Below are 57,671 nucleotides of genomic sequence, written 5' to 3'. Positions count from 1 at the left end.
CGTACCGCGGCCGTTCGCGCCGCGGGCACCTGGTGTCGGCCTGGGGGCGCCGGGCTCACGCGCCTGGCCGGCCTGCCGGTCCTCCCGCGCGGCGTCGGAACCGCCCGCGCGCCTGGGGTCGTCGGGACGGCGTACCCGGGCACGGTCGTCGCGCCCATCCGGACGGCCCTCGCGACCGCCGGCCCGCCGGTCGTCCGGCAGGCGCGGACGGCCCGGCGATGCCCCACGCGGCTCGCGCTCCCCCGCGTCACGTCGGCTCTCGCGTCGCTCGGCGCCCTCACCGCGACCGCTCGTGCTCCCGCCGCGCTCCCCGTCACGGGGACGCGGTCGCCTGACGCGGCGATCCCCGTCCCGGCGTGGGTCCCCGTCCCGGCGTGGGTCGCCGCCGCGGTCCGTCGGGAGATCCGATGGGCGGTCCGTCGAAGTGCCGGGCCGGTCACGGTCGTCGGCGGCTCCCGCGTCGCGGGACGCGCCGTCGCGCGGAAGCGGTCGCCCGCCGCGCACGCGCCTCTCGGCACCGCGATCCGTTCCGTCGGTGCCGCCGAGGAGGCGGCGCGCCCACGCCCCCGCGCCGGAGGCCGCCGGGCGGCCGCCTGCGGGGCGGGCGGGACGCCGCGGCGTGCCGTCCGGCCGGCGCTCCGCGTCCCGCGCGTCACCGCGCGGCTCGTCGTCCCCGTCGCGCCCACGCCCGTCTTGCATCTCGCCTCTCCCGACCTCACCGGCAGTCCGCCACGCACCAACCAACGCCCCCGAGCCCGGCGTCCGCCACCCGACGCGCCGTCCCGCGCGCACATCTCACGCACGCCGCACGTGCGACGACGCGCGGTTGCCGCGGCGTGCCGAGCCGTCGAGGACCGTCACGCCCCGCGGCCGGACGCCGGTTCCGGGCGGGCCGCAACGTACTCCGATCGGAGCCGTACCGGCCCCGCCCCGAGCACGGGGCCGGTGGGCTCCTTCACCGCCGTGGCCCTGGACCACGGCGCGCATTGGGGTGGCCGCGGGTTCGTCCCGGAGCACGGTCCGAGCGCGGCGGTCTGCTGCTCTAACGATGCGGTTGGGCCTGACCGGTGGCCCCGGCCTGCGGACCGGCGGCGGGCGCCTGGCCGGTGGCCTGCGGAGTCGTCTGCGGTGTCGCCTGCGGAGTCGCCTGCGGGACGGCGGGCGGCGCGGTCCCGGTGGCCGGCACGGCGCCCGGCGTCGTGGCCGCGGGTGCCGGGCTCACGCCCGGCAGCACGGCGGGCGGCGGCACCAGGGTCGGGGTCGGCCGCGGCGACGCGGGCTTGGGCGAGCCGAGCACCTGTCCGGTCACCGGGTCGATGAAGACCGGGGTGGTACCGGGCACCATGCCCAGTTCCTCCGCCTTGCGGGCCAACTCGCCGGGGGCGGACACCGCCTCCAGTTCGCGGCGCAGCGCCTGCTCCTCGTCGCTGAGGCGGGCGTTCTGCTTCTTGAGCCGGGACTGCTCGAACGAGCCCTGGTTGAGCGCGGTGTTGAGCAGCAGCAGGCCGAGCAGGCCGCCGCCGAGCAGCAGCACCATGAGCAGCACGAAGGGCGTGCGCGATGTGGGCGCGCGCGAGGAGTCCCGTACGGCGGCGCTGTCCGACCGGTCGCTCGTCAAGAATCCTCCCGTACGCGCTCGGCGGCCCGCAGCCGCGCCGACGCCGCACGCGGGTTCTGCCGGACCTCCTCCTCGGTCGCACCTTCGGAAGCGCGGGTGAGGAGCTTCAGGGTGGGCTTCAGTTCGTCGGGCACGACCGGCAGGTCCGGCGGCGCCTTGCTGGTCGCGCCCACGGCCAGGGCCCGCTTGGTCATGCGGTCCTCGAGCGAGTGGTACGACAGCACGACGATCCGGCCGCCGACGGCCAGCGCCGCGATCGCGGCGGGCAGCGCGCGCTCCAGGACCGGGAGTTCCTCGTTGACCTCGATGCGCAGTGCCTGGAAGGTGCGCTTGGCCGGGTTGCCGCCGGTGCGCCGGGTGGCCGCCGGGATGGCGTTGCGTACCAGGTCGACCAGGCGGGCGCTGTCGGTGAACGGCTCCCGCTCGCGCTCGCGCACGACGGTGTCGGCGATCCTGCGGGCGAACCGCTCCTCGCCGTAGACCTTGAGGATCCGGGCGAGGTCCGCCGCCGGGTAGGTGTTGAGCACCTCGGCCGCGGTGATGCCCCGGGTGGGGTCCATGCGCATGTCGAGCGGGGCGTCCTGGGCGTAGGCGAACCCCCGCTCCGCCTCGTCCAGTTGCAGCGACGAGACGCCGAGGTCGAACAGGATGCCGTGGATGCGCGGCACGCCGAGCCGGGTCAGCACCGCCGGGAGCTCGTCGTACACCGCGTGCACGGGGGTGAAGCGCTCGCCGAACGGGGCGAGGCGGCGGCCCGCCCGGGCCAGGGCCTCGGGGTCGCGGTCGAGACCGATCAGCCGCGCCTCGGGGAACCGGGTGAGCAGGGCCTCGCTGTGGCCGCCCATGCCGAGCGTGGCGTCGACGACGACCGCGCCGGGCCGGTCGGCCAGCGCCGGGGCGAGCAGGTTGACGCAGCGGTCGAGGAGGACGGGGACGTGCGCGTGGCCGCCCTGGTCGGGTGCTCCCGCCGCCGTGGAGGCTCCCGCGGCTCCCGAAGAGGACGAGGTACCGCCGGGCGCTGCGGGAGGCTTGGCGGTCGCGTTCATCTCGACCCTTTCGGTGGTGCTGCCGCCGTCGGGGCGGCGGGCTCGGGTGCCGCCGGGCCCGGCGGCGCGCGGTCGGAGTGCCGCGGGGCAAGACTGCCACGGATGGCGCGCGGCGCCGGGGAGGTCCGGACCGTACGTACCGTCAGGTCCCCGCCCGCTCGTCTGGGGAAGTGACGTTCTGGCACCGGGGAAGGAGTGCCAGAAAGCTCGGAGCGGGTGGAGACCTCACGGCACGTCCGTCAGGACAGCACCTCCTCGGAGAGCTCGGCGAACGAGTCCTCCTGCTCTTCCAGGTAGACGCGCCACGCCTCGGCGTCCCAGATCTCCACCCGGGCGCCCGCTCCGATCACGACGCACTCGCGTCCCAGGCCCGCGTATGCACGAAGCGCCGGGGGGACCAGGACGCGGCCCTGCTTGTCCGGGACCTCATCGGAGGCGCCCGCGAAGAACACCCGCATGTAGTCCCGGTGGGCTTTGGAGGCCAGCGGGGCTTCGCGCAGTTGCTCGGTGATGCGCTCGAACTCGGGGAGGGGCCACACATAGAGGCAGCGCTCCTGCCCCTTGGTGATCACTAGGCCCTCCGCCAATTCGTCACGGAACTTCGCCGGAAGGATCAGCCGACCCTTCTCGTCCAACCGGGGCTCGTAGGTGCCCAAGAACACAGGGCACCTCCGCACCGTTCGAGTTCTTGCTTTCTCACGGCCCCATTTCCCGCCACTCTACTCCACCAAACCCCACGGTCAACCCTCAGCGGACCCGCCACACGCCCCCCAGTGGCCACAAAAGCGCAGGTCGGAGGGGGTGGGGCAAAGTGGAGGGCGCGTACGACCGACTCGCACGCGCCCCCTGCGTCCGAGTGGTGCCGGCCGCCCGCCCCTCGCCCACCCCCGCCGGTCCGGAGCGCGCGCGGTTCACCGCGCGGATCGGGATCGCGCTCTTCTCGTGAGGTACCGGTAACACGGCGTCGCTAGCTTGTTGACCATGACCGACACAGACACCCCGCCGATGAACGCCGACAGCAAGCGGCGATTCAACGAAGTCGTCGACGGCCTGGTGGCCAAGAACGCCCGTTATGCCGCTGATTACACCGATCCCGGAATGTCCGCCCGGCCCGTGCAGCGGGTGGCCGTCGTCACCTGCATGGACGCCCGCCTGGACATCCACGAGCTGCTCGGCCTCGAACTCGGCGACATCCACATCATCCGCAACGCGGGCGGTGTGGTCACCGACGATGTGATCCGCTCCCTCACCATCAGCCAACGGCACCTCGGCACCCAGGCCGTCGTGCTCATCCACCACACCGGTTGCGGCATGCTCACGGTCACCGAGGATTTCCGGGTGGAGCTGGAGGTCGACACCGGCATACGTCCCTCGTGGGCGGTCGAGGCCTTCGCGGACCTCGACGGCGACGTTCGTCAGTCCATGAACCGGGTACGTACTTCACCGTTCCTTCTGTGCGCCGACAACGTGCGCGGCTTCGTGTACGACGTGCACACCGGTCTGCTGCGTGAGGTCCCCGCCGTCGCGGAAGCTCCCGACCCCGCCGCGGCGACGCCGATCGTGGCCGGGAATCCCCCCGACCTCATGTCCGGTGCCCCGAAGGTGCAACCGAACCGACCGGGATCCGACTCCTAAGCCCCGAGGCTGATTGGGTGCATTGGCCGGCCGTCCGGAAACGATCACTCGACCGAGTGACACGAACGGCCGTTCACCTGTGACAATCGGCCTGTGGTCCCGTCTCGACGGCGGGGCGTCATGGGGCAGGGAGGGCACGGGTGTCGACGTTCAACGATCAGGCCGGTCTCAAGGAGCTGGCGGCTACCGCCGCGCGCATCCGAGGGGCCATGGAGAGCGTGATCGAAGGCAAGCCCGAGGTGGTGAGGCTGGCACTGACCGTGCTGCTCGCCGAGGGCCACCTGCTGGTCGAGGACGTACCGGGTGTCGGGAAGACGATGCTCGCGAAATCCCTGGCCCGCTCGGTCGACTGTACGGTCCGGCGCGTGCAGTTCACGCCGGACCTGCTGCCTTCGGACATCACGGGCGTCAGCGTCTACGACCAGGAGCGGCGCGAGTTCGAGTTCAAGCCGGGCGCGATCTTCGCGAACATCGTGATCGGCGACGAGATCAACCGGGCCTCGCCGAAGACCCAGTCGGCGCTGCTGGAGTCGATGGCCGAACACCAGGTGACCGTCGACGGCACGACATACGAGCTGCAGGCCCCCTTCATGGTCATCGCCACCCAGAACCCGGTGGAGATGGAGGGGACGTACCCGCTGCCCGAGGCGCAGCGGGACCGTTTCATGGCCCGCGTGTCGATGGGTTACCCGTCGCCCGAGGCCGAGCTCGAGATGCTCGGCGTGCACGGGGCCGGCTCGCCGCTCGGCGCGCTCGACCCGGTCGCCGACGCACGGGACATCGTGAAGCTGATCGAGGCCGTGCGCGAGGTGCACGTCTCCCCCGGCGTCGCGCGCTACTCGGTGGACCTGGTCAACGCCACCCGCAACTCCCCCGAACTTCGCCTGGGTGCGTCGCCGCGTGCGACCCTGCACCTGGTGCGGGCCGCCAAGGCCGCCGCGGCCCTGGACAACCGCGGGTACGTGCTGCCGGACGACCTGCAGGCGCTCGCGGTGCCGGTGCTGGCACACCGCCTCCTGCCCACCGCCGAGGCCCAGATGTCGCGGCGCTCGGCCGAGCAGGTCGTACGCGACATCGTGCGCTCGGTCCCGGTGCCCGGGGCGCCCGGCCAGTCGGCGCCCGCCGCCTCGCCCGCACCGCAGCAGCACAACCAGTACCAGCCGCAGGCGCAGTCCCAGCCGCATGGACAGCCGCAGCACGCCCAGCAGCCCTACGGTCCCCCGCCGAGCGCGTACGCGACCCGGCAGCAGCAGTCCTACCCGGGGTCGACCCCGCAGGGCGGCCCGTACGGCGCGCCCGGCGGCCCGTTCTACGGCAACGGCCACGGCCCGGCGCGCTGACATGCGTACCGCCCTGTCCGGGCTGACCACCCGGGGACGCTCCTTCCTCGCGGCGGGCATCGCCGCGGCGGTCTGCGCGGTGGTCCTCGGCCAGCGCGACCTGCTCCGCGTGGGCTTCCTGCTGGCCGCGCTGCCGCTGGTCGCCGTCCTGGTGGTGGCGCGCACGCGGCACCTGGTCACCAGCACGCGCGGCCTCGAGCCCGCACGCGTCGCGGCGGGCCACGAGTCCCAGGTGCGGCTTCGCGTCGACAACGTGTCGCGCATCCCGACCGGGCTGCTGATGCTCGAGGACCACGTGCCCTACGTGCTGGGCTCGCGCCCCCGGTTCGTGCTCGACCGCATCGAGCCGCACGGCTACCGGCAGGTCGCCTACCGCGTCCGGTCCGATCTGCGCGGCAAGTTCACGGTCGGCCCGCTGCGGCTGCGGCTGGCCGACCCGTTCGGCATGTGCGAGCTGACGCGCTCGTTCGCGGCCCGGGACACCCTCGTGGTGACGCCGGTCGTGCAGCAGCTTCCGGCCGTCGACCTGGGCGGCGAGTGGACCGGGTACGGTGACGGCAACTCCCGCAGCCTGGCCTCGGCCGGCGAGGAGGACGTCGTCCCGCGCGAGTACCGGCACGGCGACGACGTGCGCCGCGTGCACTGGCGCTCGACCGCGCGCCGCGGCGAGCTGATGGTCCGCCGCGAGGAGCAGTCGTGGCAGAACCAGGCGACGCTGCTGCTCGACACCAGGCTGTCGGTACACCGGGGTGAGGGCCCCTCGTCGTCGTTCGAGTGGGCGGTCTCCACCGCCGCGTCGATCGGCGTGCACCTGTGCCGGCGCGGCTACACGACCCACCTGATCGCCGCCGACGGTCGCCGGCTCGCCGGGCCGCCCGAGGGACTGCGCACCGCCCCCGCCGAAACCGAGAGCTTCCTGCTGGACGCGCTCGCCGTGGTCGACGCCAAGCACACCGAATCGCTGGACGGCGCCGAGATGACGCTGCGTCAGCCCGGCGGCGAGGGCATGGCGGTCGCCGTTCTTGCCAATCTGACCGAGGACGACACCCGCCGCCTCGCGCGGGCCCGCAGCACCGCCGGGCGCGGCCTGGCCATCGTCCTGGACACCGCCGCGTGGGAGTCCGTCCCGATGCCGGGCGCGCTGCCGCACGAGGTGGCGGTGGGCATGCTGCGCCAGGCCGGATGGCGCGTCCTGCCCGCCTCGGCGGCGACGCGCCTGCCGGACCTGTGGCGCGGCGCGGGCCGCTCGTCCGAATCGCCCGTACGCGGCGCCTCCTTCGGCACCTACGGTACGTCCCTGTCCGGATCGGAGTACCGCGCATGACCGGCCGCCTGCGGATGGCCGTCGCCGCCGCACTCGCCACCGCCCTCACCGCGTCGTCGCTGCTGCCCCTGGTCAACAAGGGCGAGTGGATCGGCCAGTCGATCGGCGCGATCGTCATGGTCGCGGTGACCGGGGAAGTGGTCCGGCGCCTGTCGGTGCCGCGCCCGTTCATCGGCGTGATCCAACTGGTCATGCTGATCCCGTACCTGCTGGTGGTGCTGGTCCCCGACGTCGCGGGGCCGCTGCCGACGCCCGACGCGTTGCGTGCGTACGGCGAGCTGCTCGGGACCGGCGGCGACGACATACAGAGCTTCGCGCCGCCGGTGCCCGCCACCGACGGCATCGGCGCGATCCTGGTGACGGTGGTCGCGGGCGTCGCCGTCATGGTCGACACGATCGCGGTGACGTACGCCCAGGCCGCGCCCGCCGGGCTCCCGCTGCTCGCGCTCTACAGCGTGCCCGCCGCACTCGCCGAATCCGGCCTCGGCTGGACGGTGTTCCTGCTGTCCGGCCTCGCGTACATCATCCTGCTGCTCGCCGAGGGCCGCGAACGCCTGCTGCGCTGGGGGCGGCCCCTGGTGCCGCCGGGCATGCGCGGTCCCGAGTCCGGGTCGCCGCGGCCCTGGGCGCGCGGCGGCGGACGCATCGGCCTGGCGACCCTGGCCGTCGCCGTCGCGGTGCCCGCGATCGTGCCGATGACCGCGAACCGCCTCGCGGACCGCGACTCGGGCGGCGGCAAGGACCGGCTCACGACGATCAATCCGATCGTGGACCTGCAGGACGAACTCAACCGGCCGGAGAACGTCGACGTCCTCAGCTACACGACGAACTCGCCCAACCCCAGGGGCTTCTACCTGCGGCTGGCGGCCCTGGACATGTTCGACGGGAACGCCTGGAAACCGACCGGGCAGACGCTCACCGAAGTGCCGCGCGGGCCGTTCCCCACCCCGCAGGGGCTGAACGCAGCGATCAAGGCCGACACGGTCACCACGACCGTGAAGGTCGAGAAGAACTTCCGCCAGACCTCGCTGCCGATGCCGTACGCCGCCTCCGCGGTCGACGTCAAGGGCAAGTGGCGCTACGAGCACGAGGGCCGGCTGCTCTACGGCGATGACGGCCAGACGGTGTCGAACCTGAAGTACCAGGTCACCAGCCTGGACATCAAGCCGACCGAGGAGCAGCTGCGCAACGCGGGCGGGGCGCCTCCCTCGATGAACCGCTACCGCGACGTGCCCTCCGAGGTGGAGAACGTGCTCGGTCCGATCGCGCAGCGGGTCGCAGGGCGCGGGCAGACCGCGTTCGACAAGGCCGTGCTGCTGGAGAAGTGGTTCACGGAGTCCGGCGAGTTCACCTACGACACGAAGGTCCCGCCTGGGACCGGTGCGTTCGCCCTCGAGAACTTCATGAAGAACAAGGTCGGCTACTGCGAGCAGTTCGCGTCGGCGATGGCGGTCATGGCCCGCATCCTCGGCATCCCGGCGCGCGTCGCGGTGGGCTTCGTCCCGGGCAACTTCGTCGGCGACAACACGTACCGGGTCGGCAGCCACGACGCACACGCCTGGCCCGAGCTGTACTTCCAGGGCGCGGGCTGGGTGCGGTTCGAGCCGACGCCGGCGCGCGGCACCACGCCCGACTACTCGCGCGTGCAGCCGGCGCCGAGCGCGAGCACACAGGCCCCCACGACCGCGCCGACCGAGAGCAGTTCCGCCCCCGCACCCGAGCAGTCGGAGCGGTGCCGCATGGACGACTGCCCGTCCGAGTCGTCGAGTGCGGCGCCGGTGGCGGCGAAGGACGACGACAACACGTGGCTGTCCGGGCTGCTGATCGGCACCGGCATCGCCGTCGTCGTGCTGCTGGTGCTCGCCGCCCCCATGCTGCTGCGGCAACGCGTGCGCAGACGAAGGCTCACCGCGCTGAGCCGGGACGCGGCCGCCGACGGGGTGGCCCGAGAACCCGGGGACGCGGTGCTCGGGGCCTGGTACGAAGTCCTGGACACCGCACGGGACCTGGGCATCCGTACCGAGGACCACGAGACGCCGCGCCAGTTGACGGTGCGGCTGCTGGAGGCGATCCCCGAGGACGCCACGCAGGCCTGGGAGGCGCTGCCGCGCATCGCGCTCGCCGCCGAGCAGATCATGTACGCCCCGGAGGCGCCGCAGCGGACCGTCGGCCTCGCCGAGGACGTACGCGTGGTGCGGGCGACGCTGCTCGCGTCCACGACCCGGGGCACCCGGTTCCGCGCGGCGGTTCTCCCGGCCTCGGCGTTCCGCCGCCCGGAGTCCGGCCCGCTGGACCGGTTGCGCAACGGGCGGGACGCGGAGCCGGAGCCGGGCGCGGCCCCGGGGTGACGCGGTCGGCTGACGGCTGAGGGTGTGTCGGAGGCGGTGTGCCGGGACCGGTATTCGGTCCCGGCACACCGCCTCTTCGCACCGGTCGGGCAGGTGCGTGCCTGGTGAGTGCCCGGTCAACGCCCTTTCCGTGCCTGGTCCGTGTCTCGCAGGTGCCTTCCAGGTGTCTCCGACATGGCCGCGTCGGCGCCTTTTCGCCGCCGCAGCCGCGCGCCATACACCTGCATTGTGGGGCATCCAGGGGTGAATTTCGGCGCCAAGCCGGGCTCTTCGCGCACCCAGCGCATGTTTCGCGTTTGGGGGAAGTCACTCACTGCTTGAGCAGTATCCCCGTACGGTGACCATGAAGGCGTAACGCAGGCGGAATCACCAGCCTCACACCGGGGGGATGCCTCGTGGCCCGCGTCTACCAGGCCGTACTCCACGGATCCGGCGAGCACTTGGGCCGGGCACTGCGCCGCAGCTTCGCGGCGGCATCCGGCGTGCCGGACGACGGCTCCACCGCGCTGCGGCACTTCGCCGACGGCGAGTCCGTCACGCTGGACGAAGGACCCACCTGCGGCCGCTACACGGTCGGCGGGCTGTCGGCGTTATGGGGCCCGTCGTCGCCCACCCCGCCCGCGGCGTCGACGCCGTCCCCGCCGACGGCTTGGGCCGTCGTCGCCGTGGACGCGGCGGCCGTCGAGGCCGCGGACCTGTCCCGGGCCGTGGCCACTGTGTCCGGACTCCTCGACGCGGAACGGGCGTTCGACGGCGCCATCCCGTTGGAGACGTCGCCGCTGGACGTGGACACCGACCACGTCGCCGAACTGCTCGGCCGACTGCTAGACCCCCGGCGCCGCGTGCCGATCGTGGTGCTGAGCACGGACGAGCACCAGGCTTCGCTGCCCGCGAGCCACGCCGCCTACCTCGCCCGCCGCCTGGCGGGAACCGCAGTGGTGGCCCGGCTCTGCGACAAGGTGGCGCAGGACCGCCTGAACGCCGCGCTGGGGCCCGGCTTCGGTGTCTACGGGGGTGCGCTGCGCACGTACCTCGCCGAGTTCGACCCCACCACGGAGGACTATCCGCAACGGCATCCGGTCCGCAGCGGATCCGCACTCCGGGACCTCGGCAGGCGCGCGCTCGACGTCGTGGTCACCGGCGTCACGGGTGACGGCGTACGCAGGCCGCTGCCACCGGACGCGCGCCGGGGCATGCGCCTGGTCCCGCAGATCCTCGACCGCGGGCTCGACTGGCCCGATGTGGTCGTCCATCCCGGAACACCGCCGGGGCGCACGACCAGCGCACCGACCCGCTCGGCAGCGCCGACCCCACCGCCACCCCCTGCCCTGGTGCGGCGGCACCTCGAACCGGTTGCGGATGCGGATGCGGGTGCAGGTGGGGACAAGGCGGGAGGTCCGGGTACGGGGGCGGGGTCGGGCCCGGGTGCCGCCTCCGCCGCCGCCGGGACCTGCGTACCGCTCCGCCCCGGCGACCTGGCAGCCTTGGCCGCCCGGAACACCACAGCCCGCCCCACCGGCGCGGCACGAGCGGCACCGGAGGCCCCGCACTCCCCGCAGGCCGGGCACGGGCATCCGGGACGCCCCACGCTCCCCTCCCAAGCGGCCAAGGTGAACGGCAGTTCAGCCGCGCACACGCCCCCCGGCCCCGACCCCGCCCGCGCCGACGACCCACGCCCGGTTCCCGGCGAACCCGCCTCGGGGTCCGGGACGGCGGCGGTGCCCGGCCCTTCGCGGACTCCCGGGTCTCCCGTACCCGCACCGCCCGCCGCCTGGGTCGCCGAGGTGGCACGGCAGGTGGTCGGCGAACTGGCCCAGGCCACCGAGGCCAGGAAGGCCCTCGCAGAACTCGCCGAACTCGTCCGCGACCTGCGCGGAGTCGCCGACTCGCTGGGCGTGCCCCGGCGCGACGCGGCCGAGTCCGAGGCACTGGCCGCCGAGTTGGCGCGACTGCGGTACGACTACGACCTCCTCGTCCTGCAGTACGAGGAACTGGCCGAGGAGTCGCGGCGCTCCGACGACCGCATCCGCCGTCTCGACGGCCTGCTCGCGGAACGCCCCCTCGACGCGGCGCCCGTCAACGACATGTGGATACCGGAGTGCCTAGCAGACGTGCTGCTCCGCGCCCGGGCCGAACTCCCGCACGTGAGCCTCCCCCACGCGCTCGACGCGGGCGCCTCCGCCCTCGACAAGGGAGAGCCGGGGCACACCCGGGTGTGGGCGGGCGCGGCGTGGGACGCCCTGCGCGCGCTCAACGCGTACGCCGCCGCCCGGTCGGCCAACACCTTCCGCGGAGGTTTCCGCGACTGGTGCCGCAATCCACCGCACGGCGCCTACGCGCTCTCCCCCAAGAAGTTCGCGATGAAGGAGTCCGACGCCGTGGCGGGCCGCGCCAAGTTCCGCCGCGCCCGGACCTTCCCGGTGCCTCCCGAAGTCGCCCCTGAGCAGGTGGTCTTCATGGAGGCGCACGTCAAGCTCCGGGGCATCGGCAACCCGGCCCCCCGCATGCACTTCCACGACGACGCGGCGGGTGTCACCGGCCGAATCCACATCGGCTACCTCGGCCATCACCTGGACAACACCCGGACGAACTGACCGTACGGTCGGCGGCCGTACGGTCAGCGGCACTGCGGGCGGCGGCACTGCGGGCGGCGGCCGAGGCCCCGGGACCACGTCGACCGCCGCCCGGACACACCCCGCTCAGCCCACGCGGCTACCGGCGCCGGCACCGCCGGTGCCGGTACAGGCGCCGGTGCCCGCGTAGTGCTCGGCGATGTCGTCGCTTGTCGTCAGCCACACACCTTCGTGGTTCGCCACGTACTCCAGCGCTTCGTCCAGGTACTTGTGCCGGAAGGCCTGGCCGATGACGAACGGGTGCAGCGCCAGGGCCATCACGCGTCCGCTGTCGGCCGAGTCCTCGTACAGTTGGTCCAGTTGGTCCTTGACGATCCGGACGAACTCCGGTCCGCTCGTGCTCTTTCCGACGAAGAGGCTGATGTCGTTGAGCTCCACGGAGTACGGCACGCTCAGCATCCCGGGCACGTTCAGCCGGTAGGGCTGGTCGTCGTTCGTCCAGTCCAGGACGTAGTCCAGCCCCAGTTCGGCGAGCAGTTCCGGGGTGTTGAACGTCTCGGTCAGCGCCGGTCCCATCCAACCGCGCGGCCGCCTCCCGGTGGCCCGCTCGATGGTGCCGACCACGTCGGCGAGGTAGGCGCGTTCCTCGTCCCGGGTCATGTCCGCCTGGAAGACCGAGTTGTTCTTGCCGTGCGCGAGCCACACCCAGTCCCGTTCGCGCCCGGCCTCGATGATGCGCGGATAGCGCTCCGCGACATCGGAGTTCAGCAGCACGCTCGCGCGGATCCCGTGCCGGTCGAGGCTCTGGGCCACCCGCCAGATGCCCACCCGGGGCCCGTAGTCCCGCCAGCCGTAGTTCAGCGGGTCCGGGGTCAGCCCCGCGGTCCCGGCGAACGTGCTGGTCGAAGGGCGGTCGATCCGGTAGTGCTCGACGTTGAGTCCGACATAGAAGGCGACGCGGGCACCGCCCGGCCACCGGACCGCCGCACGGTCGACGATCGCGCTGTAGTCGTAGAGCCGGTTGTCCATCGGGGCGCTCCTCACGTAGGCGACGCACCTGCCGCACGGCTGTCCGCCGGGGCCTGTGGTGCTGTTCCCTGTACGCTCGAACCATCACATCTATGTGAGGGTCAAAGCGGGACGGGCGTGAGGTGGGTCACATGCGGATCGGCGAGCTGTCGGAGCGTACCGGCACGTCGCGCCGCCTGCTGCGGTACTACGAGGAGCAGGGGCTGATCGTGGCCGACCGCACCCCCAACGGCTACCGCGACTACGACGACCGCTACGTCGACCGGGTCGTCCAGATCAGGGGCCTGCTCGACGCCGGGCTGCCGACCCGGATCATCAAGCAGATCCTGCCCTGTCTCGACAAGCCGCGGGCCATCTACTTCCCGGACGCGACCCCGGAGATGCTGGCCACCCTGGAACACGAACTCGACCGCATGACCGAGCGGATCCGCTGCCTGTCCCGCAACCGGGACGCGGTGGCCGAGTACCTGGACGCGGTCCGCGCCTACGATCCCGCGGAAGCGGAAGCGGCACCCGACCCGGCGGGAGCGACACCGGCACCGGACCGGGCAACGGCAGTGGCCGACGGATGAGTTGACCACCTCGGGCAGCACCAAGCCGGGCCTCCGTCCAGCGGAGAACCCGGCTTCGTGGCAGTACGTATGAGCCTGTCAGGACGGCACGTCGGACGTGCGCCCGAGCGTGTCAGGCTTGTTCGTCGCGGCGGCGCTTCCAGCGCTCCTCGATGCGGTTCATCATCTTGGCGCGGCGCGGGCGCGGTGCCCGTCCCGTGCTCCCCGAGCCGCCTTCCGCCTGCGCCTGCCCCGGCGAACGGCGCCAGCCGGTGACGGCGAGCACGGCACCCGTGAGCATCAGCAGGAAGCCGACGACACTGATCCAGATTGCCGGCAGCATGACGCCGGTCATGAGCAGAACGAGGCCGACGACGAAACCGGCGATCGCCCAGCCCGTCCGACGCCGGGTATGCGTGCGCATGCCGGCACCCTCGAGCGCTGTCGCGAACTTGGGGTCTTCGGCGTACAGCGCTCGCTCCATCTGCTCGAGCAAGCGCTGCTCGTGCTCTGAGAGCGGCACGGCGTCCTCCTTCGTCGGCCGCGAGGCGACCGGTGCGGCCCTTTCAGGATAGGCAGGTAACCGCCATCGTGAAAGCCACCCGCGAAAGACGACTCGGCCACATCTGCCGCCATGTCGACTTGCGTACGCGGGTGACGTCTCCGTCGACGACGGGTTCCCCACCTTCCCCATGCATTCCCTGTCCGGTGCGCGGTCATGTCAGATCGATACGACCGAGCGGCGGGAGCTGAACAGGGGTGCGGCGACCGGCGTACGGACACCGGCCGCTTCCAGGATGATATGCGTCCCCGACCATTCCCACACCGCTGACGAACGTGATCAGCCGCGGGTTCCCGGCGGTCGGCCGGACGATCCGCCGAGCAGGCTCGCGGGCGCCAGCGCCTGGCCGCCGAAACGGTCCCGCACGGCGTCGGCGGCGCGTTCCACCTCCGCCCAGCCCCGGGCCCGTTCGCCGAGCACCATCTGACGGGGGCGGTCGCCGTCGACCAGGTGCTCCATGCGCACCCCGACCAGGCGCAGGCGGGCCCGTTCGAGTCCGAGGCCGGCGTGCAGGGCGCATGCGGTCGTGTAGATCTCGCGGCCCACGTCGGTCGCCTCGCGCAGGGTCTTCGACCTGGTCAACGTGGTGAAGTCGGAGAAGCGCACCTTGATGGAGACGGTACGGCCGGCCAGCCCGGCGGCGCGCAGGCGGGCACCGGTGCGGGTGGCGAGGCGGAGCAGCGCGCGGCGTACGACCTCGGGGTCGTCGACGTCCGCGGGGAAGGTCTCCTCGTGGCCCATGCTGCGCTCGGGTTCGGACGGAACCACCGGGCGCTCGTCGCGTCCCCAGGCCAGCGCGTGCAGAGTGCGGCCCGCGGCTTGGCCCAGGGCCCGGCAGAGCGTCGCACGCGGGGTGTGGGCGATATCACCCACGGTGTGCAGTCCCAGGCGGGTCAGGACGGCTTCGGTGCGTTCTCCCACCCCCCACAGCCGGGAGACCGGGAGGGGGTGCAGGAAGACGACGGCCTCGTGGTCGTGGACCAGGCAGAGACCGTCCGGCTTGACGGTGGCACCGGCCAGCTTGGCGACGAACTTCGTGCCCGCGACACCGACCGAACAGGTGATGCCCTGCTCGTCGGCGATGCGGGCGCGGATCATCTCGCCGACGCGCACCGGGTCGCCGCCGAGGCGGCGCAGCGAGCCGCCGAGGTCGAGGAACGCCTCGTCGAGGGAGAGCGGTTCGACGGTCGGGGTGATCGAGCGCAGCATCGCCATGACGTTGTCGGACACGCGCGCGTACTCGTCGTGGTCGGGCGGGAGGTAGACGGCCTGCGGGCAGAGGCGACGGGCGCGGCCGACCGGCTGGCCCGCGTGCACGCCGTACGCGCGGACGTCGTGCGTCGCGGACAACACGACCCCGCGCGCGCCCAGCGCCCCGACGACGACGGGCCGCCCGGCCAGTTCGGGACGGCGGCGGATCTCGACGGACGCGTAGAAGGCGTCCATGTCGACGTGCATCACGGTGGGCGGGGTGGTGGGGTCGGAGGTCATGGGCTCACCACCCCGGGCCCGCGATGCGCCTGGCGTCCCGCGCGTGCGGGTACCCGGCGTACCCCGGGCGCGCTACTTGTCGGCGAGCAGGTGGATCTGGGTCGCCAACGACCGGTACTCGGGCAGTTCCGCCGCGGCCCGCTCCAGGTCGAGCAGCGCGTCGAACGACGCGGGGTCGTCGACGAGCACACCCGGCACCAGGTCCGCGAAGACCCGGACCGCGTGCACCGGTCCCGGCCGCAGGCCCACCTTGGTGAGCAGCGCGGTGAGTTCGTCGACGGAGAACCTGCGCGGCAGCGCCGCCGGGTCGGCGAGCGCCGCGGCGGCCTGGGCGAAGTGCCCGGCCAGGGCCCGTGCCAGCACGGCCCCGGTGCGGTTCGCGGCGAGCAGGCTGAGCGTGCCGCCGTCGCGCAGCGACGCCGCGACGGTGCCCAGCGCATCGTCGGGCTCGTCGACGACCTCCAGGACGCCGTGGCACAGCACGATGTCCGCGGCCTCGCGCTCGACCACGTCGAACAGGTTCTGGGTGTCGCCCTGGTACGCCTTGACCAGGTCGGTGACGCCGGCCTCGGCCGCCCGCCGCTCCAGCGCGGCCAGCGCGTCGGGGCTGGGGTCGACGACGGTGACCCGGTGCCCGAGCCGGGCCAGCGGCACGGCGAAGTTGCCGGTGCCGCCCCCGGTGTCGAGGACGTCGAGCACATCCCGCCCCGCGGCCCGCGCGCGGCGGTCCAGCGCGTCGCGCAGCACCTGCCACACCACAGCGGTACGCATCGAGCTGCGGCGTCGCATCTGGTCGGACACGGGAGGCCTCCTGTCGTCTGCCGGGAGCTCCACCCTAGTGCCGGATTGACGCGGATTCGCCCGGCCGCGAGCGCCGTGGACAGCGTCTTGGGCGGCGCCTCGGGCGGCGTCATCCCGAACTCCCCGGGCTCGCGTGCCACAGTTTGCGCGGCGCGTCCTTGGTGGGAGTGCCCGGCGGGCGCAGGTCGGCGTACGGCGACACCTTGAACCCGCTCGCATGCACCAGCACGCGGTGCATCACCGGTCGGGTCGAACGGCTCGCCGCGGCGCCCTCGACGGCCTCCTCGGTGCCCCCGGCAGTCGCGCCCGCAGCCCCGGCACCCGCCATGAGTTCGTGGACGGCTTCGGTACCGCCCTCGCACCAGGCCTCGTGCAGCGCGCCCATCTCCCAGCAGCCGGTCGCGCGCAGCGACACCCCGCGCGGGCCGGTACGCCGGAGCACGCCGCGTACGACCAGGAGCCAGGAGTGGAACAGCGTGGCGGCGTACGGGCCCTGGGCGTCCTCGAAGAACGTCGCGTCGACCGGCCCCGTCGCGTCGTCGAGGGTCAGGAACACGACGCGGCGGCCGGACCGCACCGGCGGGGTCTGGGTGGCGACCTTGACGCCCGCGACCAGGATCTCGCTGCGCGACCGCCGGGCGAGCAGGTCGCGCGAGCGCGTCACGCCGATCGCGTCGAGGAAGTCGTCGTAGAAGCCGACCACATGCCGGTCGGCGTCCATGCCCAGGATCTCCAGTTCGGCGCGCACCCGTTCGGCGGGGGTCATCTCCGGCAGGCCGGTCACCGCGGGCGCCTCGTTGTCGGCGAGTCCGAAGGCGAGTTGGGCGGCGGACGCCCCGGAAGGCCACGTCCCGGCTCTGCTTCCGGCTCTGTTCCCGGCTTTGGTTCCGGGCCCGGGCCCGGGCGCGTTGCTGTTGCTGCTGCCGGTTTTGGTTGCGGTTGCGGTTCCGGCCGTGGTCACGGCTCCCGGCCGGCCGCCGGCCCCCGCCGCACGTCGGCCCTTGGCCGGCGCGACCTCGCGGCCGTACCGGTCCAGGTCGGTCAGTTGCAGCAGCAAGTCCCGCCGCGTCGGCCCGCCGCCGCCCGTACCGATGCCGTGCACCGCGTCGAACGCGCCGACCAGGATCAGGCGCTCGGTCACCGGCCGGGACACCCCGGTGCGGTGCCAGAAGTCGGCCAGGGAGGTGAACGGTCGTACCCCGATGATGCGTTCGACCTCGGCCTCGCTGATGCCCTTCACCTCGGCCAGCGCGATGCGGATGCCCTCCTGTCCGCCGGCCTCCTCGACGCGGTAGACGGCGTCCGAGACGTTGACGTCGACCCCCAGCACCGGGACTCCGAACTGCCGTGCGTCGTCCAGGATCAGGCGCTTCGGGTACATCCCCGGGTCGTGGGTCAGGAGACCCGCGACGAAGGCCGCCGTGTGGTGCGCCTTGAGCCACGCGGACTGGTACGTCGGCACCGCGAAGGCCGCCGCGTGCGCCTTGCAGAACCCGAACGACGCGAACGCCTTGAGGACTTCCCACACCCGTTCGACGGTGGCCCGGTCGTACCCGCGCCGGTCCGCCTCGACGCAGAACCAGTCGCGGATCGCGACCTGCCCGTCGACCGTGCCCAGCGCGCGCCGCGCGACGTCAGCCCGGGCGAAGTCGCAGCCCGTCATGGTCGCGACCATGCGGATCACCTGCTCGTGGAACACCACGACGCCCTCGGTCTCGGCGAGCGCGGGCCACAGGTCGCGGTGGATGACGTCGGGTGCGGACCAGCCCTGACGGGCGTTCAGGAACGGGGTGACCATGTCGCTCTTGACCGGCCCCGGCCGGAACAGCGAGATGTCGACGATCAGGTCCTCGAACGTCTCGGGGGCGAACTTGCCCACCAATTCCCGCTGTCCGGGCGACTCGATCTGGAAGCAGCCGAGGGTGCGCGTCGACCGGATCAGCTCGAAGGTGTCCGGGTCGTCGAACGGCACGGCGTCCAGGTCGATCCGCCCGCCGCCGGTGCGCTCGACCTCGTCGAGGGCGTGCGCCATCGCGGACTGCATGCGTACGCCCAGCACGTCCAGCTTGAGCAGCCCCAGGTCCTCGACGTCGTCCTTGCCGAACTGGCTCATCGGGAAGTCCTGCGCGCTGGTCTCCACGGGCGTGCGGTCGAGCAGGCTGACGTCGGACAGCAGCACGCCGCACGGGTGCAGCGCCAGGTGGCGCGGCAGCCGGTCGAGGCGTTCGGCGAGCGTGAGCAGCGTGCCGAAGTTCCCCTCCGTGATGCCGGAGGCGCGCAGTTCGGGCAGGTCGCGCAGCGCGGCCCGGACGTCGCGGGCGCGGATATGCGGGAACGCCTTTGCCACCGCGTCGATTTCGCCGGGCGGCAGGCCGAGGGCGGCACCGACGTCGCGGATCGCGTGGCGTGCCTTGTACGTCTCGGTCATCGACACCATCGCACAGCGCTCGGCGCCGAACTTCTCGAGGATGCGCTCGTACACGTCGGTGCGGCGGGCCGATTCGACGTCGACGTCGATGTCCGGCAGTGCGGAGCGGCGGTCGGAGACGAAGCGCTCCATGATCAGGCCGTACCGCATCGGGTCCACGCCGGAGATGCCGATCAGGTGGTTGACCAGGCTGCCCGCCCCCGAGCCGCGCGCCGCGCAGCGCACGCCCATCTCGCGGATGAGGTCGACGACTCCCGCGACGGTCAGGAAGTACGACGGCAGTCCGAGCCGTCCGATCAGGTCGAGTTCGTCGTCAAGGCGCTTGCGTACCTTCGCGGTCGGTTCCATCCCGCGCAGCCCGAGCCCCGCCTCGCAGCGGTGCCGCAGCTCGGCCGCGGCCTCGTGGGACGCCACTCCGACGACCTCCGGCTCCGGGTAGAACACCTTGCCCATGCCGAGGTCTTCGCGCGGATCGAGCACGAGCGACTCGGCCAGGTCGCGGGTGCGGGCCAGCAGCGCGCCCGCGGTTCCGCGGTCCGCGTGCAGGGCGATCTCGGCGGCCACGCGAACCATGTCGAGGGCCGGCTTCAAGTAGCCCTCGCTGCCCACCCGGTCGAGGTGGCGATGGCCGAGCGGCACCAGGCGGCGGGAGGCGTCGAGGACGTCGGCGACGGGTGCGTCGCCGCGCTCGGCGTACCGGACGGCGTTGGTCAGCACGGCCGGGACGCCGAGCGCGTCGGCCGCGAGCAGCATGCGTGCGGCGAGGGTGGTGGACATCGGACCGCCGGACGGGCCGAGGTGGCTGACCAGTTCGACGTGCAGCGCGCCGGGCGGGAGGGCGTCACGGTACGCGGTGAGCAGGTGCGCGGCGTGGGCGTCGCGCCGGGCCGCCACCGCACGGCCGAACTCGGAGTCGGGTCCGATGAGCACCACCAGATCGCCGCGCGCGGCGTGTTCGGCGAGCGACGCACGGGTGCACGCGGGGACGGGGCGCGCGGCCGCGTCGTGGACCTGCGTCTCGCGGCCCCGGCGGTGGGCGTCGCTGATGAGTCGGCAGAGGGCGGCCCAGCCGGTGCGGCCGCGGGCGAGGACGGTGACGCGGGGGTGCCGGGGGTCGACGTACGCTCCGCCGCGCGCGGGGGTCTTGCGGGTCTTGGCGCTCCCCCGGGCGCCACCGCCGAACCCGACGCCGCCGAACCCGCCGGCGTCGGCGTATTCACCCGGCCTGCCGCCCCTGCTGCCATGGCTGTTGCGACCGCCGCGGGCGTCGGCTCCGCCGCCTTCCGGGAGTACGGCCAGATCCGCCCCGATGATCGGGCGGATCCCCGCCTTGACGCAGGCCTTCACGAACGCGACGGCGCCGTAGACGCCGTCGCGGTCGGTGAGGGCCAGCGCGTCCATGCCCTCGTCGGCGGCGCGCTCGACGAGGGTGTGCGGATGGGACACGCCGTACCGCATCGAATACCCCGAGGCGACGTGCAGGTGGGTGAACGGAGGGGTCATGGGGTGCTCGATGGGGTCGGGGGCGGTACGTGCGGCGGCGGCTGCTCCGTCAGCCGGTCGGAACGGATGGGGCCTTGCTCCCCCGAGCAATCGGATCCCGCGCGAGCGGATCCGCGGCGGACCTGATGCGGTCCTGGGGCGTACCGCCGCGGATCCGCGGTGATCCGCGGTGATCCGGCGGCGGTACGCGGTGGTCAGTCCTCCTGCGGCGGCACCACGGTCAGCGCCGGCAGGCCGAGGAGTCGGACGACGAGGCGGATGAACACCCCCACGTCCCGCACGAGATCGTCGGCCTCGCGCGCGGTGACGGCGTTCGGCAGTCCTGCCTCGGCCGCCGCGCGCTTGCGCGCTCCGCTCGCGAAGTATCCGGCCCACTCGGTCAGTTCAGGGGCCACCTGGGGCAGCAGCTGCCACGCGCTGCGGGGCGCGCGGCGGCGTCCCGGCTTCTCCTCCTCGGGGCGGGCCCGCGCGGCCAATACTGCGGCGGTCGTACGCAGCGCCGCGAGATGCGCGGCGGCGTAGCGCTCGTTGGGCGCGGTTGCCTCGGCTGCCTCCGCGAGTGCGCGGCGGGCGTGGGCGAGGAGATCGAGAGCGCCGGGCGGCGCACTGGTCCAGCGCACGGGTGCGCGGGGTATCGACGGGAGGTGGGGTATGTCCCGGTTGTCGCGGGTACGGTCGCCCGTCTCCCCCGGTCGGCGTCGTGCTGCTGCGGATTCGGTGGCCATGATCACATCGCCGCCTTCAGTCCAGGGTCCGGGCGAGGGTCCAGGAACCTTGCGAGTCGAGCCTCAGGTCGAACACGCCGAGCGGCGCGCTGCGGCCGGCGGCTGCCTCGACGCGCCAGACCTCACGTTCGATGGCCAGGAGGGCCGTCCCCGTGCCGGCCGCCGGGGCGTCCGCGGTCACCACGCCGCTCGTACGGCTCCCCGTGCGGGCACCCGCGCCTGTGTGCGCTCCCGCGCGGTTGGTGTGACCGGCGTGCCACCACTCCTCGTTCTCCACCCAGTGGTCGAGGACGTCCCTCACCACGTACAGCTTGTCGTGCCACAGGAACCGGGCCGGTTCCCCTCCGCTGCGTACTACCTCCACCGGGTCGATGTGACGACGTGCCATGGCCTCTCCTTCACTGCGGTGACCCGGCCGGAGATGCGCTTCCCCTCGCACCCCCGGCCGGGGTCGGTTTCCGCCGGACGAACCCGAGCCCCTGTCGATCCCCGCGAAGCCGGCTCCTTCGGAGCCACCTTCGAAAATCGAACTCAAGTTCGAACCTGTGGCTTCAGTAAACCTCGCGGCTTCCACGACGTCAACGTCATAAGGCGCGAGTCGCCAGCCTTGCCGCGCTCCTGCTGTTTTCGATCTTTGTTCGATTTTTCGGCGCTCGGGAACCACCGTCGCACGAGCCACTGACACCCGGCCGCCGATGCCTATGCTGCGGCCATGGAGATCTGGCACAACCCGCGTTGTTCGAAGAGCCGTGCGGCGACCGCGTTCCTCGACGAGGCCGGCGTCGACTACGGCACCCGCCGCTACCTGGAGGACCCGCCGAGCGCGGACGAGATCCGCGACGTACTGGAGCGCCTGGGCATGGACCCCTGGGACATCACCCGAACCGGCGACCAGGCCGCCAAGGACCTCGGCGTCACGGAATGGCCCAGGACCGCCGAAGAGCGCGAGCGGTGGATCACGGCCCTCGCCGAGCACCCCGTACTGATCCAGCGCCCGATCGTGATCGGCGACGACGGCCGCGCCGTGGTCGTCCGCACCGACCAGGCCCTGCAGTCCCTCCTCTGAACCGCCCCGACCCCGAAGACGGCGCCAAACAGGACAGCGGGCTGTGCCTCCCCCGTGGAGGCACAGCCCGCTTCGTCGTCGGCCACCACCCCCGTGACAGCAGTGACGACGGCACCCGAACCGCCGCCCCGTGTCGGCGGTGCAGATGCGACCCCCGCGTCCCGTACGCATGCACGAACGCGTTTCCCGCAAGGCCCCCCGGGCCGCCGCACCCCCGTGCGCGACAGCCCGGGGAACCCGGTCCCCGTTTCCCCCTCGGGATCCCGCGATCCCCCCGCGAGATCCCCGTTGTCCCCCGTTCCCCCGCTCCGCGGACCGTCCGCCCCCCGACGTCCGGACCGCGGTCCTGCACTTCCCCGTTGGCGACAACTCTGCCGGTGCGAAGGCCCCCGGGTATCCGTACAGGTACTCAGATCGCAACCCGAGTAGAAAGGCCCGAACCGCTGAGCGCGTCTGAGTATGCGGCCTCTCGACCTGCGGGTTAACGTCAAGATCACGACAACTGCCGCAAACCTCACTCAGGGGGCGCGCATGGACATCGCCCCCATGGTCGTCACCAGCGGCTGGGCGAGCGGCACCAACGCGTACGCCACCGTCCTCATCCTCGGGGGCATGGGCCGCCTGGGCATCGACGACAGCACTCCCGCGATGCTCGAACGCACCGACGTCCTCGTCGTCGCCGCGATCCTCTTCGTCATCGAGTTCGTCGCCGACAAAATCCCCTACCTCGACTCCGCCTGGGACGCCGTCCACACCGTCGTACGCCCCCTCGTCGGCGCCTGGATCGGCGCCCTCTACGCAGGCGTAGGCGACGCCGACACCGCCCAACAACTCGCCGCCGCCCTCGGCGGAGGCGGCATGGCCTTCGGCAGCCACAGCGTCAAAGCCGGCTTCCGCATGGCCGTCAACACCTCCCCAGAACCCTTCACCAATTCCGTGACCTCACTCGGCGAAGACGGCGCCGTCCTCGTCGTCTTGGCCCTGACCGTCAACCATCCCTGGCTCGCCGCCGGAATCGCCCTTTTCCTCCTGGTTCTCGGCGCCGCCCTGGTCCTCTTCCTCGCCACCCGCATCCGCCGCTTCCTCCGCCGCCGCAGAAATCCCAGAAAAAATCCCAACCCGCACAACCCTCCCGGGGGTCCGTGAGTCAAACACTGCGACGACCCACTGGGGGGTGGGCCCGTGCAGCCGTGGGGAGCGGGCACGGGAAGGCGGGGCCCGAGACCGGGGGGCGGTCTCGGGCCCCGAGCCTTTTTCTCGAACGGGATTCCGAAAACCACCCTCCCACCTGCGGGTTCGTCACCTCAACCGATCAACGCGCCAGGATCGCCCGCGCGCCCCAGAAACCCGACTTATCTCACTTTGCCCCGCCCTGAACCGCGTCTTGTCCAGTGTTCGTTGGGCATTTGTTGGGCAGCGTTGGGCGGCTCACACCCCCTCCCACCTGCCCAAACCCGCCGCGATGCGCTCGTTGGCCTGCTCCGTACCGCCGTCTAGGCACTTGGCGTAGACCCGAAGCAGCACCGCAACGGTCTGTCCGGCCCGCCGCGCAACCTCGGTCGGATCGACTCCGGAGTTCAGCCAGAACGACACGCACGCGTGCCGCAGGTCGTACGGGCGCTTCCCGAGCGGGGACTCGACCTGCGCCGGCGTCAGCACGGCCTTGCGCGCCGCGCGCCACTCGTCGCCGTACGCGCTGTCCTGCACCGGTCGCCCGATAGCGCTGCGGAAGAGGCGGCCATCGGCGGCGGCGCCGTATCGGTACACGTGCCATCGCAGCATGGCCACCAGCTCGGGCGGGATGGGCACCGGGCGGATCACCCCCTCATCGCGGGCCTTGAGCTGCCGGTCGTCATGCGCCTGCCCGCTGTCCGTCCACGCGCGGCCAGCGCGCGAACCGGACTTCTGGAGGTTGAGGACACCCCATCCGCGCTTCGGAAGCACGCAGTCCACCAGCCGCAGGCGAACGACCTCGCTCGTACGCGCCCCGGCGAAGTACATGCACCCGAAGAACGCCGCCAGGTGCCGTCCACGACGGCTCTGCCCGTAGACCTGCCGGAGCAGCGCGCGGGCCTGCTTGGGGTTCACGACGCACGCGGGCTCGACCTGCCGAGCGTTGCTGGAGTGATCCCACTGCACCCGCTCCAGCGGATTTTCGGTAAGGCGGTTCTTCTCCAGCGCATAGCCCACGGCGTTGCGGAACACGGCGCGCTTGCCCTCGAAGGTGTCCTTCGCGGCCTTCTTCCCGTCGAGCTTCAGGCTGAACGCGGTTAGCAACCCGCGCACGACGCCGGCGTCTTGCAGCGCGCTCATCGGCAACGAGTGCTGCGCGACCCAGTCGAGGCAGCGCGTGACGTCCTCGGGCGGCTCTTGGCCCCAACGGCTCACGTTGAAGCCCCAGACGTACAGGGCACGACTCAGCTCGCGCTTCGAGGGCCCGCCTGTCTGCTTGGCCAGCAATTCGGCGGATGCGCTTGCGAGTCCTTTCGCGAGCTTCGTGCGCGCGGTCGCCGAACTCCTCGGCCACTTCATTGCGGCGAACTCCCGCGCGTGGACGTACCACGAGACGTCAGCCAGCTTGCGGGCCTCGGACATCGGCAGCCCGGAGACCTCGTCGAACGGCTCGCCGCGGTTGACCACGCTCAGCAGGTCGGAACGTCGGCCGTCCGCGAGGGTCTTGTTGGCGTACGTCTCCTGACAGCGGTTCTCCCCCACCTTCCAGAGGACTTCGGCGCTCTTCTGCCCGCGGTCCTTGCGCTGTCGCACAGCCCAAATGCGGACCTTGAACGTCGGCTTGAACAAGGCTCGTCCTTTCATGAGGAAGGCCGGGTGCGGCGAACCGCACCCGGCCTGATGAACTCCGTTGATGTTGTGGGGTGTCAGCCCTCCAAGCCGTCCCACCAGACATCGATGTCGGCCTGGAGGAAGCGGAGCTGACCGTTCGGGAGCTTCTTGTACTTGGGGCCCTTGCCCTTGGCGCACATGCGGTAGAACGCGGCGCGGGAGATGTCCAACTCGGCGAGCACTTCGCGGAGCTTCAATTGCTTGGGGCGGCTCAAGGGTCGCTCCTTCGGAGACGCGATGACGGTGTGGGTGTGTCGTGCTCCGGCTCTTCGCCGGAAAGTGCGCTACAAGCGCGACATCCGCTACATCGCAGGTCAGAGCCCTGATCGGCGTAGCGGAGCGCGTACGTGTAGCGGATACGTTGCCGCTACGTAGCGGGACGGAAAGCACCGTCCCGCTACGTCGTTTGCGCTGGTCAACCCCGGTTTCAGACCGCCTGTAGCGGATGTAGCGCACTATCCAGGGGTGGGGGGCAGTAGCGCGTCCACGCGTCGTACAGATCGGCCGCGTAGTAGCCCTTCACGACCGGTCCGGCGCTGCTGCGGATGTTCCTCGCGCCGATCGGAACGTTCTTGGTCGTGACGTACTCCTTGAGGAGTTTCGCCAGACCTCGGCCGTCCAGCGGGCGCCCGTTCAGGTCGGCCCAAGGCGCTTCGTCCATGGCGTTCAGGTGCTCCAGGATCACCGCGGTCGGCATCCGGTCGGCACCGCGGAACACGCGGTCCCGCAGGTCCGTCAGGAGCCGGATCCCGACCGACGACTTGTCGTCGCCCGCGGCGTCGACGAGTTCGACGCACGCCGCGCGGGCCCGCTCAGGCCAGTCCCCGCCCGCGGCGTCGGCAATCGCAAGCAGCGACTCCCAGACGTCTGCGGGACGGTCCGTGATGCCCTCGGGCATCTCCGGCCATGCGTCGGCGACTTGCTCCCGTACGGTCGTCGCCCACGCCGCCAGGCGGTCCCGGATCTCGTGTCCCTCGTCCGTGTGGATGCGCTGCCGGAATGGCTCCACACGCTCGTTCGGGGCCCGCCGACGCATGCGGATGATGACCGAGCGAGTCAGGATCGTGTCTGGCAGCGACCCGAGCCCGGCCACGGCGACCGCGCAGAACGACGGGAACGCCTGCACGCTCTGGCTCGACCCGTCGCCGACGCACCGGTACGTGACACCCGAGCGTCGGTGGCCGGCGTTGAGCCACCCGCGCAGTTCCTCGTTCTCGCCCGCTTTCGGGCCGAACACGGTGTCGATCTCGTCGAAAAGCACGGTCGGCCGTGCATCCCCGGACACGGATCGGAACAAGGCGGCAGCACTCGCGCTTACGGCCACCATCGGCGCGGGAACGAGCGTTTCGACGATTTCCAGCGCTCGGCTCTTGCCGCTCGCCGGTTCGGGCGAGAGGAACGCGAGTCGGGGTGTGGCGTCGAAACAGTCGACGAGATGCGCGTGCGCGTCCCACAACGTCACCGCCACGTAGGCGGCTTCGAGCGGGAACACGTTAAACCTTCGATGGAATGCCTCGACCTCATCGAGCACGGAGGAGCCGTCGACTCGCGGTCCGGTGGGCTCGGGAGGAAGAGCGCTCTTAAGGCGGGGGGATTCCGGCTCGGTCATGCCGCTCCCTTGCGGTTGTTGCGGATTGACCAGTCGAGAGCGCTTCGGATGGACGGAACGCTCTCGCTGTCCGGGAGCCCGGCAGTCGCCGCTGCCCCCTTAAGAGCGCCTTCCACCACTGCACGCGGAATGTCGCCGGACGCGACGAGCCGACCCAACGCCCGTGCGGCACGTACGAGCGCAGCGTTACGACCGCCTTCGAGTGCAGCCGCCACGTTCGCCGTTTCGTTCCGCAAAGCTGTGGCCGCATACGCGGACGCCACGCGAACCGAACCGAGCGACACCGGTCGCGCGGGCGTCGCCACGGGACGCAGGACGCCCAAGAGCCATGCCGGGAGCGGCGCGACATCGACATCGCGGGCGACCGTGTACGGCTGCCCGTCGACGATGCTGCCGACCGCAATGACGTAGCCGCGGCGGGCCCGGGTGTCGACCTTCCACCCGTACTTCTCGACCGTGCTCGGCAGTGCCGGTCCGGGCGGTGCCGCGAAGTACAGGTGCGTTCCGCCAGATCGGGTGGTGACGGCAAACGTCTGGTCCGGGAAGGGCTGTCCCGCGTTCTTCGCCAACACCGCGAGCACATCCGCGCCGTGGCGTACGTCCATGCCCGACCACGGTTCCTTCGTCGGCTTGTCCCCGGCGTGCTTGGGCATGTCGAGGTCCACCACGACCAGGCGACTGGGCTCGGTGACGATGCCGATGTTGTACGGGCCGCGGTCCCAGAACCGCGCGATCAGCTCGCGGTCGGTGCTCGCCCGGTCCGGCCAGTCACTGACTGCCGGTTCCTTGCCACCCGGAACGAGCGGGATCACATGCCATCCGCGTGCGGCACAGGCGAGTGCTGCGGTCTTGAAGGGATTCAGGTCCGGCAGCGGCGGGGCGCCCCCGCCCGGGGCGTGCGCGGGGCAGAAGTAGCCGTTGGTGTACTGGCGCAGGCCACTGGTCTCCGGGCAGGGGTGGGCTGTCCAACGGCGGCAGATGCGCTTGTTGGGCGGGTTGGTCACGTCAGGTCCCGCGGGCTCGCGTAGGCGACGGAGCCGAGCAGCCGCCACGCGTTTTCAAGGGCCGCTTCGAGGGCCCGCGCGTGCTGCTGCGCGTCGTGGAACGCGGCGCAGACACGGGCGAGGTGCTTGAACGGGTCCGTGCCGTCGTCGACGCGCAGCCCCTCGGGTTCGCACACGACGGATGCCGTCTCGTGGAGCGCCTGCGGCAGTCGACGCGCCGCGGCCGCAAGGGCTCCGGTGATGCGGTACGCGTCGGTCGGCGACATCGGGAAGTCACCGCGCGCCGCCGCGTCCTGCAACGCGTAGTTGAGGCGTCGCACGAACTCAGCGACCTCATCCGCCGCAATGGGCGCGTCGACCGCGCGACGCGCGGCGGTTGTGTCAGTCATGCTTAAGGTCTCCTGTCTGCCCCTTCGGGGCGGTGAGAGACCCGGGGCACCCGCTTCCGCCAAGAAGATTTCGGGTGCCCCGGGGCGTGTTCAGAACGGCGGGTTGTCGTCGGAGGCCGCGGCCTTTGCGGGCGCCCATCCGTCGGCGGGCCCGTTGGCCCACGGGTCTTCGCTGGCGCCGTTGGTGCGCGGCGCGCCGTTGCTGCGGTTGGCCTTGGTGAGAGCCGCGGTGGCCCAGGTCAGAGACGGGCCGATGTCCTCCAGCTCCAGAACGACGCGGGAGCGGACGTCGCCGGACTTCTCGTCCTTCCACCGGTGCGTACGCACGGTGCCAGTTGCGATAACGCGGTCGCCCTTGGTCAGCGACTCGGCCACGTGCTCGCCCAGGGCGCGCCACGCGGTGGTGTCCCAGAACGTCGTCTCGCCGTCGGTCCACTGGTTCGACTGCTGGTCAAACTTGCGCGGCGTAACCGCGATGGAGAACCGGGCGAAGAACGCGCCCGAGGCGGTGTGTCCGACCTCGGGATCGCGCGTCAGGTTCCCGGTGATCGTGATGTGCGTGGTGTTGGTGCCCACGGTGGTGCCTCCTTTGAGCGAGAGCGCCGGTCCTTCCGGCCGTCCCCCGCAGCCTCGGAAGCCAGCAGGCTTCCGAGGCCACGGCGAGCGGCGGGTCAAGCGGCGTCAGCCACCGGGGCCCCGGAGCGGCAGGCCCACGGGGAGCATCCGTCGGGGTCGCCGTCTTCCATGAGCTGGTCGGCGATGGCGTCGAAGATGTCGACCTGCCGGCCTTTCCACTCCCCGCGGGTCACGCGGTCGATCGGCGCCTTGTCCAGCGGCACCATCGACCGGTGCAGGAACGCGGTCCCGCGCAGTTGCTTGCCCTTGGCGTTCGCGCCAGCGCCGCCTTTGCGGATGGCGCGGTCGAACGCAACCGCGTCCGCGAACTCCTCCGGCGTCTCGTCGCGCATCTTCCGCCAGCGGGCATTGCCGCTGAACGGACACCCGATACACGCACTCTTCGGGGTATCGCCGAGCCCGGCGGCGGTGAGGTACCGCGTGCAGTCGTTGCGGCTCATGCCCAGGTCGAGGAGGGGGAAGGTGTTGCGGGCGTACTGCACGTCCGCGTCCTTCGCTCGCTCGAACTCGTCCTTGCTGATCCCGATCGACTGCCGCGCGTGCCGGCCGTGCGGGGTCCGCCCCACCCGACCATCGGCGTCGGTCTTGGCGCCGAGCATGGCTCGGACGGCGGACTTGATGGGCTTGAGCTTGTATTCGTTGGTGCACTGCCGCCGCCCGAGCCCATCGTCTTCGGTCGGGTCGGGGTTCTTGATGAACAGCGGCATTGACGCGAAACGATGCTCCGGGTCCAGCGCGTCGCTGCGGATGTTCCCGTTCGACACGCGCAGGATCGGGATACCGGCAGGCTGCGCGATGTCGCGGTCGATCCGGTCCAAGTGCGCGTATACCGCGGCGGGTTCCCACCCGGTGTCCGCAAAGACCGCAGCGTCGTACTTGGGAATGACGCCTTCGGCGGACATCAGCAGCAGTGCGGTCGACTGGACACCGGCGCCGAGTGACAGCACTCGCGGTGGGGCCTTCACCGGACGCATCCCGACAGGCTGGACACGATGTGGTGGTTCATGGGCATGCTGGGGCTCTCCTGTACTCGCTTGAGGGACAGGGGCCCGGGGCGGCCGGCTCTTCTTGGCGGTTGGGACGGCCGTCCCGGGGTGCGGTCAGACCTTCAGCTCGCCGACCTCGTTCGCCCGGTCGGAGAACAACGTGCGGTGGTAGACGGTCGCCACGACGATCCGCTTGTTGGTGCGGTGCTCGGACGTGAGCAGGCTCTGTCCCTCGGTCAGCGCGTCGCTGTCGGTGGACTTGCTGAAGTACTTGCTGCCGCGGCTGTTGCCCGCGGCGTCCTTGAACTCGATGTAGAACTCGGCCATGGCGGTGCTTCCCTCCTCAGGGCTTTGGTCACGTTGGGTGAGGTGTGCGCGAGCGTGCGCACACAGGTGTGCGCGGGCGCGTGCGGGCCTTTATGCGGGCGCGTACGCGGGGACGGGGTGTGCGCACGCCGTGCGAACATTTGAGAGGTGTGCGCACACCTGGCGCGCACAGCTACGCGGCGTAGCCGTCTGCCGGGACGATGCCGTACCGGCCGGCAGCCTGCGTTTCGCGGAGGCGTCCTTCGTCGGCGAGCCGGTTGAGGGTCCGGGACACCCACGACCGCGAACGGCCCTTCCACTGCTGGGTGATCTCGCGCGGCCCGATCTCGTCATATCCGGCGGCCTCCAGCGCGTCGACGAGCGCGAGAAGTTCGGCGTACGCCTCCTCCTCGGTCAACTCGCGCGCCGGGAACTGCGAAGGCTCCCCGAGCACGACGGAGTCGGCGCCGTCCGGCAGTTCGGGCAGTTCCATGTCGGGGTTCACGACCAGGTCGTCGTCCGTGCCGGACGCCTGCATGGCGGCGGCAAGCTGCGCGTCGTCCATCGCGGCGAGTTCGGCGTCCGAGTAGCCGCGTGGCTCCTCGTCGTCGGTCGCGAAGACGAACGAGGCGTCCACAACCTCCGCCTCGGGCAGACGGTCCGGTGTGCGGTCCCGTCGTGCGAGATCTGCGCGCGGTGCAGGAACGCCCGCGCGGGCTTCGCGCGCCTTCGCGGTCGCGGTGGCGCGGTGGGCCGCGTACGCCGGTCCCGCCGCGCGGGCGGTGACCGGGTCGGCGACCGCGCGGATGCCCTTGTACGCGGCGATGAGTTCGCGGACCTCGCGCCGCGCGTCCTCGCTCGGGTCGAGCCGGAACGTGCGGTTCGGCATGGCCCAGCGACCGAGCGTGCGCCCGGGGCTCTGCACGTAGCAGGAACCGGGCTTGCTGTTCTTCCACGCCTGCGGGTTCGCCCCCGCCTCGATCGTCTCCTCGTTGAGGACGAACGTCGCGTCCACGGGCTTCTGGCACCCGAACATGAACCCGGTGCCGAACTCCGACCGCACGTCGGTGTCGACGTTCGTGCCCGAGGCACGCTGAAGGCTGACCGAGAGGATGACGCCGGCGGACCGTGCCTGCTGGGCGATCGGCTTGAGATTCGGGTTCTCCGACACCGTGCTGTCGGCCGCCTCCTCGAAGTGCGCGACGACAAGCGGGATTCGGTGCTTGGTCCAGCACTCCGGGACCCACTGCTTGTAGCCGAGCCGCCCGAGCTGGTCGGCGCGGGCGCGGATGACGTGCGGCAACGCGTCCAGCATCGCGCCGACACCCTTCGGCGTCGTCTCGACCCAGTCAAGGCCGTGCGCGATGTCGCCGAGCGTCTGGCGTCCCTTGGACGGGTCGCCGACCCACAGCAGCACATCGGAGCGCGTCAGGACTTCGACAGCCATCACGAGGAAGCCCTCGGACTTGCCCGAGCCGTTCATGCCCGCCCACAGGATGTGGCTCGCGTTGCGCGGCACGTCCGGGTCACCGGGCAGGAAGAACTCAAGCGCGAGCCCGTCCTCACACACGCCCATGACGATCGGCTTGGCGACCGAACCGCCGGGCGCGGACGGGCCGGGCCACGGCGTCGGCTTCTTCAACACGTCCTGGGCGACGAGCGACATGGACACGCGCGAACTGTCGTCCGGGTCCGCAGTCATGCGCACGGCCGTGGCAGGGATGCCCGCTGCGGATGCGATGAGCCCTGCCTTGTTCTGCGCGTCGGCCGCGGTCATCTTGCCGCGTTCGAGCTGCAACACGGCGTCCACGCGCGAGCCTTCGACACTGCCCTTGACGACGTTCGCCTTGGCCATGCCGACCATGTCGAGCAGCTTGTCCCCGCCCGCTCCCTCAGCCTCGGCCGAGTTGCGGAGCGCGTACCGGACGTTCCACGACAGCGCGAGCGCCGCGCCGCCGATGACGTACATCGTGCCGACGCCGCCCGCGAGCGGACCGGCGACGGTTCCGGCGGTGACGTACGCGGTCGACGCGGCCACGGTCACCGTGGCGTGTCCGCGCAGGCGCGGCGAACGCCGGGACGCCTCCTGCCACGTCGCCGCGGTGACCGCAGTCGACGCCGCGCCCATCACGGCAGTCGCGGCGGTGTTGTCCGCGAAGTGCGCGTGCCCGAACGCCGCCGCGCCACCGAGGACGCCGACGAGCAGCCACGGCGGGAGGAACGGCGCGGTGCGCGACGCGATCCACTTCGCCATCTGCGCGCCGACGTCCGTGCTCCCCTGTTGCAAGGTGTTCTTCGCTGCCATCGCGATCGTTCGTCCTCTCGAAGTCGTGGGGCGGTCAGGCGAAGGTGAACTTCGGCGCGGGCTTCTTGTGTCCGGCCTGCTCCAGCTCGGGCGCGAAGTGCTTGAGGAACGCCGCGTAGCACTGCGCCATGCGCGCGGCGGCGGCCTTGGACTCCTCGGCCGCGATGTCGACGTGCCGCGCGATGGCGAACGCGCGGATGCGGGCCCCGCCCGGGGCGTTCGAGCCGATGACGGGGATCTCCTTGAGCACCGCGCGCAGCACCTCGGACCCGATGGCCAGGTCGACGGAGACGTCACGCAGCAGCTCACGGCCGGCGTTGGTGTACGTGCGGATGCTCTCCGGGTTCAAGAACTCCGGGTCCGACAGGATCTGACGGGCGTTGCCGAGCGAACGGCGAGCCATAGGGCAGTCCTCCAAGAAGAAGCGGGACCCGGGAAGTTCCGGGCCCCGCACGAGATGTCGGCTGTGCTTGTCGTACTGAGCTGTTCGTGTTCGGCCGTCAGGCGGCCTTGGCGACCTCGGCCGCGGTGCGGTTCGCCTTGCGCCGCAGCGCGCGCCGCTCCTCGACGGTCAGCCCGCCGCGGATGGTGTGCTCGTCGCGCTCCTCCAGCGCCGCCACCAGGCAGTCACGCCGGACCGGGCACGAGCGGCACAGCGACTTCGCGGCCCGCTCGCGCATCTCCCGCGCGGCGTCGGTCTCGCGGACGCCGTCCGGCTCGCTGAACCACTCGGCGTACGCGCTGCCGCCGCTGGAGTCGCGGCACGCCGCCGCGTCCTCCCAGCGCTTGCGCGGGCCGGCCGCTGCCTTCTTGACGCTCATCGGGGTGTCGCCTCCTCGGCGTTGGTGGTGCCGGTCTGAACGGGAAGAGTCAGGACGGTCGCGCCGCCGGCGTACTGCCGCTTGGCCTCGTCGAGCGCGTCCTTGGCGGTGTCGTAGCGGCAGCCGAGAGCCTGCGTGGCCGCGCGGTACGAGACGTCGCCGTTGTGCTCGCGGAGCAGTTGCAGCGCTGCCGCGATGTGATCTCGCGAGCCGTTTCCGGGCATCGGCGCGGTCTGCTTCGCGGTCGTTCGGGGTGTCTTGCGGGGAGCGGCAGGCGCTTCCCGGGAAGCGGTGTCCACAGCCTTCGCCACCGGCGCGGGAAGCACCGGGGGTACGTCCGCCGGAAGCGCTTCCGTGTGCTCCCCGTGCTGGTCAGCGTCGCCGGAAGCGCTTCCGTCATGCAGGAGTTCGTGCACCCGCCACAAGACGACGGGAGCAAGCCCGGCAACAGCGACCCGGATGACGATGTGCACCCATCCGCCGGGAAGCAGCGGAAGCAGGTGCACCGTGACGTTCGTCAGCACCATCACGCCGATCGCCCAACCGACTTCGCGTCGACGCCGGAACGCAGCGATCACGTACGCGTCGATGCACACCGGACCAAACGCGGCGAAGAACCCGAACCCCGCCCACACGTACAGGTGGTACTCACCCGACGCCGTCAGCGCGACCGCCGCGAGAAGCGCGACAACCGGCAGCACGCGCCCAAGGATGTTCGTACGCCACCGCAACCGGTCCAGCTTCTTGCCCAGGTCCACGCGCAACCGCTCGACATCCGCTCGCGCCGCCTCGGCATCGCGGACGGCGACCGCCGCCCGCGCGCGTTCGGCCTGCGCGTCGCGGCTCGCCTCGGACGTGATCCGCGTGGCCGCGGTACGCGCCTGCGCCCGCAACGCGTCGGCCGCCGCTTCAGCTTCGGCACGGATGCGGTCGGCATCCGCGTTCGCGGTGCCGCTCGCCTCCGCCGCCGCATCCTTGGTTGCCGCGACGACGTCGCCCGCTTCGCCATGCGCACCCTCGACGATGCGCTGAGCCTCGGCCTTGGCCTCGTTGACGAGTTCCTGAGCGCGCAGCTTGGCGTGTTCGGCCTCGTCGACGACGCCCTTGGCGTACGTGTCGGCCGCACCACGCACCCGCGATGCCGTCGCCGACGCGACGTCGCGCAACGTCGCCGCACTGCTCCGAGCCTCGGCGACGATCGTCACCGCCGTCTCCCGGGCCCGCTCCACCGCTTCGCGGCCAGCAGCACTCAACTGCTCCGCCTCGTCGCGGGCGATGCCCGCGCCGGTCTCCGCCTTGCGGGCCTCGGCCTGTGCCGTGCGCCGCTCCGTGAACGCCTCGCCGCGGATGCGGTCGGCCTCGGCTTGTGCCTGCGCCAACAGCTCACGTGCCGTCTGCTCGGCATCGTCGACGAGTTGCGCGGCGCGCGCCTTGGCCTCCAACTCGACCGCGAGGGCCGTCGGCTCCGGCAGCCAAAGCGACGCGGGCCCCGCGCCCACCAACTCCGACAGGCGCGTCGGCCGCTTCACTGCTGACCGCCGAACAGCGCCGCAGCCTCACGCCACGACGCAGCCTCGGAACGATGCTCGTACTCATCCCACGTACGCGCGTCCCAGCACTCGGCCGGTCCGTACCGCGCCTCCAACTCGGCTGCGAGCGTCGCCAACTTCCCGACCTGCGACCGGAAGCGAAGCAGGTCGTTGACCGCCTCATCGGCCCGCGCGTACACGGTGCCCGCGCTCGGCGACGCCACAGCCTGGCGAATCAGCGTCACAGCCATCGCACCGCCCACCCGGCCACGCCGCAGCGAGCCGTACGCGCAGACGCGGTAACCGCGAGCCCGACCAACGACCGACGGCCGCGACCGCGTCGCCGCCAGGAACAGCAAGGTGGCGTAGGCCGCCGCCTCGGCGTCCTCCCGCCACATCTCCGTCAGCACGTCGGACGCCGCATCCAGCCGCGCCGCGCGCTCCGACTCCGTCTCGACCGCCGGCCCCGTGAACAGAACCGGGTCGAAGCCGAGCACCATCTCGGCAAACTCACCACCCGACGACGTCGGGCGTCCCGCAACAATGGTTCGCAAGTCGCTCTCCTCTTCTTCAGGAGGTGACCCACGGGGCGGTCGCCGGACCTTGGCCGGACGGCGACCGCCCCGGCGCACATCGGTGCGCCTCGCCACAACTGACGAGCGGTCATGACCCCCGACCCACAACCGGATTCGGCGCGGATCGGGGACCAAAAGCACTCGTGTCTGTGGTCGTTCAGCTCACTGTGGAGTTCTCAAGGAACGCGCTGTCCCGACGGGCGCGCGGCTCGCCACTGCCGCCTTCCCTGCCGGTCGCTCTGTCTCGGCGCCGTGCGTACGTGCAGGTCAAAGCACACGTAGCGATCCCAAAACCCCTACGTCACTGCCTCACTAGTGAGGTAGTGACGTCACCGTAGCGCGACAAGTCTGGGTGCCGCAATACCTCACTAGGGAAGTAGTCCTACGATGGCTCGCATGAGCATCGATCCGACCGACCCCCGGCCCCCGTCGCGCCAGATCGCCGACGAGTTGCGCGAGCAGATCGTCAGCGGCGCGCTTGAACCGGGGCAGCCGCTCCCGTCCGAAAGCGTGCTGGTCGGGACGTACGGCACGTCGCCGACGACCGCTCGCCAAGCCGTACGGCTCCTCAAGGAGGAAGGTCTCGTCGTCTCCGAACGGGGCCGTGGCGTGTTCGTTAAGAAGCAGCCACCCACGATCCACATGGGCTCGGCTCGCTTCTCTCGGAAGACGCGCGCGGAGGGCAAAGCAGCCTTCGAGGCGGAGATAGAGGCTCAGGGACGCCGCTGGGGTCAGGAGATTCTGGGGCTCGAAGACGTACCGGCTCCCAAGTGGGTCGCCGAGTGGTTCGGCATCGAGCCCGACACCACGGTATTCGTACGCCGCCGGCGCAACTGGGTCGACGACGAGCCCACGCAGGTCGCGGACAGCTACTACCTGCTGGAGACCGTCGCCGACACCGCGATCCGCAACGAGGACACGGGCCCCGGCGGCAGCTATGCGCGGCTTGAAGAGAAGGGGCTCCGCCTGGAGCGGTTCCGCGAAGAGATCGCCATCCGCATGCCCTCACCCGACGAGACGAAGTCTCTCCGCCTCTCCCCCGGCATCCCGGTTGCCGAGCTACGACGCATTGCGTTCACCGCAGACGGTCCCGTGGAAGTACTGACGTCAGTGGTCGCCGGCGACCGCCACGTCTTCTGTTACGAGTTCCCCGCACCCGAGTAGTCAGGAAGAGCCTTGCAGGTCACCTACACGAGCGAGCCCGAACCGGGCGGCAAGAACGACGACTTCGTCATCGCGGGGGAACGGTTCGTCGTCGTGCTCGACGGAGCAACGCAGCTCAGCGAATCCGGATGCATCCACAACGTCCGATGGCTGGTCCAACGCCTCGGCACACAACTCGCGACCGCCATCGTCACCGAGCCGGATGCGTCCCTGACATCCATCCTCGGCGGAGCGATCGAACGCGTCTGCGCCATGCACGCCGACACCTGCGACCTGACCCACCCGAACAGCCCGTCCAGCACAGTCGCGCTTATGCGCCACCAGGGCGACACGATCGACTACCTGATCCTGTGCGACTCGCCAATGGCCATCGAGACCACCGAAGGCAAGGTGCAGGCCATCAGCGACGACGCGACGTCCCACCTCCCCGGCTACACGCAAGCCGACCTGAACCGCCTCCGCAACCACCCCGGCGGCTTCTGGATCGCCAGCACCAAACCCGAGGCAGCCGAACACGCTGTCGTCGGCTCACTCCCCGCCGCCGACGTCCGCCGCATCGCCGTTATGACCGACGGCATGTCCCGCCTCGTCGACCGCTACGAATGGTCCTGGTCCCGCCTCATGGACCTCACCGAGTCCGAGGGCCCCGCCGCCGCAGTACGCGCCGTCCGTGACGCCGAACTCGCCACCGCCCCCGGCACCTACCGCGGCAAGCCCCACGACGACGCCACCATCGCCCTCTGCCGCGAGTTCACCCCATGACCGAACCCGCCAAGCACTCCGTCAGCGTCGCCGGCGTCATCGTCAACGACGAGGGGCAAGTCCTTCTAATCCGCCGGCGCGACAACGGCCACTGGGAACCCCCCGGCGGCATCCTTGGACTGGACGAGAGCATCACCGAAGGACTGCATCGCGAGGTTCAAGAGGAGACGGGCCTGATGGTGGATGCCGAGGCACTCACCGGCGTATACAAGAACATGCGAATCGGTGTTGTGGCTCTGGTCTTCAGATGCCAGGTGCTCGGCGGGTCACTCCAAACGAACGCCGAAGTCACCGAATTCCGCTGGGTAGCACCGGGCGCGCTCCCTGAGATCATGTCACCAGCCTTCAGCGTGCGCGTTACCGATGCGCTCACGGAGCGATATCCAACCGTGCGAGCGCACGATGGGGAGCAGCTGGTCTAGCCTGGTCGGCTCTTGCCGCCCGGGATACTTCCCATACCGTCCCCACCTAATTCTCATTATTTCGGAGCCGCCATGATTGGCCCAGATCTTGTAGAGCTAGCCCAGACGCTTGGGTTCAAGATGGACGAACGTGACGGAAGGATCACGTTCTGGATCCCCTGCATGGGACTAGTCATTCATGCTGAGCCTCTTGGCGAGGGGCAGTACCTTCCCTATATCTCCCAACAAGCATCTTCATGGCATTGGTCGGGCGAGCGTAGCGACATCGTTGACACTTCCTCTTTCGCCCTGGCCGCCTATCTCCAAAAGCGGGGAATAGCTTCGTATCGGTTCTTCGACGCGGACAATGGAATGGGCTGGGATCTACCTGAACTGCACCATCGATTTCTAATTCCAGTCCAGCCGATCAACGCCAGCCATGAGATGACCCCAGAATCCATGGGTTCTCTACTTTCGGAAATTCACGAATTTGGCGCGTTGATGCATCTATTCCTACCCGACTACTGCCCCGCGAATCACGGAGAGGAAGACGATTTAGACTTCTGGCCAAATGCCGACCACCTGGCAGGCTCTTTGAACTCAGGGCTTCCTGAAGTTTTTGACCTGGAGCGGGACGGGCACTCCACGCGTGAGACTCCAGATATAAAGTACTACAGAACACACGCTGGCGACATCTCGGTCACCAGAAATAAAGGCCTCGCCAGCTTCATGCGCAATGTAACTGCACAGGAGAATGCCCAGCCTTTCCGTCGACTTCCGGGAATCGATGGCGACTTTATCATCTCGGGAGAAATTCAGAATTTCATCCCCGGAGACAAAATCGGCCTTATCGGCCAAATCGCCGCCGCCGCGGGTGAAAGCCAAATCGAGCCAGAGTCGATCGTGACCATTCCGTTCGAGAATGCAGTTCTGGGCGTCACTCAGGAGCATGCAATCCTCCTGGAAGCCTCATGCGGTCGCTACGCCTTCAATGAAGCGCGTGAAGCACTCGCCGTTCGGCGACAAGCAGAGGCTGATTTTCTATTCTCCCCGTCGGGATTCACATGGAGCGAAAGGATCGATGGCCAAGCTTTTGAAGACATGGTCCGAGATCTACTATCTTGCACGTCATGGATCTCCTGGGTACGAGGAGCCGGGCCTGCGAGGGAACGTGATGGGGGTCGCGACCTCATCATCGGTGCCGCGGTCGCGGACCTCCCCAATCACTCGTGGAGCCAATCGGAAGCCAACGTCAATCACATTACGGCAGTCGTTCAATGCAAGGCACACGCGAAGACTGTGGGATCAAGCGACGTACGGGAGATTCGAGATGCCATCGAAGATGCGGGGGCCCGCGGGTTCCTACTCGTGGTGTCCAGCAGGGTCAGCTCATCACTGACTACACGGCTACAACACATCCGTGACAAGAACGGGTACTGGACTGACTGGTGGGACCGGAAAGAAGTTGAAGCTCTCTTGAGGAAAAACCCAGACATTCTCGCCCGCTATCCAGAAATTGTCAAGCCATCCAACTAACGGCTATTAGTTAGCGGACACTCAGCAAGCACAATTTCACAGGTCCGAGATATGAGTCGCCCTCCTGCACTCGGACCTCTCAAGCCGCCTTCGAAGCATTGACCAAATGCCTCGTTATTTCGAATCCCCAGGTCCGATCGCGAAATAACGGGTAACTCTTGGCAATTACATTTTCGCGAGAGTCCTGCCGGTTACACTACCTTTCGCCAGGCGAGGCGCTACGGTACCAAAAAAGAAAATCTCGCGCTCCTGGCCGTGAGCTGCATGCCCGGCCAGGAGCGCTTGGGATTTTAAGTTTCGTGGTCAGTCCTCGAGATAGGGGGGGAGCCTAAACGTCGCAACGTCTGCTCCACGAGTAGTTGCGATGCGCACGCGAAGCTGTTGGACGTCGTTAGAGGGCATCTTGTCACCAAGGACCAGATAAGTCAGCAGGTCAGCGGCAAGATTATAGTTCTCCTTTTTCGTCAGGATGTTGTGGGCGGAGTTGATCAGCACGTCTCGCCAGAGCGGGCTCGTGATCTTCCAATCAATGCGGTAGGCACGTTCGACGACCTCCGAAAGCGCGCGGGCGGGATCAACCTTCAAGATCTGAGACAGCGCTTGGAAAAGCACAATGTGAGTAGCGGGCTTGAAGAGGAGACCATAGTCAGCATCCTTAGCCCGGAGCTCAGGCAACACTTTCGTGTTGTCCCGACCGTGCTTAAGCATCGGCATGCCATCGAGAACGGTCGTCCACCATCCCTGCACGTGCTCATAGCCCTCGTCGAGGGTCTCCTCTTCAGGCCGAACGTGCGTCTTCTTCTCGTTGAGTTGATCCGCCATGTTGTAGTGCTCAGCGATGATTCGAACGGTTTCGTAGACGGCACTTAGGGTGGTCAGTTGAACACTTCGGTCAGCGATGGTATTGGTCTTGTAGTTGACCAGCGACTCGCCTTTATGGTTCTTCCCTGCTAGGGGGCCATCATCGTCCGCAAGGCGACGGGTGAGGACGGCAAATCCGTCGTCCTCGCTGGTCAGAATGTTGTCTCCGCGGCTGGTGTTCTTTGCGTAGCGATTAACCTTGTTGAAGAGCTTGCGGGTGTGCTGAGTCGAGATGCGCGGCACGATGATGACGGTCACCTCATCGTCCGAGACGTACCTGGCTTCCGCGCCCTCGACCGTGCGGCCAATGACCACCTCCCGGAGCGCGGCGAAGCGGTGCTGACCGTCAAGAACGATACGATCGCCGCTCTCGATGGTCAGGAAGCCGAAGGACTCCTTAGACATGGTGGACCGGTACGCCTTCGGCAGGTTTTTGGCTACCTCGCTGAAAGACTCGAACTCGGGCTCTTCGTCCGCATCGAGGAGCAAAATGAGCGCTCCGAAGAACCGGTCCGGGGAGTTCGCCAAGTAGGGGGCGATCTCCGTACGCACCCGCGTGTCGTTGAGCTCGCGTTGCAGGCGCTCGGTCAACCCTGTGGTCGCCCACTCCTCATGCTCGCTTGCGGGCCGCGCGACCTGCACGAGGTCGCTCACCTTCATCGTCGTGACGTAGTACGGCGTCGATCCCATCTTGGCCCGAATCGCCGTGTGCACAGTCGCCATGCTGCCTCCAAGAGTTGTTTGCAGGACGAGCATAGATGTTTGCGTATACAGTTTGCAAGCCAAGCCAGCGTGTTTGCGCAAACAACGCCAGTATGTCACGCACGGTTGGGCGACCGTAACTCTGAGAATCTTGGGCGTCGGCGCCCGTGCCACCGCTGTGCACACGCCCGGGCGCGGCAGTTGGTCGCTGATTCTCGCGTTGGGCGTGTGTTGGGCAGCGAACATCAGTGTGCACAGCCCGATCCCGAACGTGCTGGTCAGACGCCACTTTCGTTCACATCCACCGGGGGCGGGGGGCGGTCTCGGGCCCTGAGCCTTTTTTGGTGATGGGGGCCTGGGAATTAGCCTTCCACCTGCGGTTTCCGGGGTTCAACCGATCTTCGCGACACAACTGCGGTTCTGGGCGGGAAGCCGGAGTGATGCAGGTTGTTGCGGTTTGGCCCGGGGGCTGACGGCGCGTGCGGGGCATGCGCGGGGCAGCCGCAGGGGGATCTGGTCTGACGTCCCGGCGATTCACGTCGGCTTGTGGCAATCGAGTGGGGTTGTCTCGACACTTCGGGGTGCGGACGGGCGCGGCGGGGGTGGGGGGCGGACGCGTCGCTGGTGGAGGAGATCCTTCGCGGGGCTGTCGAGGATGTCTGCGCGCTGCACGTCGATACGTGCGACTTGGCGCATCCGAGCAGTCCGTCCAGCACGGTTGCGCTGCTGCGGTGCGGGTGGATGTCGTCGAGTACTTGGTCCTGTGCGACTCGCCCATCGTTGTCGAGACCGGTGTCGGGGGTTCGCGGTGTGATCCGGGCTGCGGAATCGGGAGGAGTCGCCGTGTCCGGCGACGGGTGTTGGTTGACAGGGATCGGCATGTGGAATGCAATATATTGCATGCCGGTTCCCCAAGCCCGTGGGCTCGTGACCAAGTCCCTGCTCCGCGACAACGCGTACCGCGCGATCCGCGACGCGATCGTCGACGGCACGCTCGCGCCCGGCGAGCGGCTCAACGACATCGACCTGGCCGCGTGGCTGGGCGTCAGTCGCACTCCGGTACGCGAGGCACTCGCACGCCTGGAGCAGGCCGGCCTGGTGCAGAGCAAGCCCGGCAGCCACACGCGAGTCAGCCCTCTCGACGTACGCGCCGCGCGGTCCGCGCAGTCGGTGACGGCCGCAATGCACGAACTGGCCGTACGCGAAGCACTCCCCAACCTCTCCGCCGCCGAACTCGGCGCCATGCGCCAGGCCAACGTGCGCTTCGCCGAAGCCCTGCGCCGCAACGACGTCGACGCGGCGATCGCCGCCGACGACGACTTCCACGGGGTCGCGGTGGCAGCCTGCGCCAACCACGCCGTACGCACGGTGCTGGAGCAGTTCACGCCCGTCCTGCGGCGTCTCGAACGGCTGCGCTTTTCGTCGCTGGGCGGCCGGAGTTCGGTCGGCCAGCATGACCGCATCATCGCGTTGTGCGAGGTGGGGGACGTCGAGGGGGCCGCGGCCGCTACTCGCGCCAACTGGCAGACCCTGGTTCCCCTGCTGGACACGGGACTTCCGGACGCCGGACCGGAGGCGGAGGCCGAGCCGGAGACGGGGACGGGGACGGGGACGGGCGGGCCTACGCCCGGACCGGCTTGATCCGCCGTACCACTCGTAGCCCACCCCTCAGCCACCTGCAGCGACCCGCGGCCCCGCCCACAGACCCCGGGCCGCCCGACACCTCATGGAGTCCCCATGCGCCTCGACGCGTTCCCGCGCCATCCCCTGCTCTTCGGCCCAAGTCCCGTGCACCTACTCGACCGGCTCAGCGCGCACCTCGGCGGGGCTCGCGTCTGGGCCAAGCGCGAGGACTGCAACAGCGGGCTGGCGTTCGGCGGCAACAAGACACGCAAGCTGGAGTACCTGCTCGCCGACGCGCTGGCCCAGGGCGCGGACACGCTGGTCAGCATCGGGGGCATCCAGTCCAACCACACCCGGCAGGTCGCCGCGGCGGCCGCGCACGCGGGGATGAAGGCCGTTCTGGTTCAGGAGAGTTGGGTCGACTGGCCCGACCCGGTCAACGACAAGGTCGGCAACATCCTGCTCTCCCGCGTCATGGGGGCCGATGTACGCCTGGTCCAGGCCGGGTTCGGCATCGGGTTCAAGGAGAGCTGGCACCAGGCCCTGGACGACGTACGCGCGGCCGGCGGCACACCGTACGCCATCCCCGCCGGGGCCTCCGACCACCCGCTCGGCGGCCTGGGTTTCGCCCGCTGGGCGTATGAGGTCCAGGAGCAGGAACGCGAGTTGGGTGTCTTCTTCGACACCGTCGTGGTGTGCAGTGTCACCGGCAGCACCCAGGCCGGCATGATCGCGGGCTTCGCCGGCCAGGACCGGCCCCGCCGCGTGCTGGGCATCGACGCCTCGGCCAAGATCGACGAGACCCGGACCCAGGTGGCCAAGATCGCCCGGGCGACCGCCGAACTGATCGGGCTGGGACGGGATTTGCGCGAGGACGAGATCACCGTGCTGGAGGGGTGGGCCGGCGAACTGTACGGCGTACCGGTGCAGTCCACGCTGGACGCCATCCGCCTCACCGGCAGCCTGGAAGGCGTCATCATCGACCCGGTCTACGAAGGCAAGTCCATGGCCGCGCTCATCGACCTGGTACGTGACGGGCACATACCCGAGGACTCCAACGTCCTGTACGCCCACCTCGGCGGCCAACCCGCGATCAACGCCTACAGCAGCCTGTTCGGCGCCTGAGACGACAGGGGCCCAACCGGGCGGCCCACCGGCAGCCGGGCAGTCAGGAGGACAATCGGGAGTCCGACCGACCAGTCGGCGGCCAGTCAGCCCGCCCAAGGGGTCCATCCGCCGATCGCGGCCGTCGCGGCGCGGGCGGCATCGGCCGTGGCGCGGGCCCATGCGTCGCACGTACGGGCCGGAACTCGTCGTCGGCCGACCACGACGGCGATGCCGTAGCGCTGGGCCCCGTGCCGGTCGTGCACCGGGGCGTGGATGCTCGCGACGTCCCGCGGGCCGGTCGTCTGCGGGTCCGCGTACTCGCTCCAATCCGCCTCGGGCAGATAGCCGCGCAGGGTCGCGATCACCGTCTCCGCCATGCCGGAAGTGATCAGGTTGGCCAGGACTTCGTTGCGTGCGGCGGGAGTTCCGGCGAGGTGTTCGACGAGGTAGCCGCGCGTACGCGCGTCCTGCACCACGGCGTTCAACACGCCGTGTCGCGCCGTCACCGGTACGAGCGGGGTGCGGGCCAGCCAGTCGTGCAGGACCTGGTCGCCGCTCCACAGCAACTGCGTCAGCCCGAGCGGCGGTACGGCCGGGAACCGCTCGCCGACGAGGTCCCGGGCCGCGGCCGCCCGGATCGCGCCGGCGCGGCCGACCACCACGATCTCGTCCTCTCTCATCGACGTCAGCAGGCAGCTGAGCCCCAACCGCCGGTGTAGCGCGTGCAGGTGCGGCAGCAGCGCGTCGAGCGGAGTGGTGCCGTCCTCGGAGGCGCGGCCGATGCGCCCCAGGGCCGGGCCGAGCCGGTACGCCTTGTCCGGTGTCCGGTGCGCGTACCCGGCCTTGGTGAGTGTCGTCAGGATGCCTAGGCACGTCGGCTTGCTCAGCGCGAGGCGCTGGGCGATGCGCGCCAAGGTGAGCGGCTCACGCGGGTGTTCGGCGAGCAGGTTGAGCACTTGGGTGACGCGCTCGGTGGGTGGTGAATGCCGTTCGGGCACCGTGCACCCCCTCTCGTGTCGCCTCGTCGTGGCTGCCGACGCCACTGCGCCGAAAGATTTTTGAGGTGCCGTCAGGTCGAACGCCGGGCCCGCCGTTCGCCGGTGGTTCCAGCTGTGGAACGCGGTACCGCGCACGCCGCCGTGCCCGGAACGGATTGACGCGTTCCGCCGTGGATTCTGTTCCGCATATGGAACGCCTGTTCCAAACAAATCAGCACTCCCTCGGGCCGTCAACCGTTTCGGCCACCCTTGATTTCTTGTCAAAGGCAAGCATTATGGGCTGCCAGCGCCGGGACACCACCACACCGATCAGGGAGTACCGATGGCCTTTTGGCCCGCCCTCGCCGCCCGTCCCGACGATCCGAGACGCCGCCCGCGGCGCCTGCGGCCCCGGCGTACGCTCCGGCTGCCGTCCGTCGTCGCGGCGGCGGTCGCACTCGCTCTCACCGCAACCGCATGCGGCGGCGGCTCCGACTCGTCCGGCGGCGGCTCGTCCACCGCACCGGTACGCCAGGGCGGGTCCATCACCATCCCGCTGCCCGTCGAGTCGCGCGGCCTGGACCCCTTCGTCGCCTCGTACACCGCGACCGCGGACGGCAGTCGCATGGCGGCCCTGTACGACTTCCTGATCACCCTCGACCCCAAGACCGGCGAGGTCACCCCGCGCATCGCGGAGAGCCTGGTGCCGGACGCCGCAGGCAAGGTCTGGACGCTGCGGGTGCGGCCCGGGGTGACGTTCACCGACGGCACTCCGTACGACGCGGCCGCCGTCAAGGCCAACTGGGACGCACACGCCGACCCCGCGATGAAGTCCCTGCGCCGGGGCCTCGTCACGGGCGTCACCACCGAGGTCACCGGGCCGCTCGAACTGCGCGTCACGCTGGCGACGCCCAACCTGAGCTTCAACCGGACCGTGGCGTACGGCCTTTCCTTCATCGCCTCCCCCACCGCCTTCCGCGCCGATCCGGCCGGGTTCGCCGCGAACCCGGTGGGGGCCGGTCCGTTCAAGCTCAAGGACTGGGTGCGCGGCGACCACCAGACGATGGTGCGCAACCCCGGCTATTGGAAGGCCGGCCTCCCGCACCTCGACCAGGTGACGTTCAAGACCGTGTCCGACAACCAGCAGATCCTGTCCGCGATTTCCACCGGGCAGGCCGACCTGACCGTCATGTCGGACGGACAGGCGGGCGAACAGGCCGCGGACAAGAAGCTCAAGGCCGACACGATGCAGGTCGACGGCGGGCAGTTCTTCCTGTTCAACCTGAAGCGCGCGCCGTTCGACGATCCGCGCGCACGCCGCGCGATCGCGCTCGCCATCGATGCCGAGGACCTGACCAAGTCGCTGTTCAACGGCCAGGTCCAGCCCGGACGCGGGGTGTTCCGGGAGAACTCGACGCTGATCGACCCGACGGTGCCGCAACAGCCGGGGTACGACAAGGCCGAGGCACAGCGGCTGTTCGACCAGCTCGCCGCCGAGGGCAAGCCGGTGAACTTCACCTTCCTGACACAGCAGCACGCCACCGCGCGGAAGACCGCCGAGTACATGCAGAGCCGCATCAACCAGTACAACAACGCGCACATGGAGATCGAGGCGTTGGAAGTCGGCGCGTACATCACCAAGGGGCTCGTCAACCGCGAGTTCCAGGCGCAGAACTACGGGATGTGGCAGGCGGATCCGGACCCCGCGTTCGACACGCTGTTCCGCTCGACCAGCACGTCGAACTACGGCGGGTACTCCAGCCCGGCGGCCGACGCCGCCCTCGACGCCGCCCGGGCGGCCGCCACGCCGGAGGCCCGCAAGCAGGCGTACACCGACCTGGTCCGGGAGATCGCCAAGGATCTGCCCGTGTGGGTGTGGCAGGAAGCGACGACGTCGACGGTCTACCGTCCCCAACTCACCGGCGTGACCCTGGTCAACGAAGGGCAACTGGCCATGGACCAGATCGGCCTGACCGGCTGATTCGACCGGCAGACCGACTGGCACGTCGTACGCCGAGCGCCCGTCTCCCCCGCGTGTGGGGCGACGGGCGCTCGGCGTTCGCGTGCGGTCGACCGGCCGGTCAGCCGGTCAGCCGGTCAGCCGGTCAGCCGGTCAGCCGCGGGGAGGGTCCGCCCGCGGCGTTGATGACGCCGTCGACGACGAGGCCGATGCGGCAGGCGGCGTCCTCCCCGGCGACGACGCCTGGCTCGTGACGGGGTACGAGGAGGTTCGCGCGCTGCTCGACGACAACCGCCTCGGGCGCTCCCATCCCCGTCCCGAACTGGCGCCCCGGACCGGGGAGTCCGCCCTCCTCGGCACCCCGGTCGGCAACCACGGGACGGAACTCGCCGACCACGCACGCATGCGGCGCATCCTCCAACCGCTGTTCTCACCACGCCGGATGCGGGCATTGCGGCCACGCATCGCGCAGCTCACCGCCGAACTCCTGGACGATATGGAGAAGAGCGGCAGCCCGGCGGACCTCGCTCAGGCGCTCGCACTCCCCCTGCCGATCCTGGTCATCTGCGAGCTCTTGGGCGTGCCGTACGCGGACCGCGACCGCTTCCGCGCCTGGTCCGTCGCCGCCGGCGACGTCGACGCTACCCGGTCCGCCGACGGCCTCACGCAACTCTACTTATATGGACGTGAGTTGGTGGAACTCAAGCGCCGCGATCCGGGCGACGACGTCATCTCGGACCTGTGCGCGGCGGACGGCCTCAGCGACGCGGAGATCGCCTCGCTGTCGATGATCCTGCTGTTCGCGGGCCACGAGACAACCGTGGTGCAGATCGGGTACGGCGCACTCTTCATGCTCACCACGCCCGGCGAATGGCAGGCCCTCGTGGCGGACCCGGCCCGGGTGGAGCCGGTCGTCGAGGAGATCATGCGCGCACCGTCCGCAGGCACCGGCGGAATGCCGCGCTGGGCCAGGACCGATCTGGACATCGCCGGAGTGACGGTACGCGCGGGCGAGTTGGTACTACTCGACACCTTCACGGCCAACCACGACCCGGCCGTCTTCGCGGATCCCGAGCGCTTCGACCCCGACCGGACGACCACGCAGCACCTCGGCTTCGGCTACGGCGCCCGTTACTGCGTCGGGGCGCCGCTGGCCCGCATCGAACTCGCGGAGGTTTTGGGGCAGTTGGCGGCCCGCTTCCCCGACCTGCGCCTCGCGGTGCCGACCGTCGACATCCGGTTCACCCAGGACCAGTTGACCACGGCCGTGGTCGAACTTCCGGTCACCTGGTGAGGCTTCGGCAACGCTTGGGGTGGTCGGCACTCGCCGGCCGGCGGCCCGGGATCAACGCCCGAACACGGCACCCATGGCGTCGGCCACGAAGCGGTTCATCGGCAGCAGCACACGCCGGTAGGTCCACCGGAACGGCGGCACGACCACGGCCGTCCAGACCACGGCCACTCCGACCAGCACCGGCTTGAGGGCGAAGCGGTAGACGAAGCGGGACGGGACGACCACCACCGCGCCGACGATCACGGTCGCCACGCGCCAACCGAACGTCAGCACCCGGCGGAAGGCCCGCCACAGGGGCTTGAGGACCCACTTCCAGAGCGCGGCGAGCGGCCGGATCACCAGGTTGACGACGAGCGTCCAGCAGACCCATATGAGGACCCGGGCGGTCGGGCGAACCACGTGCTTCCAGGTCAGTTGCCCGAGCGGTTTGAGGACGCGCCGCCACAGGTAGCGCTCGACCGCACGTTGGAGCGGCTTGAGGATCTGGTCGAGCAGGAACGCGAGGACGGGCGTGAGGATGATCCCCCACAGCACGGTCCGCAGCAGCCAGCCCCACAGGAAGTCCCGGAAGAACGCCCATCCCGGAACGAGGATCCAGCGGTGCACGAACCTCGCTCCGGGCACCAGCAGCTTGCGGCCGGTGAACACCATGCCGATGAGGAGCAACCGGCCTGTCAGCTTGAGGAGTTCCCAGAGCAGGCGAAACGGGACCAGGAGGACGACGGCGATGCCGCGGGCGGCCCAGCGGCCCGCGGTGGCCGCGGCACCGGTCCGCGCCACGGGCACCTGCGGCCCCCGATCCCGCGCGTCACGCTCCTCTGCACGCCGATCGTCGTCACGGTCGCCGTCGCGGTCGTCGTGCCGGTCCACGTCGTCGCGGTGGCCGTCCCGGCCGCCGTCGCCGCCGCCGCGTTCACGGTCCCGGTCATCGCGCTCCCGGTCATCGCGGTCCCGCCGATCGCCCTCCCGCGCATCACCGTGCCGCTCACCCCGGTCCGGCATCCCGCCTTCCGGCAACTCCCCGTTTGACACCCCGCCCTCCGGCGACTCCCGCGCCGCCGACCGCGCTTCCGGCGAAGCCCCGGGCAACTCCGGTCCCCTTGGCGGTGGTTCGTCGCGCCGTACCCCCTCCCCCGCCGCCGCACTCCCGTCGTCGCGCACAACCCCCGGCATCGTTTCTCCCCACGCTCGTCCCCCGGCTCGAACCGTAGTTGAGCAGGCATCCGGAAGACAGCGTTCAGATACTCAGATCCACCCACGAAGCGTGGTGAGTTTGTCCGGGTTGCGCATGACATCCACCGCGGTGATGCGCTGCCGGTCCACGGTGAGCGCGATGACCGACAGTGTGCCGTCCGGTTCCCGCAACACCAGGCCGGCCGTCCCGTTGACCGTCACCATCCGGATGTCCATCGGTGCGGGCGCGGAGTACGCCAGCAGCAGCCGCGCGATGCGTTCGCCGCCGCGCACGACCACGCGCTGCGCCGACACCTTGCCGCCGCCGTCGCCGCGGCAGACCGCGTCGGGGTCGAGCATCGCGACGAGCGCCGCCAAGTCGCCGCCCTGACAGGCGTCGGCGAACGCGGCGACCAGGCGGCGCTGCTCGTCCGCGGTCGGCGGGAACCGCGGCCGCGCGTCCTCGACCTCGCGGCGGGCGCGCGACGCGAGTTGCCGCACCGCCGACGGCGTGCGCCCGACGACCTCGGCCACCTCGCCGAACGACATGCCGAAGACGTCGTGCAGCAGGAACGCGGTGCGTTGCGCCGGCGACAGGGACTCCAGGACCACCAGCAGCGCCATGCTCACCGACTCGTCCAGGGTGACGCGCTCGGCGGGGTCGGTCGCGGCGGCGGGTTCCACGAGGGGTTCGGGCAGCCAGGTCCCGACGTACCGCTCGCGGCGCGCCCGGGCGCTGCGCAGCGCGTCGAGGGCGAGACGGCCGACCGCGGTGGTGAGCCAGGCCCGCAGGTCGCGGACCTCGGCCGGGTCGTCGAGCCGGCGCAGGCGCAGCCACGCCTCCTGGACGCAGTCCTCGGCCTCGGACGCCGAGCCGGTCGTGACGTACGCGACCTTGAGCAGGTACGGCCGCTCCGCCTCGAACGCACGCGCGAGCTCGTCCTCGTCGAAGCCACCCGAGTCGCCCGAGCCGCCCAAGCCGCTCCCCGTCCACCTGCCGGACCCGTGCCCACCGGCCTTGCCCACACCGGTGCCGCCGACCTCTTCACCCGGGATCCCGCCGGTCATCACGCACCTCCGCCTGTCGTCCACACACTGGCACGCAGGAAGGACGGGACAGCTCGCGGATGTGTGACATTCGGGGTCGCGGCGGTGGCGTACCCTCCTTCGACGTGGCTCGAATCGTTGTCGTCGGTGCAGGTATGGGTGGACTCGCTGTCGCGGCCAGGCTCGCGGTCAGGCGCCACGAGGTGACGCTCTGCGAGCGGTCCGACGGCGTCGGGGGCATGCTCGAGTCGGTCGACCGCGACGGCTTCGCCTTCACGTCCGGCGCGGCGGTGCTCACCCTTCCCGCCGTCTACCGCGATCTCTTCCTGAAGACCGGCGCGGCCCTCGAAGAGTGCGTCGACCTGGTCGGCGTCGATCCGGCGACGCGGTGCTCGTTCGAGCGCGGCGCGACGGTCGTCGACATCCCCAATGCGACGCGTGCCGGTGCCGCCGCGGCCTTCGACGACGCGTTCGGCGCCGGTGCGGGGGCCGACTGGAACCGGCTCCTCGACCGCGGCGCGGCCATGTGGGGTGTCATGCGCACCGGCTTCTTCGAGGTGGCCTCCGAGCCGGACCGGCCGCGGCGCGCGTCGGGCGGGTTCCGTGACTTCCGGACCACCACACCGTGGCGGCGCCTGCGGCCGCTGGTCCGGTCCAACGTGCGCGACCCCCGACTGCGCGCGCACGCCGAACGGTTCGCCCTGGACACGGGCCTCGACCCGCGGCGTGCCCCCGCGACGCTCGCGGTCCTCCCGTACCTTGAGCAGACCTTCGGCCTGTGGACGGTACGCGGCGGCCTGCACAAGATCGCCGAGGCCCTGCACGCCCGGTGCCTGGACCGCGGGGTGAAGTTCCGCACCGGCACGGACGTCGCGGACGTGTCGCTCGCCGGCGGGCGCGTCGACGGCGTCCTGCTCGCGGACGGCGGCCGCATCGACGCCGACGCCGTCATCTGGGCCGGGCCGTCGCAGGGCCCGCTCGCAGCCCGGGCGCAGGCGCGAACGGCCGCAGCGCCGGGTACCGGCGCGGCCACCGGTCTCGTCGAGCTGCACCTCGCGCTGCGCGGCACCACGCCCGAACAACCCTTTCGCACCTACCTCTTCCCGGACTCGCCCGCCGACGAGGCGGAGGCGCTGTACGCCTCCGACGCCCGTCCCCCGACGGATCCGACCCTGTGCGTGCTGGCCCCGGAAGGCGGCGCACCGGACGGCGACGAGGCGTGGACGGTCCAGGTACGCGTCCCCGCCCACGGCCGCGGCAAGGGTCTCGTGGACTGGGAACAGCCCGGCGTACGCGACGACTTCGCGCGCCGGCTGCTCGACCTCATGGCACAGCGCGGCCTTCCGGTCGCGGATCGCCTGCACTGGTACGAGATGCGCACGCCCGCCGATCTGGAGCGCGCCACCGGCAGACCGGGCGGCGGCGTGCCCGCGTGCCCGGTCTCCGGCGGTCAGCCGAACCGCTCGTCGGTCCCCGGCCTGTTCGCGGTGGGGGCCTCGGCCCATCCGGGCGGCGGGCTCATCGGCGCGGGGATGGGTGCGGCGGCGGTGTCCGAACTCGTCGGGAAGGGCTGAGCGGGGAACTCGCCGTAGGTGTCCGGGTGGTGCCGCAATTCCGCGCCGTATGCGCCGGGGTCCTCGCCCGCCTGCGGCCCGTAGCCGTCGGGGCGGTAGCCGTCGGGGCGGTAGCCGTCGGGCGCGTACCCGTCAGGACCGTAGCCGTCCGACCGGTATCCGTCCGGGCCGTGTGCGGCCTGGACCGCGTAGGCGCCGCTGTCGGCGTACGTGTCGTCCTGCACGTACATCTGCTGCGTCTGCGGGTCCGAGGGGTAGCCGTCCTGAGGTCCGTACTGCCCGTGCGCGTTCGGCGCGTAGGCGGGCGGAGGCGGAGGCGGTGCGGCCCGGTCGCCATCCTCGCCGTACAGGTAGCGGTCCGATTCGCCGGTGTCGTAGGCCGCGGCCGGGAGGTCGCTCTGCTCGTACCCGCCGTACCCGACGAAGTCCGCCGGGTCCTGGGAGTCGAACGCGTCGAAGTGCTGCGTGCCCGCACCCGCGGCGACGTCCGTCTGCGTCGGGCGGCCGTGTCGGGCGCGGCGCGCCCGCTTGCGGCCGAAACGCACCGTCCATCCGTGGTAGTAGCCCCGGCGAACCTGCCGCGTGACCAGCAACTGGCCGACGACGAAGCACACTCCGCCGGCACCGGAGACGATCGCGTTGCCCATCGCGACGCCCGCGACGACACCGCCGAAGCCGACGAGGGCGAGCACGCGGTAGCGGAACGGCGCGCCGTGCTGCCACATCGCCTCGGTGAGGAGCCACAGGCCGACCGGGACGAAAAGCGCGTACAGCACGACCATGCCAAGGCTCACCGGCACGCCCTTCTGTCGAACGGGTGAAGGTCCCTCACCCTAACGGGGCAAGGGCCGGTTTCCCCAGCGTCCGCAAAGGCCGTGGGCGCGCGGCAGGCCCGAGTGCCGTCGGGAGGGGTGCCGGTCGAACCGCGCGGAAGGGCGGCGGGACGGGCTCAGGCGTCGCGGTCGCGGAGGCCGAGGTTCTCGTAGATGCGCAGCGTGGCCGACGACCGGTTGAGGGTGATGAAGTGCAGCCCCGGGGCGCCCTCGGCGAGCAGGCGTTCGCCCATCTCGGTGCCGTACTCGATGCCGACCGCCTGGACCGCCGCCGGGTCGTCGGCGACCGCGCGCACCCGGTCCGCGAGGGCGGCGGGGAAGTCGGCGTTGCTGAGCTGGGCGAACCGCTCGATCTGGCCGACGTTCGTGACCGGCATGATCTCCGGGATGATCGGCACGTCGCAGCCCGCCGCCGCGACCCGGTCGCGCAGCCGCAGGTAGTCGTCGACGTGGAAGAACATCTGGGTGATCGCGTAGTCGGCGCCGGCCCGGCACTTGCGGACGAAGTGCCGGATGTCGTCGTCCCAGTTCGTCGACCGCGGGTGCATCTCGGGGAACGCCGCCACGCCCACGCAGAAGTCGCCCGACTCGCGCAGCAGGCGGACCAGTTCCTCGGCGTACGTGAAGCCCTCCGGGTGCGCGACCCACTCGCCCTGCGGGTCGCCGGGCGGGTCGCCGCGCAGCGCCAGGACGTTGCGCACGCCCGCGTCGGCGTACTGCCCGATGATGTTGCGCAGCTCGCTGACCGAGTGCCCGACCGCGGTGAAGTGCCCGACCGGGGTCAGCGTCGTCTCGGTGGCGATGCGCTCGGTGATGTTGACCGTGCGGTCGCGGCTGGAGCCGCCCGCGCCGTACGTCACCGACACGAAGGAGGGGCCCAGCGCCTCGACGCGGCGCAGCGCGTCCCACAGGTGCCGCTCACCCGCGTCCGTCTTGGGCGGGAAGAACTCGAAGGAGAAGGTCCGCTTGCCGCTCTCCAGGAGGTCGCGGATGGCGGTGGCGCGAGCCGGGCCCAGCGGCCCTCCCGAGTTGCGGGGCGAAGCGACTCCTACAGACATAAGGGCAGGTTAACGGGACGGCCGGTTGGTGAGGAGTGGTTGTCCGCCCCCCGAGACGCCCATCCGCGCGGCCCGGGGTCGGTGGTACGCGCGACGCCCGGTTACGCTGCTCGGGCCCGGCTCTCGACGGAAGACGACCCGTGACCTCCTCCCAGCCCCACACCTCCCGCACAGTGCACCCGCTCGACCGGGACGGCCTGCGCGAACGGGTCAACGCCGCGCTGGCGGCGTTCATGGACCGGCAGGCGGCGGTGCTCGCCGAGGTCGGGGAAGGCATGGCGCCGGTCACGGCCGCGCTGCGCGACTTCCTGCTCGACGGCGGCAAGCGCCTGCGGCCCGGCTTCTGCTACTGGGGCTGGCGTGGTGCCGGCGGGGTCGACGAGGGCGCGGCCGGTGCCGCGGCGGTACGCGCGGCCACGTCGCTCGAACTGCTGCAGGCCAGCGCCCTGATCCACGACGACCTCATGGACCGCAGCGACACGCGGCGCGGCAAGCCCGCGGTGCACAAGCGCTTCGAGGGCCTGCACGCGGCGTCGGACTGGCGCGGCAGCGGGGAGGGCTTCGGTTCGGCGGCCGCGCTGCTGCTCGGCGACCTGTGCCTGACGTGGTCGGACGAGATGTTCTCCGGCAGCGGCGTGGCGCCGCCGGCGCTCGCCGCCGCTAAGCCGCTGTTCGACGTCATGCGCACCGAGGTGATGGCCGGGCAGTACCTCGACGTGCTGGAACAGGCGATGGGCGGCGGCTCGGTCGAGCGCTCGCGCCGCGTGATCCGCTTCAAGTCCGCCAAGTACACGATCGAGAGGCCGCTGCACGTCGGGGCGGCCCTGGCCGGGGCCGGCGACGACCTACTCGCCGCCTACTCGGCGTACGGGCTCCCCCTCGGCGAGGCGTTCCAGCTGCGCGACGACGTGCTCGGGGTCTTCGGCGACCCGGCCGAGACCGGCAAACCCGCCGGGGACGACCTGCGCGAGGGCAAGCGGACCGTGCTGCTCGCGCTCGCCGCCGAGCGCAGCTCCGGTGCGCAGGCCCGGCTGCTCGACGAGCTGGTCGGGGACCCGGCGCTCGACGACGCCGGGGTCAAGGACCTGCGGGACGTCATCCAGGGCACCGGTGCCCTGGCCGAGGTCGAGGCGATGATCGACGCGCTCACCGGCCGGGCCCTCGCCGCGCTCGACGCGGCCCCCGTCGCCGAGGACGCCCGCGCGGTGCTGCGCGGCCTCGTCGGCGCCGCGACGGTGCGCACGGTCTGAGCGGTCTGAGCGGCCGGAGCGGTCGGAGGAACCGGACGGGCCGAAGCCGTCGGAGCGGTCCGAACGGGCCGAGCCGCCCGCCAAGTCGCCTGCGTCGTCGCGGTCTTGGCTGGCTGACCCGGCCGCGGACGACGCCTCTGGAGGGGCCTCGGACAGTGCCCCGCGCGGGGTCGGAGCCGGGGTCGGGACCAGGGCCTGGGCCGGCGCCCCGCTCGGGGCCGGTGCCGCGTCCTTCCGTACGCCGCCCGCGGCGAGTTCGGTGCGCCGCGCCCCCGGCACCACGGCCTCGCCGGGACCGGGAGCCTGGGGCGCGCCCGCGGGGACCGGTTTGAGGACGTCCGGCGGATAGCGCCCGATGAGCAGCAGCGCGGTCAGGAACAGGCCGAGGACGACCAGCGGCCCGACCAGGCCGGAAGGGTCGTCCCCGGAACTGCCGCCTGCGGATGCGGGTGCGGCGGGTGGCGGTGCGGGCGTCCCGCCGGTGCCGGTGCCGCGCGGTTTCGTTCCGGATGCCGCCCCCGGCTGCGGAACCGGGGGGCGGACCAGTTCGACCGTGCCGATGCGTACGCGGTCGGCGACCGCCGGCCGGCCGCGGGGCGGCGGTACCGCCGGGGGCGGTGCTGCGGCACCGGGGGTGTCGTCCGATCCGCCCTCCGCGTCGTCGTCGGAGGCGGGTCCGGTGCCCGAGTGCTCTTCGGCGGCCTGCTGCACCGGGCGCGGACCGGGCACCATCGCGTCCGTACGGACCGCTCTCGGCGCCGTGGAGGCAAGCAACACACTGTCGTAGACGGCGCCGGCCGGGCGGCGCTCGACGGAGCTGTTCATGGCCCGCAGTCTGGTCAGTTGGTCGCCGCGACCTGCCCGCGTGGCGGCGCGCCGCGAACCAATCACACCGGTGACCACTCGGATGGCGGACATTTTCGGCCGCGCCCCGGCCCATCTTGAACAGAACGGACCAGAAAACGGCCCGACGTCAGATGCGGATCAGCACCACCAGCGGACTGCCCGTGTCGCGCCAGCGGTCCGCCGCGTCACGCAGCAGCTTGCGGGCCGTGGTCCAGTCCCCCGGGGCGCGTTCCGCAAACAGCCGCCAGCGGTCGACGACGACCAGGCGGCGTCCCTCGGCGGGCAGCAGCGTGTCGTCGCTGAGACAGTCCCAGAGCGCGTCCCAGTTGCGTCCGAAGTACGGGGGCAGCCGCAGGTCGCGCGCGCACGCCGCGAAGAAGGACGGCTTGTCCGCCGACTCGCCCAGGTCCAGGCGTACGCCCCACCACCCGTGCGCCCGCGCCGACTCCAGCAGCCGCGGCGCCGCCGCCGCGTGCGGTACGTCGACCAGGTCGCCGGGCAACAGCCCCGACGTCCACGGCGTCGCGTTGCGCACCTCGTGCCAAGTCCTCACGGAACGATCACCCTGAACGTCGCGTAGTGGTCGGACGTGTAATACCGCTCCCCGGACGCTCCCGCGATGATGCGACGTGCGCCCCTGTCGTCGGAGCCGGGTGTGTCCACGGTGTACTCCCGGTAGTACCCGTTCTTCTGCTTCGGCAGGCGCCCTTCGCGGTTGCCGAACACCGTGCCGTCCTTGCCATACGGAAACGGCCCGCCCGCGTCGATCAGCCGCAGCGTCTCGCGCGCCTCGGCCGGGAGTTGCCCGACCCGGACCACGGACATGCCGGGCGGCACACTCGGGGTGGCTGTTGCGGCCGCCCGCGTGGTCGCGGTGGCCGTGGTGCCGACCGTGCCGGTGGTCCCCGACGACGCCGAGGAGGCCCCCGCGGTCGCGGTGCGGGTCGCCGCCCGGTCCGGGGATCCGCCCTCGTCGCCGTCACCGCGGGTGAGAAGGAACGCTACGAGGACCGCGACGACGAGGGCGACGAGCACGCCGCCGACGACCAGCCGGTTCTTGCTCGGCATTTCGGACATATCGGGATGGTGGCATGTCCGCCCCCGATGACCCGGCAATCACGGCCGACGGCCCGCGCGACCGCCCGGGCGACGACCCGTCAGGCGACGGCCCCGCACGGCGGCCCAGGCCGACACCCGCGGGCGCGCGCCCCCGCTACGCCTTCAGGCGCCGTACGAACTCCGCGGTCGCCGCCGCCGGATCGTCCGCCTCGGTGATGGCCCGCACGACCACGACACGGGTCGCCCCCGCCTCGACCACCTCGTCGAGGTTCCCCAGGTCGATGCCGCCGATCGCGAACCACGGCCGCTCGGTGCGGCGCGCCGCCGTGTACCGGACGAGGTCCAGGCCGGGCGCGTGGCGGCCCGGCTTGGTCGGAGTAGGCCACACCGGGCCGGTGCAGAAGTAGTCGACCCCCGGCTCGGCGATCGCGGCGTCGACCTCCGCCTCGGCGTGCGTCGAGCGCCCGATGACGACGTCGTCGCCGATGATGCGGCGGGCGTACGGCACGGGCAGGTCGTCCTGGCCCAGATGCAGCACCTCCGACCCCGCCGCGTGGGCGACGTCCGCGCGGTCGTTGACCGCGAGCAGCCGCCCGTGCCGCCGGGCCGCGTCCGCGAAGACCGCCAGGTGCTCCAACTCCTGCCGGGCTTCGAGGCCCTTCTGCCGCAGCTGCACGATGTCGACGCCGGCGGCCAGCACCGCGTCCAGGAACTCCGGCAGGTCGCCCTGCGCCTCGCGTGCGTCGGTGCAGAGGTAGACGCGGGCGTCCGCGAGCCTGGCGCGAGCGGTGTCCGACCCGCCGGGCTCCCGCCCTATGCCGGTCATACGGCGAGTGCCTGGGCCCGGCGGCGGACCTCGGTCTTGCGGTTGCCGCGCAGCGCCTCGACGGGGGTGCCGGGCAGCGACTCGTCGTCGGTGAAGAGCCACTCCAGCATCTCGTCGTCCGAGAAGCCCGCGTCGGTCAGCACCGTGATGGTCCCGGCCAGGCCCTTGACGGTGGCGTTGTCCTGGATGAATGCGGCAGGCACCTGGAGGCTGCGGTTGTCCCCGCGCCGGACCGCCAGGAACTGGCGCTCCTTGAGCAGTTGGCGGACCCGGGTCACCTCGACGCCGAACATGTCGGCGATCTCGGGGAGGGTCAGCCATTCGCCGACAAGCTTTTCGATGGTGGTCTCGGTCTCGCTCACGCGACCAGGATAGGAGAACGGGCCGACCTCGACGGGTCGGCCCGTTCGGTCCGGGCGCGTCGGCGGGCCGCCGCCCCGGTGCCAGGTCGTGTCTTCAAATTCTCGCCGGGCCCGCGAGCCGTGGCACGCACGCTCGCCGCGTTGCGGACCTTGCCCGGCCAAACCCAGGCCGAGCTGCGGCCCGCGCCTTGCGAGCGCACGCACCACGGCCC

General features: G+C 70.9%; 50 protein-coding genes and 2 pseudogenes. 19 read left to right on the top strand and 33 right to left on the bottom strand.

The genetic code is table 11. The annotated features are described in order from the left end of the window. Nucleotides 1-1,042 precede the first annotated feature (1,042 nt). The 3 genes from ACWD12_RS28890 to mraZ form a co-directional block, all read right to left on the bottom strand. Nucleotides 1,043-1,618: a hypothetical protein gene (locus ACWD12_RS28890; RefSeq protein ID WP_450102039.1), complete on the bottom strand. Its 576-nt coding sequence runs from the start codon at nt 1,616-1,618 to the stop codon at nt 1,043-1,045. Next, a complete protein-coding gene (gene rsmH, locus ACWD12_RS28885; protein ID WP_450102038.1) occupies nt 1,615-2,664 on the bottom strand; it encodes a 16S rRNA (cytosine(1402)-N(4))-methyltransferase RsmH in 1,050 nt (349 codons plus the stop codon). Before rsmH ends, ACWD12_RS28890 begins: the two co-directional genes overlap by 4 nt. Before the next feature lie 239 nt (nt 2,665-2,903). Then, the gene (gene mraZ / locus ACWD12_RS28880) at nt 2,904-3,326 is read right to left on the bottom strand and encodes a division/cell wall cluster transcriptional repressor MraZ (protein ID WP_358350629.1); all 423 of its coding nucleotides are present in this window, start codon (nt 3,324-3,326) and stop codon (nt 2,904-2,906) included. 319 nt (nt 3,327-3,645) lie between these two features. Between mraZ and ACWD12_RS28875 the strand changes: the two are divergent. The 5 genes and pseudogenes from ACWD12_RS28875 to ACWD12_RS28855 form a co-directional block, all read left to right on the top strand. Continuing rightward, a pseudogene (locus ACWD12_RS28875) lies at nt 3,646-4,179 on the top strand (beta-class carbonic anhydrase); the annotation flags it as partial. A gap of 260 nt (nt 4,180-4,439) precedes the next feature. After that, entirely contained in the window at nt 4,440-5,639 is a 1,200-nt protein-coding gene (locus ACWD12_RS28870) for an AAA family ATPase (protein WP_450102037.1), read from the top strand. Nucleotide 5,640: 1 nt separating this feature from the next. Continuing rightward, nucleotides 5,641-6,963 carry a DUF58 domain-containing protein gene (locus tag ACWD12_RS28865; RefSeq protein WP_358350634.1) on the top strand — a complete coding sequence of 441 codons (1,323 nt, stop codon included), beginning with the start codon at nt 5,641-5,643 and terminating at the stop codon, nt 6,961-6,963. After that, entirely contained in the window at nt 6,960-9,311 is a 2,352-nt protein-coding gene (locus ACWD12_RS28860) for a transglutaminase TgpA family protein (RefSeq protein WP_450102036.1), read from the top strand. Before ACWD12_RS28865 ends, ACWD12_RS28860 begins: the two co-directional genes overlap by 4 nt. A gap of 395 nt (nt 9,312-9,706) precedes the next feature. Continuing rightward, the gene (locus tag ACWD12_RS28855; protein WP_450102035.1) at nt 9,707-11,905 is read left to right on the top strand and encodes a hypothetical protein; all 2,199 of its coding nucleotides are present in this window, start codon (nt 9,707-9,709) and stop codon (nt 11,903-11,905) included. A 105-nt stretch (nt 11,906-12,010) separates the two neighbouring features. Here ACWD12_RS28855 and ACWD12_RS28850 read toward each other — a convergent pair whose 3' ends face one another. Next, nucleotides 12,011-12,913, bottom strand: coding sequence for a polysaccharide deacetylase family protein (locus tag ACWD12_RS28850; protein WP_450102034.1), 903 nt, complete (start codon nt 12,911-12,913; stop codon nt 12,011-12,013). Between the two features lie 131 nt (nt 12,914-13,044). On the opposite strand from ACWD12_RS28850, the gene ACWD12_RS28845 reads away from it, so the two are divergent. After that, the gene (locus ACWD12_RS28845; RefSeq protein ID WP_450102033.1) at nt 13,045-13,485 is read left to right on the top strand and encodes a MerR family transcriptional regulator; all 441 of its coding nucleotides are present in this window, start codon (nt 13,045-13,047) and stop codon (nt 13,483-13,485) included. 112 nt (nt 13,486-13,597) lie between these two features. On the opposite strand, the gene ACWD12_RS28840 is transcribed toward ACWD12_RS28845, so the two are convergent. The 6 genes from ACWD12_RS28840 to ACWD12_RS28815 all read right to left on the bottom strand — a co-directional run bounded on the left by ACWD12_RS28840 (nt 13,598) and on the right by ACWD12_RS28815 (nt 21,362). Next, complete coding sequence (locus ACWD12_RS28840; protein ID WP_358350649.1) at nt 13,598-13,987, bottom strand: DUF3040 domain-containing protein; 390 nt, start codon at nt 13,985-13,987, stop codon at nt 13,598-13,600. A gap of 318 nt (nt 13,988-14,305) precedes the next feature. Further along, a complete protein-coding gene (gene dinB / locus ACWD12_RS28835; RefSeq protein ID WP_450102032.1) occupies nt 14,306-15,517 on the bottom strand; it encodes a DNA polymerase IV in 1,212 nt (403 codons plus the stop codon). Between the two features lie 72 nt (nt 15,518-15,589). Then, complete coding sequence (locus tag ACWD12_RS28830) at nt 15,590-16,318, bottom strand: methyltransferase domain-containing protein (protein ID WP_450102031.1); 729 nt, start codon at nt 16,316-16,318, stop codon at nt 15,590-15,592. A 109-nt stretch (nt 16,319-16,427) separates the two neighbouring features. After that, nucleotides 16,428-20,249 (bottom strand): DNA polymerase III subunit alpha, encoded by a 3,822-nt coding sequence (locus ACWD12_RS28825; RefSeq protein WP_450102030.1) that lies wholly within the window; start codon nt 20,247-20,249, stop codon nt 16,428-16,430. A gap of 194 nt (nt 20,250-20,443) precedes the next feature. After that, nucleotides 20,444-20,869, bottom strand: a complete 426-nt coding sequence (locus ACWD12_RS28820; protein WP_450102029.1) for an SAV_6107 family HEPN domain-containing protein — start codon at nt 20,867-20,869, stop codon at nt 20,444-20,446. 121 nt (nt 20,870-20,990) lie between these two features. Next, nucleotides 20,991-21,362, bottom strand: a complete 372-nt coding sequence (locus tag ACWD12_RS28815; protein ID WP_358350663.1) for a DUF6504 family protein — start codon at nt 21,360-21,362, stop codon at nt 20,991-20,993. 324 nt (nt 21,363-21,686) lie between these two features. Between ACWD12_RS28815 and ACWD12_RS28810 the strand changes: the two genes are divergently transcribed. Beyond that, nucleotides 21,687-22,040 carry an arsenate reductase family protein gene (locus tag ACWD12_RS28810; protein WP_450102028.1) on the top strand — a complete coding sequence of 118 codons (354 nt, stop codon included), beginning with the start codon at nt 21,687-21,689 and terminating at the stop codon, nt 22,038-22,040. 531 nt (nt 22,041-22,571) lie between these two features. Beyond that, nucleotides 22,572-23,186: a DUF4126 domain-containing protein gene (locus ACWD12_RS28805; protein WP_450102027.1), complete on the top strand. Its 615-nt coding sequence runs from the start codon at nt 22,572-22,574 to the stop codon at nt 23,184-23,186. A 282-nt stretch (nt 23,187-23,468) separates the two neighbouring features. On the opposite strand, the gene ACWD12_RS28800 is transcribed toward ACWD12_RS28805, so the two are convergent. The 13 genes from ACWD12_RS28800 to ACWD12_RS28740 all read right to left on the bottom strand — a co-directional run bounded on the left by ACWD12_RS28800 (nt 23,469) and on the right by ACWD12_RS28740 (nt 35,023). Next, nucleotides 23,469-24,842 (bottom strand): tyrosine-type recombinase/integrase, encoded by a 1,374-nt coding sequence (locus tag ACWD12_RS28800; protein WP_450102026.1) that lies wholly within the window; start codon nt 24,840-24,842, stop codon nt 23,469-23,471. A gap of 77 nt (nt 24,843-24,919) precedes the next feature. Then, the gene (locus ACWD12_RS28795; RefSeq protein WP_436773894.1) at nt 24,920-25,099 is read right to left on the bottom strand and encodes a helix-turn-helix domain-containing protein; all 180 of its coding nucleotides are present in this window, start codon (nt 25,097-25,099) and stop codon (nt 24,920-24,922) included. 212 nt (nt 25,100-25,311) lie between these two features. Next, complete coding sequence (locus tag ACWD12_RS28790; protein WP_450102025.1) at nt 25,312-26,493, bottom strand: DUF3631 domain-containing protein; 1,182 nt, start codon at nt 26,491-26,493, stop codon at nt 25,312-25,314. Then, nucleotides 26,490-27,497: a bifunctional DNA primase/polymerase gene (locus tag ACWD12_RS28785; protein ID WP_450102024.1), complete on the bottom strand. Its 1,008-nt coding sequence runs from the start codon at nt 27,495-27,497 to the stop codon at nt 26,490-26,492. Before ACWD12_RS28785 ends, ACWD12_RS28790 begins: the two co-directional genes overlap by 4 nt. Further along, on the bottom strand, nt 27,494-27,886 hold the full coding sequence (locus ACWD12_RS28780; RefSeq protein WP_450102023.1) for a hypothetical protein: 393 nt from the start codon (nt 27,884-27,886) through the stop codon (nt 27,494-27,496). Before ACWD12_RS28780 ends, ACWD12_RS28785 begins: the two co-directional genes overlap by 4 nt. A 90-nt stretch (nt 27,887-27,976) precedes the next feature. Next, entirely contained in the window at nt 27,977-28,462 is a 486-nt protein-coding gene (gene ssb, locus ACWD12_RS28775) for a single-stranded DNA-binding protein (RefSeq protein WP_450102022.1), read from the bottom strand. Nucleotides 28,463-28,557: 95 nt separating this feature from the next. Further along, nucleotides 28,558-29,424: a hypothetical protein gene (locus tag ACWD12_RS28770; protein ID WP_450102021.1), complete on the bottom strand. Its 867-nt coding sequence runs from the start codon at nt 29,422-29,424 to the stop codon at nt 28,558-28,560. Between the two features lie 198 nt (nt 29,425-29,622). After that, complete coding sequence (locus ACWD12_RS28765; protein ID WP_436773900.1) at nt 29,623-29,835, bottom strand: hypothetical protein; 213 nt, start codon at nt 29,833-29,835, stop codon at nt 29,623-29,625. A 172-nt stretch (nt 29,836-30,007) separates the two neighbouring features. Then, complete coding sequence (locus tag ACWD12_RS28760; RefSeq protein WP_450102020.1) at nt 30,008-32,119, bottom strand: hypothetical protein; 2,112 nt, start codon at nt 32,117-32,119, stop codon at nt 30,008-30,010. 34 nt (nt 32,120-32,153) lie between these two features. Then, on the bottom strand, nt 32,154-32,522 hold the full coding sequence (gene traA / locus ACWD12_RS28755; RefSeq protein ID WP_450102019.1) for a plasmid transfer protein TraA: 369 nt from the start codon (nt 32,520-32,522) through the stop codon (nt 32,154-32,156). Between the two features lie 97 nt (nt 32,523-32,619). Next, nucleotides 32,620-32,940, bottom strand: a complete 321-nt coding sequence (locus ACWD12_RS28750; protein ID WP_450102018.1) for a WhiB family transcriptional regulator — start codon at nt 32,938-32,940, stop codon at nt 32,620-32,622. After that, nucleotides 32,937-34,469 carry a hypothetical protein gene (locus ACWD12_RS28745; RefSeq protein WP_450102017.1) on the bottom strand — a complete coding sequence of 511 codons (1,533 nt, stop codon included), beginning with the start codon at nt 34,467-34,469 and terminating at the stop codon, nt 32,937-32,939. The genes ACWD12_RS28750 and ACWD12_RS28745 overlap by 4 nt, the downstream gene beginning before the upstream one ends. After that, nucleotides 34,466-35,023: a hypothetical protein gene (locus ACWD12_RS28740; RefSeq protein WP_450102016.1), complete on the bottom strand. Its 558-nt coding sequence runs from the start codon at nt 35,021-35,023 to the stop codon at nt 34,466-34,468. The genes ACWD12_RS28745 and ACWD12_RS28740 overlap by 4 nt, the downstream gene beginning before the upstream one ends. 417 nt (nt 35,024-35,440) lie before the next feature. On the opposite strand from ACWD12_RS28740, the gene ACWD12_RS28735 reads away from it, so the two are divergent. The 4 genes from ACWD12_RS28735 to ACWD12_RS28720 all read left to right on the top strand — a co-directional run bounded on the left by ACWD12_RS28735 (nt 35,441) and on the right by ACWD12_RS28720 (nt 38,907). Next, complete coding sequence (locus ACWD12_RS28735) at nt 35,441-36,208, top strand: GntR family transcriptional regulator (RefSeq protein WP_450102015.1); 768 nt, start codon at nt 35,441-35,443, stop codon at nt 36,206-36,208. A 12-nt stretch (nt 36,209-36,220) separates the two neighbouring features. Next, nucleotides 36,221-36,970: a protein phosphatase 2C domain-containing protein gene (locus ACWD12_RS28730; RefSeq protein WP_450102014.1), complete on the top strand. Its 750-nt coding sequence runs from the start codon at nt 36,221-36,223 to the stop codon at nt 36,968-36,970. Beyond that, complete coding sequence (locus ACWD12_RS28725; RefSeq protein ID WP_450102013.1) at nt 36,967-37,392, top strand: NUDIX hydrolase; 426 nt, start codon at nt 36,967-36,969, stop codon at nt 37,390-37,392. Before ACWD12_RS28730 ends, ACWD12_RS28725 begins: the two co-directional genes overlap by 4 nt. Before the next feature lie 120 nt (nt 37,393-37,512). After that, complete coding sequence (locus ACWD12_RS28720; RefSeq protein ID WP_450102012.1) at nt 37,513-38,907, top strand: restriction endonuclease; 1,395 nt, start codon at nt 37,513-37,515, stop codon at nt 38,905-38,907. A 303-nt stretch (nt 38,908-39,210) separates the two neighbouring features. Here the strand turns inward: ACWD12_RS28720 and ACWD12_RS28715 are convergent, their stop codons facing one another. After that, the gene (locus ACWD12_RS28715) at nt 39,211-40,491 is read right to left on the bottom strand and encodes a DGQHR domain-containing protein (RefSeq protein ID WP_450102011.1); all 1,281 of its coding nucleotides are present in this window, start codon (nt 40,489-40,491) and stop codon (nt 39,211-39,213) included. Between the two features lie 879 nt (nt 40,492-41,370). On the opposite strand from ACWD12_RS28715, the gene ACWD12_RS28710 reads away from it, so the two are divergent. After that, nucleotides 41,371-42,111, top strand: coding sequence for a GntR family transcriptional regulator (locus ACWD12_RS28710; protein ID WP_450102010.1), 741 nt, complete (start codon nt 41,371-41,373; stop codon nt 42,109-42,111). A 96-nt stretch (nt 42,112-42,207) separates the two neighbouring features. Then, nucleotides 42,208-43,218, top strand: coding sequence for a 1-aminocyclopropane-1-carboxylate deaminase (locus ACWD12_RS28705; RefSeq protein WP_450102009.1), 1,011 nt, complete (start codon nt 42,208-42,210; stop codon nt 43,216-43,218). An 86-nt stretch (nt 43,219-43,304) separates the two neighbouring features. On the opposite strand, the gene ACWD12_RS28700 is transcribed toward ACWD12_RS28705, so the two are convergent. Continuing rightward, the gene (locus ACWD12_RS28700) at nt 43,305-44,198 is read right to left on the bottom strand and encodes an IclR family transcriptional regulator (protein ID WP_450102008.1); all 894 of its coding nucleotides are present in this window, start codon (nt 44,196-44,198) and stop codon (nt 43,305-43,307) included. Nucleotides 44,199-44,520: 322 nt separating this feature from the next. Between ACWD12_RS28700 and ACWD12_RS28695 the strand changes: the two genes are divergently transcribed. Continuing rightward, nucleotides 44,521-46,158, top strand: a complete 1,638-nt coding sequence (locus tag ACWD12_RS28695; protein ID WP_450102007.1) for an ABC transporter substrate-binding protein — start codon at nt 44,521-44,523, stop codon at nt 46,156-46,158. A 229-nt stretch (nt 46,159-46,387) separates the two neighbouring features. After that, nucleotides 46,388-47,431 carry a cytochrome P450 gene (locus ACWD12_RS28690; RefSeq protein ID WP_450102006.1) on the top strand — a complete coding sequence of 348 codons (1,044 nt, stop codon included), beginning with the start codon at nt 46,388-46,390 and terminating at the stop codon, nt 47,429-47,431. 51 nt (nt 47,432-47,482) lie between these two features. Here the strand turns inward: ACWD12_RS28690 and ACWD12_RS28685 are convergent, their stop codons facing one another. Then, nucleotides 47,483-48,211: a hypothetical protein gene (locus ACWD12_RS28685; protein ID WP_450102005.1), complete on the bottom strand. Its 729-nt coding sequence runs from the start codon at nt 48,209-48,211 to the stop codon at nt 47,483-47,485. 78 nt (nt 48,212-48,289) lie between these two features. On the opposite strand from ACWD12_RS28685, the gene ACWD12_RS28680 reads away from it, so the two are divergent. Next, nucleotides 48,290-48,460 carry a hypothetical protein gene (locus ACWD12_RS28680; protein ID WP_450102004.1) on the top strand — a complete coding sequence of 57 codons (171 nt, stop codon included), beginning with the start codon at nt 48,290-48,292 and terminating at the stop codon, nt 48,458-48,460. 216 nt (nt 48,461-48,676) lie between these two features. Here the strand turns inward: ACWD12_RS28680 and sigJ are convergent, their stop codons facing one another. Continuing rightward, the gene (sigJ, locus tag ACWD12_RS28675; protein ID WP_450102003.1) at nt 48,677-49,672 is read right to left on the bottom strand and encodes an RNA polymerase sigma factor SigJ; all 996 of its coding nucleotides are present in this window, start codon (nt 49,670-49,672) and stop codon (nt 48,677-48,679) included. Between the two features lie 59 nt (nt 49,673-49,731). Here sigJ and ACWD12_RS28670 point away from each other — a divergent pair. Then, nucleotides 49,732-50,835: pseudogene (locus tag ACWD12_RS28670) on the top strand (phytoene desaturase family protein); the annotation flags it as partial. 266 nt (nt 50,836-51,101) lie between these two features. On the opposite strand, the gene ACWD12_RS28665 reads toward ACWD12_RS28670, so the two are convergent. Together ACWD12_RS28665 and metF are read right to left on the bottom strand one after the other, a co-directional pair. After that, nucleotides 51,102-52,019, bottom strand: a complete 918-nt coding sequence (locus tag ACWD12_RS28665; protein WP_450102002.1) for a hypothetical protein — start codon at nt 52,017-52,019, stop codon at nt 51,102-51,104. A 155-nt stretch (nt 52,020-52,174) separates the two neighbouring features. Beyond that, the gene (metF, locus tag ACWD12_RS28660) at nt 52,175-53,116 is read right to left on the bottom strand and encodes a methylenetetrahydrofolate reductase [NAD(P)H] (RefSeq protein ID WP_358350699.1); all 942 of its coding nucleotides are present in this window, start codon (nt 53,114-53,116) and stop codon (nt 52,175-52,177) included. 140 nt (nt 53,117-53,256) lie between these two features. Between metF and ACWD12_RS28655 the strand changes: the two genes are divergently transcribed. After that, nucleotides 53,257-54,366, top strand: coding sequence for a polyprenyl synthetase family protein (locus ACWD12_RS28655; RefSeq protein ID WP_450102001.1), 1,110 nt, complete (start codon nt 53,257-53,259; stop codon nt 54,364-54,366). A 973-nt stretch (nt 54,367-55,339) separates the two neighbouring features. Here ACWD12_RS28655 and ACWD12_RS28650 read toward each other — a convergent pair. The 4 genes from ACWD12_RS28650 to ACWD12_RS28635 all read right to left on the bottom strand — a co-directional run bounded on the left by ACWD12_RS28650 (nt 55,340) and on the right by ACWD12_RS28635 (nt 57,459). Beyond that, entirely contained in the window at nt 55,340-55,765 is a 426-nt protein-coding gene (locus ACWD12_RS28650) for a barstar family protein (protein WP_450102000.1), read from the bottom strand. Continuing rightward, nucleotides 55,762-56,289, bottom strand: coding sequence for a ribonuclease domain-containing protein (locus ACWD12_RS28645; RefSeq protein ID WP_450101999.1), 528 nt, complete (start codon nt 56,287-56,289; stop codon nt 55,762-55,764). Before ACWD12_RS28645 ends, ACWD12_RS28650 begins: the two co-directional genes overlap by 4 nt. A 136-nt stretch (nt 56,290-56,425) precedes the next feature. Beyond that, nucleotides 56,426-57,097: a thiamine phosphate synthase gene (gene thiE / locus ACWD12_RS28640; RefSeq protein ID WP_450101998.1), complete on the bottom strand. Its 672-nt coding sequence runs from the start codon at nt 57,095-57,097 to the stop codon at nt 56,426-56,428. Then, complete coding sequence (locus ACWD12_RS28635) at nt 57,094-57,459, bottom strand: Rv2175c family DNA-binding protein (RefSeq protein ID WP_358350710.1); 366 nt, start codon at nt 57,457-57,459, stop codon at nt 57,094-57,096. Before ACWD12_RS28635 ends, thiE begins: the two co-directional genes overlap by 4 nt. Between the last annotated feature and the right edge of the window lie 212 nt (nt 57,460-57,671).

It is taken from the genome of Streptodolium elevatio, from assembly GCF_053592165.1.
The sequence above is the reverse complement of the archived record's forward strand: the minus strand, read 5'-3'. Positions and strand labels throughout refer to the sequence as shown.

Excerpts from the sequence above, each read along its gene's own strand:
- metF (WP_358350699.1), bottom strand. The coding sequence starts at position 53,116 with ATGTCTGTAGGAGTCGCTTCGCCCCGCAACTCGGGAGGGCCGCTGGGC.
- ACWD12_RS28735 (WP_450102015.1), top strand. The coding sequence starts at position 35,441 with ATGAGCATCGATCCGACCGACCCCCGGCCCCCGTCGCGCCAGATCGCC.
- ACWD12_RS28815 (WP_358350663.1), bottom strand. The coding sequence starts at position 21,362 with ATGGCACGTCGTCACATCGACCCGGTGGAGGTAGTACGCAGCGGAGGG.
- ACWD12_RS28750 (WP_450102018.1), bottom strand. The coding sequence starts at position 32,940 with ATGAGCGTCAAGAAGGCAGCGGCCGGCCCGCGCAAGCGCTGGGAGGAC.
- ACWD12_RS28860 (WP_450102036.1), top strand. The coding sequence starts at position 6,960 with ATGACCGGCCGCCTGCGGATGGCCGTCGCCGCCGCACTCGCCACCGCC.
- ACWD12_RS28780 (WP_450102023.1), bottom strand. The coding sequence starts at position 27,886 with ATGACTGACACAACCGCCGCGCGTCGCGCGGTCGACGCGCCCATTGCG.
- ACWD12_RS28810 (WP_450102028.1), top strand. The coding sequence starts at position 21,687 with ATGGAGATCTGGCACAACCCGCGTTGTTCGAAGAGCCGTGCGGCGACC.
- ACWD12_RS28720 (WP_450102012.1), top strand. The coding sequence starts at position 37,513 with ATGGACGAACGTGACGGAAGGATCACGTTCTGGATCCCCTGCATGGGA.
- ACWD12_RS28770 (WP_450102021.1), bottom strand. The coding sequence starts at position 29,424 with ATGTCCGCCGAAGGCGTCATTCCCAAGTACGACGCTGCGGTCTTTGCG.
- ACWD12_RS28805 (WP_450102027.1), top strand. The coding sequence starts at position 22,572 with ATGGACATCGCCCCCATGGTCGTCACCAGCGGCTGGGCGAGCGGCACC.
- thiE (WP_450101998.1), bottom strand. The coding sequence starts at position 57,097 with ATGACCGGCATAGGGCGGGAGCCCGGCGGGTCGGACACCGCTCGCGCC.
- sigJ (WP_450102003.1), bottom strand. The coding sequence starts at position 49,672 with ATGACCGGCGGGATCCCGGGTGAAGAGGTCGGCGGCACCGGTGTGGGC.
- ACWD12_RS28695 (WP_450102007.1), top strand. The coding sequence starts at position 44,521 with ATGGCCTTTTGGCCCGCCCTCGCCGCCCGTCCCGACGATCCGAGACGC.
- ACWD12_RS28725 (WP_450102013.1), top strand. The coding sequence starts at position 36,967 with ATGACCGAACCCGCCAAGCACTCCGTCAGCGTCGCCGGCGTCATCGTC.
- ACWD12_RS28705 (WP_450102009.1), top strand. The coding sequence starts at position 42,208 with ATGCGCCTCGACGCGTTCCCGCGCCATCCCCTGCTCTTCGGCCCAAGT.
- ACWD12_RS28760 (WP_450102020.1), bottom strand. The coding sequence starts at position 32,119 with ATGGCAGCGAAGAACACCTTGCAACAGGGGAGCACGGACGTCGGCGCG.
- ACWD12_RS28845 (WP_450102033.1), top strand. The coding sequence starts at position 13,045 with ATGCGGATCGGCGAGCTGTCGGAGCGTACCGGCACGTCGCGCCGCCTG.
- traA (WP_450102019.1), bottom strand. The coding sequence starts at position 32,522 with ATGGCTCGCCGTTCGCTCGGCAACGCCCGTCAGATCCTGTCGGACCCG.
- ACWD12_RS28865 (WP_358350634.1), top strand. The coding sequence starts at position 5,641 with ATGCGTACCGCCCTGTCCGGGCTGACCACCCGGGGACGCTCCTTCCTC.
- rsmH (WP_450102038.1), bottom strand. The coding sequence starts at position 2,664 with ATGAACGCGACCGCCAAGCCTCCCGCAGCGCCCGGCGGTACCTCGTCC.
- ACWD12_RS28790 (WP_450102025.1), bottom strand. The coding sequence starts at position 26,493 with ATGACCGAGCCGGAATCCCCCCGCCTTAAGAGCGCTCTTCCTCCCGAG.
- ACWD12_RS28850 (WP_450102034.1), bottom strand. The coding sequence starts at position 12,913 with ATGGACAACCGGCTCTACGACTACAGCGCGATCGTCGACCGTGCGGCG.
- ACWD12_RS28710 (WP_450102010.1), top strand. The coding sequence starts at position 41,371 with ATGCCGGTTCCCCAAGCCCGTGGGCTCGTGACCAAGTCCCTGCTCCGC.
- ACWD12_RS28645 (WP_450101999.1), bottom strand. The coding sequence starts at position 56,289 with ATGTCCGAAATGCCGAGCAAGAACCGGCTGGTCGTCGGCGGCGTGCTC.
- ACWD12_RS28715 (WP_450102011.1), bottom strand. The coding sequence starts at position 40,491 with ATGGCGACTGTGCACACGGCGATTCGGGCCAAGATGGGATCGACGCCG.
- ACWD12_RS28825 (WP_450102030.1), bottom strand. The coding sequence starts at position 20,249 with ATGACCCCTCCGTTCACCCACCTGCACGTCGCCTCGGGGTATTCGATG.
- dinB (WP_450102032.1), bottom strand. The coding sequence starts at position 15,517 with ATGACCTCCGACCCCACCACCCCGCCCACCGTGATGCACGTCGACATG.
- ACWD12_RS28765 (WP_436773900.1), bottom strand. The coding sequence starts at position 29,835 with ATGGCCGAGTTCTACATCGAGTTCAAGGACGCCGCGGGCAACAGCCGC.